This is a genomic window from Glycomyces paridis (genome assembly GCF_004912155.1).
Lineage (GTDB): Bacteria > Actinomycetota > Actinomycetes > Mycobacteriales > Micromonosporaceae > Glycomyces > Glycomyces paridis.
Window position 1 is genome coordinate 247,220 of record NZ_STGX01000003.1, and the last position, 57,671, is coordinate 304,890.

The window sequence follows — 57,671 nt, forward strand, 5'->3', positions numbered from 1 at the left end:
CCACGAACGGGTGAACCACGAGGTGGCGGTGGGGGTCGCCTTGTGGGTGCGGGGACGGGAAACGCCTGGGGGAGTGGGGGTTCGGCGAGGGTTCTCGGTGGAGGGCCGGGCGTGGGGGATCGGTACTGTGCAAATGCCATTCGGCGGTCATTTCGGCGGCGGTCGCAGCGTCGGCCGCGGTTCTCAGCGGGAGCACACTTGTACATCGGAACGCTCGTCGCCGGGCGGTACCGCCTCGACGGGCCCATTGCCACCGGCGGCATGGGCGAGGTCTGGCGCGGGTTCGACATGCTGCTGGAGCGGCGGGTGGCGGTGAAGGTCCTGCACCGCGGGCTCGACGACTCGCCGCGCGCGCAGGACCGCTTCGCGAGGGAGGCCAAGATCCTGGCCGCGCTGCGGGGGCCGGGGCTGGTGGAGGTCTACGACTGCGGCGAGGACGCGAGCGGGCGCCGGAAGCTGCGGTACATCGTCATGGAACTGGTCGAGGGTGTGCCGCTTTCGGCGCTGCTGGCCGAGCGGGGGCCGCTCCCGGCCGAGGAGACCCTGCGGTATGTCGCCGCGGCCGCCGAGGCGCTCGCCGTGGCGCACGGCGGCGGGGTCGTGCACCGGGACGTCAAGCCCGGCAACCTCCTCGTGGAGTCCGACGGCAGGCTCCGCGTGGTCGACTTCGGCATCTCGCTCACCGACGGCGAGGCCCGGCTGACCTCGGCCGACGGCATCATGGGCACTCCGTCGTACGTCTCGCCCGAGCAGCTCGCCGGCCGCGAGGTCGGCGGCGCCGCCGACCTCTACTCGCTCGGCGCGGTCGCCTACGAGTGCCTGACCGGGCGCCCGCCCTTCGACGCCGAGGACCCGCGCGGCATCGTCCACTCCCACCTCTACGAGGAACCGCCGCCGCTGCCGGAGTCGGTCCCTCCCGCCGTCGCGGCAATCGTGGCGCGCTGCCTGCGCAAGGACCCCGCCGAGCGCTGGGCCTCGGCGGCCGAACTCGCCGCGGCCTGCCGCCGCGCCAAGCGGTCCGAGGAGGCGCCCGCCGAAGCGCGCGGGCGGCGGGTGCCGCGGGCGGTGTACCTCGTCGCCGCGCTTGTTTTGGTGCTCGCCGTGGTCGCGGTCTGGCAGCACTGGCCGCCCTCGGGGGCCGACGCGGAGTCCGGCGCGCCCGCGGTGGCGTTCCGGAGCACCGAGCGACCGTCCGGGCCCGGCGTCCGGGCGGCCGAGTCGGTGGACGAACCCTCGCAGGAACCTTCGGTCGCGGCAGGGGCGACGGCACTGCCCGTCGAGACCACCTCGGACCCCGGCGGCGGCGACGAGTCGTCCCCGGCGGTCGGCGGGACGCTCCCGGACGTGGTCGGCATGGACGCGGCCGAGGCGCGCGACCACCTGAACGAGCTTGGTTGGACGGACGTGCGGATCGCGTCGACGCTGCTGTTCAGCGGGCCGCAGCCGCAGGGCTGCGAGATCGTCTCGCAGCGCCCGGAGGCCGGGTCCGAGGCCGATTTCGACGAGGCGGTCGACCTCGCCTACTGGGGCCTGCACGAGTGCCCGTAACCCGGCGGGCGCCTCCGGGATCGCCGCGGTCACGAGCGTCGTCTCCTCCTCGGTCAGCTCCAGGTCGAAGTACTCGGCGAGGACGGCGGCGTACTCGTCGTCGACGACCTCCCTCGTGGACACCGTCGCGTCGGGCCCTGCGACCGTGAGCGTGCGTCCGATGAGCCGCGTCTCGGTGTCGGGGCCGCGCTTGACGACGATCGGGCGGCGCGTGAACGGCGAGGTCGGGCTGGTCGCGGTGCTCTCGTTCGCGAGGGCCACGTCCACGGGGTAGGTCGCGTCGGGGATGAGCGTGTACATCGTCTCCCAGCGCCCGCTTCGCAGCTCCTGCACGCGCCGGTCGCCGTCGGCGAACGGCTCGGTCACGCGGTACGTCCACGCGCCCTGGGGGAACCGCCCCTCGCCGTCGACCGGGAACGGCTCGGACGGGCCCGAGCCGAAGCCCACGTCGCCCAGCCAGGTCCGGCCGCCGAACTCGGCGAGCGCGACGAGATGCGAGCGCGGCCGCGGGTGCACGAGCGGGTCGCCGGTGCGGATGAGGCTGCGCCGCAAGGGAATGCCGATCCGCTCCAGCGCGGCGGCGAACAGGGCGTTCATCTCGAAGCAGTACCCGCCGCGGCGGCGGCCGAGGATCTTGGCCGCGATGTCGGGCAGTTCGGCGCTCGGTCCCCGCCCGAGCATGACGTCGAGGTTCTCGAACGGCACGGCCGCCAGGTGCGCGCGGTGCAGGCCCGCGAAGGTCTCCAGGTCCGGCCGCAGAGGACCGGTGTACCCGATCCGCTCGACGTAGGCCTCCAGGTCGAGTGCGCCGACGGCCCATCCGGTGTCTTCGCTGCCGCTCATGCCGCTTCCCCTCCTCGCTCCTCGCGCCGCCCGGGCGCCCGGACTCCGACGTTATCGACCCGCGGCCGCGGCCGCATCGGTCCAGCGGCGTAGGGGCACTAGGCGGATGGTCCTAGGACTGTCAGGTTTCGGCGCGCTGCGCGGTCATAGGGGTGCAGTCGACTGTCAAGGAGGGCAAGGGCAATGAGCGAGAACGCGGTTCGAGACGTGGTCGGTGCGATCGTGGAGGGGCTCCGGGCGAGGGACCTGGAGGCGCTGCGGCGCGTGTACGCCGAGGACATGGTGTCCTTCGACGTGGAGGCGCCGCTGCGGCACGTCGGCGTCGAGGCGAAGCTGCGGAACTGGGCGAACGTGTTCGCGGTGTTCGCCGAGGTCGACTACGAGGTGCGGGACCTGGAGCTCGCGGTGGACGGGGCGTTGGCGTTCGGGTACGGGTTCGGGCGGCTCAGCGGGACGCTCGGGGACGGGACCGCGACCGCCGGCATGTGGGTGCGGGTCACCTTCTGCTTCAAGCGGATCGGTGAATCCTGGCGCATCGTCCACGATCAGGTCTCGGTCCCGCTCGACCTCCGCACGGGCGCGGGCGTCAGGGATCTGGAGCCCTAGCGAGGCATCGAAGACGGCCGCGTCGGGGCCTCCCGGCGCGGCCGTTCACCGTGCCCGCGGCGCGATCTCACGAAGAAAATCGCAGCTCAGCACCGGTTCCAGTGATATGTGATATGTGATATGTTACTGAAAACCGACGGTGCGGCGACGCGGAAGCGGCGCTTCCATGGCTGCTCCGTGACCGTGCCGCACCCCGTCGCGGCCCCCGCTGTAGCGCCGAGTCCCCCTACGCCCCATCCCCGCCGATCACCGATAGGAAGTCCCTCATGATCAAGAAGGCGACCAGCGCCGCGGCGGCCGCAGCCGCCACGGCGCTGCTGCTCACCGCCTGTACCGGCGGCCCCTCCGACTCCACCGGCGGCGCCGGCGACGACCCCGTCGCCGGCGGCACCGTCCACATGCTCCAGAACGCCGACTTCTCCTACCTCGACCCCGCGCGCGGCTTCGACGGCGGCGTCAACGCCTTCTACCGCCTCATCTACCGGGGCCTCACCATGCAGGCCGCAGGCGACGCCGAGGACCCCAACGCGATCGTCCCCGACCTCGCCGAAAGCCTCGGCACCGCCTCCGAAGACGGCCTCACCTGGACCTACACCCTCAAAGACGGCCTCAAGTTCGACAACGGCGACCCCATCACCGCCGCCGAGGTCGAGTTCGGCATCTCCCGCGCCTGGGACCCCGAGATCGGCATCGGCTCCCCGTGGCTCAAGCAGACCGTCGACGCCCCCGAGGACTACGCCGGGCCCTACCAGTCCGGCGACCACCCCGGCATCGAGACCCCCGACGAGCACACCATCGTCTTCCACCTCATCGAGCCCTTCCCCGAGTTCGACAACGTACTGGCGCAGCCGAACGCGGTGCCCTTCCCCGTCGGCTCCGGCGCGGGCGACGAGTTCATCAACGACGTGATCGCCTCCGGCCCCTACACGCTCGACACCTACACGCCCGGCAGCCTCATCAAGCTGGTGCGCAACGAGCACTGGGACGCCGACACCGACGACGTCCGCAAGGCCTACCCCGACGCGTGGGAGTTCGAGATCGGCCTCGAAGCGGCCACCATCGACGAGCGACTCCTCGCCGGGCAGGGCACCGACGTCAACGCCATCGCCGGGAAGATCCAGGCCGCGACCCTGCCGCGCGTCCAGACCCCCGAACTCCAGGACCGCCTCATCGCGTCCCCGGCGTTCTGCACCACCTACATGGGCATGAACACCACCAAGGCGCCCTTCGACCAGGTCGAGGTCCGCCAGGCCGTCAACTACGCGCTCGACCGCGCCTCCATCCAGACCGCGTCCGGCGGCACCCAGCTCGCCGACCCCGCGACCACGATCATCCCCACCGCCGTCAGCGGCCACAAGGACTTCGACCTCTACCCCAGCGAGGACTACGCCGGGGACCCCGCGAAGGCCCTCGAACTCCTCGCAGAGGTCGGCCTCGAAGACGGCTTCTCCTTCGTCCTCGACATCCGCGCGCAGCCGTCCATGCAGGCCCAGGCCGAAGCGGTCCAGGAGGCGCTCAAGGCGATCAACGTCGAAGTCGAGCTCAACGTCATCGACACCTCGACCTACTACGAGACCATCGGCACGCCCTCCCAGCAGAGCGACGCCGCCATCACCGGCTGGTGCCCCGACTGGGCCTCCAGCGCCAGCACCATGGTGCCGCCGCTCGTCGACGGCCGCCTCATCACCGAGAAGGGCAACACCAACCTCGCCCAGCTCGACGACGCCGCCGTGAACGCCCGCATCGACGAGATCAAGGCCATCGCCGACCTCGCCGAGGCGAACGTCCAGTGGGGCGAGTTCGACGAGGAGGTCATGGCGCTGGCGCCGATGGCCCCGCTCGTCCTGGAGAAGGGCCTCTTCCTCCCCGGCGCGAACATCGCCGGCTACCACCCGAGCACGAGCATGACCGACCTCGCGATCATCGGGCTCAAGGACCCGTCGCAGGGCTGATCGCATGACCTTCACTCCGACCGAGCTCGAAGTGGAAGGCGCCCAAGGCGGCGAGGCGGCGCGCGACAACGCGCCGCCCTCGCCGCCGGCCTCGGGGCGACGCCTCGCCCGCGCCTTCCTCAAGGACCGCGCAGCCCTCGCTTGCAGCGTCTACATCCTCCTCGTCCTCCTCATGGCCCTCGCCGCCCCGCTGATCGTCAAGCTCAGCGGCTGGGGACCCTACGAGTTCGACCAGAGCGCCGTCGACCCCGACATGGCCGGGCTCCCGCTCGGCGCGGCGGGCGGCATGGGCGCCGAGCACTGGTTCGGCGTCGAACCCGGCAGCGGGCGCGACATCTTCGCGCGCATCGTCTACGGCGCCAGGGTGTCGATGACGATCGCGCTCTCGGCGACGGTCCTGACGAGCGTCCTCGGCGTGGTCTTCGGCCTCACCGCCGGGTACTTCGGAGGGAAGGTCGACATGGTCGTCTCGCGGGTCATGGAGTTCCTCATGGCCTTCCCGGCGCTCATCTTCATGATCGCCGTGCTCTCGGCGCTGCCCGCCGAGAACCGACAATTCCTGCTGGTCGGCGTGATCTCGTTCTTCGGCTGGCCCTACCTCGCCCGGATCGTGCGGGGGCAGACCATGTCGCTCAAGGAGCGCGAGTTCGTCGAGGCCGCCAAGGCCTCGGGCGCCTCCAGCGGGCAGATCATCTTCAAGGAGATCCTGCCGAACCTCGCCTCCACCATCATCGTCATGACCACCCTCGCCGTGCCCGGCTACGTCGGCACCGAGGCGGGCCTGTCGTTCCTCGGGGTGGGCGTCGTCCCGCCGACGCCCTCGTGGGGCCAGATGATCGCCAGCTCAGTGCCCTGGTACGCCGTCGACCCCGCCTACTTCCTCATCCCGGGCGCCTGCCTGTTCCTGCTGGTGCTCTCGTTCACCGTCCTGGGCGACCGCATCAGGAGACTCGCCGAGACCGGAGGCGCGCGCGCATGATCCGCTTCCTGCTCAACCGCGTCGCCGGCATGGTCGTCGTCCTCTTCCTGGTGTGCCTGTTCACCTTCGTGATCTTCTTCGTGCTCTCGCCCGACCCCGCGGTGCAGGTGTGCGGGAAGAACTGCACGACCGAGGCCATCGACCAGATCCGCGCGAACCTCGGCCTCGACCGGCCCTTCTGGACCCAGTTCTGGACGTTCCTGTCCGGGCTCTTCGCCGGTCGCACCTACGGGACGGGCGCCAACGCCGTCGAGTGCGCCGCCCCCTGCCTCGGCTACTCGTTCCAGTCGAGCCAGCCCGTCACCGACATGATCGTGCAGCGGCTGCCGGTCTCGGCCACCGTCGCGATCGGCGCGGCCGTGCTCTGGCTCCTCGCCGGGGTCACCGCGGGCCTGGTCAGCGCCGTGCGCGAGGGCCGCTTCGCCGACCGCTTCATCGCCGGGCTCACCCTCACCGGCATGTCGATCCCCAACTACGTGCTCGCGCTCGCGCTCCAGTTCCTGCTCGTGGTCACCCTCCGATGGCTCCCGTTCCCGCACGCGGTGCCGTTCGGCGAGGACCCCGTGCAGTGGTTCATGAACTTCCTCATGCCCTGGATCGTGCTCGCGATCGGCGCCGCCGCCGTCTACACCAGACTCACCAGGGCGAACGTCATCGAGACGCTCCAGGAGAACTACGTGCGTACCGCGCGCGCCAAGGGCCTGGGCCCCGGGCTCGTGTGGCGGCGGCACGCGCTGCGCCCGGCCCTGACCCCGATCGTCACGATCTTCGGGATGGACTTCGCGAGCCTCCTCGGCGGCGCCCTCATCACCGAGACCGTGTTCGGGCTCAACGGCATCGGCAAGCTCGCCGCCGACTCGATCACCAAGAACGACCAGCCGGTCATCATGGGCGTCACGCTGCTCGCGGCCTTCCTGGTCGTGGTCGGCAACATGGTCGTCGACCTGCTGTACACCGCCATCGACCCGCGGGTGCGAGTGGGGAGCGCGACATGAGCGAGGCACTGCTGCGCGTGCGCGGCCTGACCGTGGCCTTCCCGACCGCCTCGGGGCCCGGCGAGGTCGTCAAGGCACTCGACCTGGACCTCGACCGCGGCGGCTCCCTCGGCATCGTCGGCGAGTCCGGCTCGGGCAAGTCCATGACGAGCCTGGCGATCATGGGGCTGCTCCCCAAGGGCGCCACCAGGTCCGGCTCCATCGAGTTCGCCGGGACCGAGCTGACGGCCCTGCGCGAGCGGGCCATGCGGGCGGTGCGCGGCGACCGCATCGCCATGGTCTTCCAGGACCCGCTGTCCTCGCTGAACCCGTACTACACCGTCGGCACCCAGATCGCCGAGGCCTACCAGGCGCACCGGCGCGGCGTGACCCGCCGCCAGGCCCGCAGGGTCGCGATCGCCGCCATGGAGCGCGTCCACATCGAGGACGCCGCCCGCCGCGTCGACCACTACCCGCACCAGTTCTCCGGCGGGATGCGCCAGCGCGTCATGATCGCCATGACGCTGAGCATGGAGCCCGAGCTCATCATCGCCGACGAGCCGACCACCGCCCTCGACGTCACCGTCCAGGCGCAGATCCTCGACCTCCTGGCCGAGATCCGCGCCGACACGGGCGCGGGCCTCATCCTCATCACCCACGACCTCGCCGTCGTCAGCGAGGTGGCCGACCGCATCGTCGTCATGCGCGACGGCGACCTGGTCGAGAGCGGCACCGCCGAGCGGATCTTCACCGACCCGCGCGAGCCCTACACGCGGATGCTCCTCGAAGCCGTCCCGCGCATCGACGACGAGATCGGGCTGCTGCGCACCACCGCCGGAGAGGCCGAGTCATGACCGACGCACCCGGGACGCTCCTGCGGGCCCGCAACCTCGTCAAGGAGTTCGACGTCCGCGGCGGCGGGCTCTTCGGCCGCTCCGCGCGCCTGCGCGCCGTCGACGACGTCTCGCTGGACGTGCGCCGCGGCGAGACCCTCGCCCTCGTCGGCGAGTCCGGCTGCGGCAAGTCCACCACCGCCCGCCTCATCGCCCGCCTCGTGGACACCACCGCCGGCACGATCGAGTTCGACGGCCGCGAGGTCCAGGCGCTCACCGGGAAGGACCTGCACGCCTTCCGCAGCGAGGTCCAGGTGGTCTTCCAGGACCCCTACTCCTCGCTCAACCCCAAGCACACCGTCGAGCGCATCGTCACGGCGCCCCTGGTCTACCAGCGCCGCCCGATCCCCGGCGGCGCCCGCGCCTACACCGGCGCCCTCATGGAGCGCGTCGGCCTCGACCCCGACCACTCGACGCGATTCCCCGCCCAGTTCTCCGGCGGCCAGGCGCAGCGCATCGGCATCGCCCGAGCGCTCGCCGTCGCGCCGAAGATGATCATCGCCGACGAGGCCGTCTCCGCGCTCGACGTCTCCGTGCAGGCGCAGGTGATCAACCTCCTTCGGCGCCTTCAGGACGAGGAGGGCTTCAGCTGCCTGTTCATCGCCCACGACCTCGCCGTGGTGCGCCAGATCGCGACCCGCGTCGCGGTCATGAACGGCGGCCGCATCGTCGAGACCGGCGACCGCGACCAGGTCTTCGACACCCCGAAGGACCCCTACACTCGGAAGCTCCTCGCCGCCGTGCCCCGCATCAGACCCGAGTGGGACGCGGCACGGCGGCGCAACGAGGCGGCCCGCAGGGCCCGCGAACAGGAGGACGCGCAGCGATGAACGAGGCGACCGAGCAGTACGCCATGCCGGGCATGTGGATTCGCGAGCGGACCGTGCGCGTCCCGCTCGACTGGTGGGACCCGCGCGGCGAGATCGAGGTGTTCGTCCGCGAACTCACCGACCCCGACAAGCGAGGCGACGACCTGCCGCTCCTCACCTACCTCCAAGGCGGCCCCGGCGGCGCGAACCCGCGGCCCCTGGAGCCGGGCGGCTGGATCGCCGAGGCCCTCAAGCATTACCGGGTCGTCCTGGTCGACCAGCGCGGCACCGGCCGCAGCACCCCGCTCGACGCCCGGTCCGTGGAGGGCATGGGCGCCGAGGACGGCGCCGAGCACCTCGCGCGCTTCCGCGCCGACTCCATCGTCCGCGACCTCGAACACGTGCGCGCCGAGGTCTACGGCGGCCGCAAGTGGGCCACCCTCGCCCAGAGCTACGGCGGCTGGCTCACCCTCGCCTACCTCTCGCACGCGCCCGAGGCGCTCAGCGCCGCCTATGTGTGCGGCGGCATCCCCGGCAACCCGATGAGCGCCGACGAGGTCTACCGCCGCACCTTCGACCGCGTCGCCGCCAAGACCGCCGAGTACTACCGCCGCTACCCGCAGGACGTCGAGCGCGTCGCCGCGATCGCCGACCGGCTCGCCGCCGCGCCCGTGCTCCTGCCCGACGGCGACCCGCTCACCGTGCACCGCTTCCAGACCCTCGGCATCGACTTCGGCATGAAGCCCGGCTTCGAGCGGATGCACTGGCTCGTCGAGGACGCCTTCATCGACGGCGACCGCCTCTCCGAAGGCTTCCTCGCCGGGGTCCTCGCCCGCACCTCCTCGGCCGCCAACCCCCTCTTCTGGACCCTCCAGGAGTCCATCTACGGCGACGGGCCCAACGGCCCCACCGCGTGGGCCGCCCAGCGCGAACGGGACCGCAGGCCCGAGTTCGACGGCGCCCGCCGCCCGCTCCCGTTCACCGGCGAGATGGCCTTCCCGTGGATGTTCGAGGAGGTCAGGCTCCTGCGCGGCTTCGGGCCCGCCGTGCGCGCCCTCGCCGAGCGCACCGAATGGAGCCCCGTCCTCGACCCCGCGCGCCTGGCCGCCAACGACGTCCCCGTCGCCGCGGCCGTCTACTTCGACGACATGTTCGTCGACTCAGGACTGCAACTGGCAACGCTTCAGGGCCTCGGCAACGCCCAGGCCTGGGTCACCAACGAGTACGAGCACGACGGGATCGGCGCCGAACGGGTCTTCGCCCGCCTGCGCGAACTCGTCCGCGACCGAGGAGGAGAACAGCGATGACCGAACGGCCCCCCTACGCGGGCACCCGCTACCCGCGCCTGGCCGACATCCCGGCCTTCACCGAGCGCATCGCCGAAGGCTGGGGCGAGGAGGCGGTCCCGGCCGCCGTCGTCCCCGGCGCCGCCGAGGCCGCCGCCGCCCACCGGCGCCGTCTCGGCGAACGCGTGCCCGGCAAGGCGATCGTCGTCGCCTCCGGCACCGCACCCGTCCGCAACGACGACTGCGAGTACCTCTTCCGCGCCGACAGCGACTTCGCGTGGCTCACCGGCTGCGCGGCCGAAGGCGCCGTCCTCGTCATGACCCCCCGCCCCGGCGGCCACGACGCCCGCCTCCACCTGCCCGCGCCCTTCCGCCCCGGCGAGACCGGCTTCTTCGCGAACGCCGCCCACGGCGAACTGTGGGTCGGCGCCTCCCCGGGCCTCAAGTCCTGGTCCGAAGCCCTCCAGATCCAGGTCGAACCGGTCACGGCTCTCGACGGCGCCACCGGCCTCACCGGCGCCCTCGCCTCCCGCTCGGTGCCCGAGGCCCTCCTCGCGAGCCTCGGCCTCGAACGCTCCGAAGCCCTCGGCCGCCACCTCTCGACACTGCGGATGGTCAAGGACGCCTGGGAGATCGAGCAGATGCGCCTCGCCGTCGACACCACCGTCGACGGCTTCGCCGCCGTCGCCCGCGAAGTGCCCCGCGCCGTCGCCGAGGGCCTGGGCGAACGCTGGCTCCAGGGCACCTTCGACCGCCACGCCCGCACCTTCGGCAACGGCCCCGGCTACGCCACCATCGTCGGCTCCGGCCACCACGCGCCCGTCCTCCACTGGGTCCGCTGCGACGGCCCCGTCCTCCCCGAGGCCGCCCTCCTGCTCGACATGGGCGTGGAGACCCGGAGCCTCTACACCGCCGACGTCACCCGCACCCTCCCCGCCGACGGCACCTTCGGCCCCCGCCAGCGCGACGTCCACGACCTCGTCGAACGCGCCCACCGCGCAGGGCTCGCACAGATCCGCCCCGGCACCGCCTACCTCGACTTCCACTTCGCCGCCATGGAGGTCGTCGCGCAGGGCCTCCACGACTGGGGCCTCCTGCCCGTCTCCGTGGACGAGGCCCTCTCCCCGAAAGGCCAGCAGCACCGCCGCTACCTCGCCTGCGGCATCGGCCACCACCTCGGCCTCGACGTCCACGACTGCTCCCAGTCCGAATACGAGGACTACATGGGCGCCGACCTCGAAGCGGGCGTCGTCATGACCGTCGAGCCGGGACTCTATTTCCACGCCAACGACCTCACCGTCCCGCCCGAACTGCGCGGCATCGGCGTCCGCCTCGAAGACGACGTGCTCGTCACCGCCGACGGCGCCGAAGTGCTCTCCGCGGCCCTGCCCATCGACGCCGACGGCGTCGAGGCCTGGACCCGCGCCCGCCTCGCCGAGGCCGGACGATGACGACTCCCCTGCGGCCCTTCCCCCTCGGGGACGTGCGCGTCGAAGGCGCCTTCGCCCGCGCCCGCGACGAGACCCTCCACCTCGCCCGCGCCTACCCCGTCGACCGCCTCCTCGCCGTCTTCCGCCGCAACGCCGGACTCGACACCCGCGGGGCCCTCCCGCCCGGCAACTGGGAGGACTTCGGCCACCCCGACGAGGACGCCTGGAGCGAGACCGACTACCCCGGCCGCGAACACGCCCCCACCGCGAACCTCCTGCGCGGCCACTACGCCGGGCACTTCCTCTCCATGCTCGCGATGGCCGCCGCAGGTGAACGCGACCCCGGCCTCAAGTCCAAAGCGGACGAACTCGTGGCCGGCCTCGGCGAGGTCCGGGCCGCCCTCGCCGCCACCGGCCGCTACTCCCACCCCGGGTTCCTCGCCGCCTACGGCGAATGGCAGTTCTCCCGCCTGGAGGACTACGCCCCCTACGGCGAGATCTGGGCCCCCTACTACACCTGCCACAAGCTCATGGCCGGACTCCTCGACGCCTTCGAACTCACCGGGAACGATCAGGCGCTGGCGATCGCCGCCGACATGGGCCACTGGGTCCACGGCCGCCTCTCGAAACTCGACCACGAACGGCGCCAACGCATGTGGTCGCTCTACATCGCCGGGGAGTTCGGCGGCATGAACGAGACCCTCGCGCGCCTGGCCGCCGCCGCGGGCCAACCGCGCCTCCTCGAAACCGCCGCGTACTTCGACCAGGACCACCTCCTCGCCGCCGGGACCGGCGGCGCCGACGTCCTCACCGACATGCACGCCAACCAGCACCTGCCCCAACTCGTCGGCTACGTCGAGGAGTACGAGCAGGCCGGCGAGCGCCGCTACCTCGACGCCGCCGCCGGGATCTGGGACCTCGTCGTCCCCGGGCGCGTCTACGCCCACGGCGGCACCGGCGAGAGCGAGCTGTGGGGCCCGCCCGGCGCCGTCGCGGGCGACGTGGGCCACCGCAACGCCGAGACCTGCGCCAGCTACAACCTGCTCAAACTCGCCCGCAGGCTCTACGCCCACACCCGCGAGCCGCGCTACATGGACTACTACGAGCGCACCGTCCTCAACCACGTCCTCGGCTCCCGCAAGGACGCCCGCTCCGACACCAGCCCCGAAGTCACCTACATGTTCCCCGTCCACCCCGGCGCCCTCCGCGAATACGACAACGTCGGCACCTGCTGCGGCGGCACGGGACTGGAGAACCACGTCAAATACCAGGACACCGTGTTCCTCCACGCCCCCGGCGAACTGCACGTCAACCTCCCCGCGGACGCCCGCCTCGCCTGGGACGAGGCCGGACTCGAAGTCGACCTCGCCGCCGACCACCCCCTGGGCGAACGCCTCGCGCTGCGACTGCGCCCCCTCCCCGGCCGCGAACCCGACGGAGCCGAACGCACCGTCCGCATCCGCGTCCCCCGCTGGGCGGCGGGCGAACCGGCGCTGCGCCTCAACGGCGCCCCCGCCGGCGTCGCGACCGCCCCCGGCCGGTACGCCTCCGTCACCCGCGCCTGGCGCGCCGGAGACGTGCTCCACCTCGACACCCCCGTCCAGCTCCGCGCCGAGCCGACCCCCGACGACCCGCGCCAATGCGCGCTCCTCCTCGGACCGACCCTCCTGCTCGCCCGCTCCGACGCCACCACGGGCCTCGCCCTCCCGCTCGCCGGACGCCGCGGCCTCGACGGCGCCCTCCTCACCGGCCGCACCGGCACCGAACTCCTCGCCGAACTCGCCCGCGACGGCACCGTCACGATCGACGGCGTCGCCTTCGAACCCGCCTGGTCCGGCGGCGACGCCCGCTACCACATGTACGTGCGCTCGGCTGACAGCGAGATCGCCTTCGGCGGCAAGGGCACCGGCGTCCCCAACCGGGTCCGCCCGGACGGCTCCACCTTCCTCGACGACCTCTGGTCGCCCGGATCGTTCCCCGACCGCGCATCGTTCCTCGACCGCGTCGCCGCCGTCGCCGCCCGCGTGCGCGCCGAAGGCCTCCTCGGCCGCGCCGAACTCGCGCGCGTCCTCACCGCCGCGGCCCTCTTCGACACCACCGGGGACGGCACCGTCCGCCGCTCCCTCGCGCTCGAACCCGGCACCGACCCGGCCCCCGCGCTCGCCGAACTCGGCCTCACCGCCGCGGGCGCCCGCGTCCCGGCGACCGGGCGCCGCGAGTTCGACGCCGCCTCGGCGGGGGAGCGGGTGACCGTGACGCTCTGGGCGCTGGCGCCAGACGCCGCGCGCGTGCCCCCGGCCGTCGCGATCGAGCTGCTCGACGCGCCCGCGCCCTCCGGCTGGTTCACCACCGCGCCCCGCGTCCGCCTGCGCGGCTTCGACGTCGACGGCGCCGATGAGGGCGGGCTCCGCCTGGAGCTGCGCCTCGACGGCGGCGACTGGACGCCCTACACCGCGCCGGTGCGCCTCGACGGCGAAGGCGTGCGGCGCATCGAGGCCCGCGCGACCGACGCCGCGGGCCTGAGCGGCACCACCGTCCGGGAGGTCGGCGTCGACACCGCCGCGCCCGTCTCGCGCGCCACCGTCAAGGACCTCGGCGCGAGCGTCGAGATCACGCTGCACGCCGAGGACGGCGTGTCCGGTGTCGAGCGCGTCCAGTGGGAGGGCCCGGGCACGTTCTGGGGCACCTTCCAGGAGGCGTTCGTGCGCGCGATCGGGGAGGAGCCGCAGGTGATCGAGTACGCCGCGACCGACCGGGCGGGCAACGAGGAGCCCCGGCGGCGCCTGGTCCTGCCCGGGAAGGCCCGGCCGCGATGACCACGCGAATCACAGCGCACAATGGTCGCGGGGCGTACGCTGTTCGGCGGCCTCGGACTCGAACGCGCCGCATCGAAAGGCGAACCGGAACATGACACTGTCCTCCGACCAACGGCTGGAACCCGGCGAGAGCCTGCGCGCGCGGGTGGAGCGGACGCTGTCGCTGGCGATCATCTCCGGCGAACTGGCGCCCGGCACCCTCCTGACGGTGCCCCGCCTGGCCGAGCGGTTCGCGGTGTCGGCGACCCCGGTGCGCGAGGCCATCCTCGACCTGGAGAAGCGCGGCTTCGTGGAGCCGGTGCGCAACAAGGGCTTCCGCGTCACGGCCGTGAGCGACGACCTGCTGCACGACATCGTCGAGATCCGGCTGCTCCTGGAGCCGCCCGCGATGGCGCGCCTGGCCGCGGCGTTCCCCGCCGACCGCCTGGAGGCGCTGCGCGAGCAGGCCGACGAGATCGTGACCGGCGCGGCCTCGGGCGACCTCACCGCGTACCTGCTGGCCGACCAGCGCTTCCACCTGGACCTGACGGCGATGCTCGGCAACACCGTGCTGGTCGAGACGATCGCGGAACTGCGCGCGCGCACCCGGCTCGTCGGCCTCGCCTCCCTGGTGGAGACCAGTATGCTGCACGTCTCGGCGCAGGAGCACCACCGCATCCTCGACCACCTGGCCGCGGGCGACGCGGATGCGGTGTCGGACCTCATGCGCCAGCACATCCGCCACGCCGTCGGCTGGTGGGCGGGCAAGGCCGAGGAGCCCGCGGGCTGAACGGCCGCGCGACCGTGCACGGGAGTCGATGGAACTCCCTGTAGAATGTGACATATTACTGAGAGAGGGAGGGCATGAACGCCGACGTGGTCGTCATCGGCGCCGGGATCGTCGGCGCCGCCTGCGCGCGGGCGCTCGCGCGAGCGGGCCTCAGCGTCGTCGTCCTCGAACGCGGCGCCGCCGCAGGGGCCACCAGCGCCCGCGGCGAAGGCAACCTCCTCGTCTCCGACAAGGCGCCCGGCCCCGAACTCGACCTCGCCCTCCACGCCTCGGCCGACTGGCCCCGCCTGGCCGCCGAGCTCGCCGACGAACTCGGCGCCGCCTTCCCCTCCGTCGAGTACCAGCGCAAGGGCGGCGTCGTCGTCGCCCTCACCGAGGCCGGGGCCGAACCGCTGCGCGCCTTCGCAAACGGCCAGGCCGCCGCCGGAGTCGCCGTCGAGCACCTCGACGCCGCCGCCGCGCTCGCCTTCGAACCCGACCTCAACCCCGCCCTCACCGCCGCCGTCCACTACCCGCAGGACGCCCAGCTCCAGCCCGTGGTCGCCGCCGAGGCGCTGCTCGCCTCGGCCCGGCTCGCGGGAGCGACCGTCCTGACCGGCACCGAGGCCCTCGGCGCGGTCCGCGACCGCGCCGGCCGCCTCGTCGGCGTGCGCACCCGCGCGGGCGACATCGGCGCGGGCGCCGTCCTCGTCGCGGCCGGGCCCTGGTCGGGCGACGCGGCCGCCGCCCTCGGCGCCGACGTCCCGGTGCGCCCCCGCCGCGGCATGGTCCTGGTGACCGCCCGCATGGCGCAGCGGGTGCGCCACAAGGTCTACGACGGCGACTACTTCGGCGCGACCCAGTCGGCCGCCGCCGACCTCCAGACCTCCAGCGTCGTGGAGTCCACGCCCGGCAGGACCGTCCTCATCGGCTCCAGCCGCGAGCAGATCGGCTTCGACGACCGGCTCCGGGTCGAGGTCCTCGCCCAGATCGCGCGGCGCGCGGTGCGGCTCTTCCCGTTCCTCGCCGACACCCCCGTCATCCGCGCCTACGGCGGCTTCCGGCCTTACATGCCCGACCACCTCCCGGTCGTCGGCCCCGACCACCGCCACCCCGGCCTGTGGCACGCCACCGGCCACGAGGGCGCCGGGATCGGCCTCGCGGGCGTCACCGCCTCCCTGCTGTGCGCCCAGCTCACCGGGACCGAACCGCCCCTCGATCCGGCCCCGTTCCAGCTCGCGCGCCCGAGCCTGGCCGCCCACCTCGGAGGCACGCCGTGAGCGAACTCGTCCCACGGGCCGCCGACCCGATCCGGCCCGCCGCCGCCAGTCCGCTGCGCATCACCGTGGACGGGGCGACCCTCGAAGGGCTGCAAGGCCAGTCGATCGCCGGGGTCCTGCTCGCCCACGGCCGGACCGCCTGGCGCACCACCGTCGCCGGGCACCCGCGGGGCGCCTTCTGCGGGATCGGCGTGTGCTTCGACTGCGTCGCCACCGTCAACGGCGAGAGCGACGTGCGCACCTGCATGCGCCGCGCCCGCGACGGCGACGCCGTCGAGACCCAAGACGACGGCACCTCCAACGACGGCACCGAACCGGGGGAGCGGCCATGAGCGTCAGCGTCCTCGTCATCGGCGCGGGCCCCGCCGGACTCAGCGCCGCCGTGGCCGCCGCCGACGCCGGCGCGATGGTCACGCTCCTCGACGCCGGGGACGGCCTCGGCGGCCAGTATTGGCGGCACCTGCCGCCCGAACGCTCGAGCGTCCGCGAGGCCCGACTCCACCACGGCTGGCCCCTGTTCGAGCGCCTGCGCGAGCGCGTCGCGGCGGACGAGGCGATCACGGTCCTCACCGAGGCCCAGGTCTGGGCGGTCGAGACCACCGGCGCGGTGACCGTGCGCGTCCTGGTCGGCCCCGCCGACGCCGCCGGGCGCGAGCCGCTCGCGCTCGCCGCCGACGCGATCGTGTTCGCCACCGGCGCCCACGACCGCACGCTGCCCTTCCCCGGCTGGAACCTCCCCGGCACCTTCTCCGCCGGTGCGGCGCAGGCGCTCGCGAAGGGCGAGCGGATCGCGGTCGGTCGCCGCGCCGTCGTCGCCGGGGCCGGGCCCTTCCTGCTGCCGGTCGCCCGCTCGCTCACCGACGCGGGCGCCGAAGTCCTCGGCGTCTACGAGGCCGCCCGCCCGCTCCACGCCGCCAAAGGCTGGCTCGCCCGCCCCCACCGCCTGCTCGGCGCCGCCCGCAAGGGCCCCGAACTCGCCGGGTACCTCGGCCACCACCTGCGCCGCCGCATCCCCTACCGCCTCGGCGCCGCCGTGGTCGAGGCGCGGGGCGAAGGGCGCGTGGAGGAGGCCGTCATCGCCCGCCTCGACGCGGACTGGGCGCCGGTGCCCGGCACCGAGCGGACCGTCGCGGTCGACGCGGTGTGCGTGAGCCACGGCTTCACGCCCCGGCTCGAACTGCCGATCGCCGCGGGCTGCCGCACCGGCCCCGACCGGTTCGTCCTCGTGGACGCCGACCAGCGCACCAGCGTCCCCGGCGTCTACGCCGCGGGCGAGATCACCGGCATCGGCGGCGTGGACGCGGCCCTGGTCGAAGGCCGGATCGCCGGGCACCGCGCCGCCGGGGGCGACCGGTCCGCGCTCCGCGCCGACCTGCGCCGCCGCCGGGCCGCCGACGACGTCGCCCGCCGCATCGAGGCCGCCCACGGCGTCCGCCCCGGCTGGCGGGCCTGGCTGCGCGACGACACGGTCGTGTGCCGCTGCGAGGAGGTCCCGTACGGGCGCCTGCGCGACACCGCCGCCGCCACCGCGCAGGACTCGCTGCGCTCCCTCAAACTCACCACCCGTGCGGGCCTGGGCATCTGCCAGGCGCGCATGTGCGGGCGCACCGTGGAGGAGCTCACCGGAGCGGCCCCCGCGAGCGCCGCCGACACCTCCGACCAGCGCCCGCTGGCCGCACCGATCCGGCTCGGCGATCTCGCCGGGCTCGCCACCACGCCCCACGGCGGGAAGGACACCCAATGACGAACTTCGACCTCGGCGGCGTCATCGTCGCGACGACCCTCGCGTTCAAAGAGGACCCGAAGGCGCCCGGCGGGCTCGCGGTCGACTACGACCGGTTCGCCGAGCACTGCGACTTCCTCATCGCGAACGGGTGCCGCGGCGTCGGCCCCAACGGCTCGCTCGGCGAGTACTCCTCGCTCACCGACGAGGAGCGGCGCAAGGTCGTCCAGGTCGCCGTCGAGACCGTCGCGGGCCGCGGCCTGGTCGTCGCGGGCGTCCACGGCGTCGGCTGGCACCAGGCCGTCCAGTGGGCCGAGCACGCGAAGGAGGACGGCGCCGACGGCGTCCTGCTGCTGCCGCCCACGATCTACCGCGCCAACCGCGCCGAGGTCGTCGAGCACTACACCCGCGTCGACGAGGTCGGCCTGCCGATCATGATGTACAACAACCCGATCGACACCAAGGTCGACCTCGTGCCCGACCTCGTCGCCGAGCTCGCCGAACTCGAGAACGTCGTGGCGATCAAGGAGTTCTCCACCGACATCCGCCGCGTCCTGGAGATCAAGGAGCGCTGCGGCATCGACGTGATCGCCGGGGCCGACGACCTCCTGTTCGAATCGCTCGTCGTCGGGGCCACCGGCTGGTTCGCCGGGTACCCCAACGCCTTCCCGCGCGAGGCCGTCGAGATCTACGACCTCGTCAAGGCCGGCGAGATCGAGCGGGCCCGAGAGCTGTACACCGGCCTGGTCCCGGTGTTCCGCTGGGACTCCAAGACCGAGTTCGTGCAGGCCATCAAGCTCTCCATGGACATCGCCGGGAACAGCTACGGCGGCCCCACCCGCCCGCCGCGCGGCCCGCTCTCCGAGGCCCAGCGCCAGCAGGTCGCCCGCGAGACGCGACACGCCCTGGACTTCGCCGCGGCACGTTAGGGGGTCTCCGGTGAACCAGGCCGGCCGCTATCCGGCCCATTCGCCCGCTCGCTTCGTTGTCGGGTCTTCGAATACAACCCCGGTATTCGAAGACCCTTCCGCCTCGCGAGCGAACGAATGGACTCGGATACCGACTCGCCCTGACTCACCGGACACCCCCTCGCCTCAACCCCCGCGGCGCGACCGGCGCCCGCGGGGTCCCTTCGCGAGAGGACGAACATGAGAACGACACGGCTGATCAGCGCCGTCGACTCGCACACCGAGGGGATGCCGACCCGCGTCGTCACCGGCGGCGTCGGCGTCGTCCCCGGCTCGACCATGAACGAACGGCGCCTCCACTTCATCGAGCACCTCGACGACCTGCGGAGGTTCCTCGTCAACGAGCCGCGCGGCCACGCCGCGATGAGCGGCGCGATCCTCCAGCCCTCCACCCGCGAGGACTGCGACTGGGGCGTGCTCTACATCGAGGTCTCCGGCTGCCTGCCCATGTGCGGCCACGGCACCATCGGCGTCGCCACCGTCCTGGTGGAGACCGGCATGGTCGCCGTGACCGAACCGGTCACCGAGATCCGCCTCGACACGCCCGCCGGGCCGGTCACCGCCCGCGTCGCCGTGCGCGAGGGCCGCGCCGAGTCCGTCACCATCGAGAACGTGCCCAGCTACGTCGAAGCGCTCGACACGAGCGTCGACGTGCCGGGCCTCGGCGCCGTCCCGTACTCGATGGCCTTCGGCGGGAACTTCTACGCCGTGGTCGACCTCGACGCCGTCGGACTCCCCTTCGACCGCGCCCGCCAGAACGACATCGCCGCCGCCGGACTCGCGATCATGGACGCGATCAACGAGGCCGCGCCGCCGAAGCACCCCTTCATCGAAGGGGTCGACCACTGCCACCACGTCGAGTTCATCGCGCCCGGCTCCACGGCCGCCCACTCGCGCCACGCCATGGCCATCCACCCCGGCTGGTTCGACCGGTCCCCTTGCGGCACCGGCACCTCCGCGCGCATGGCCGAACTGTGGGCCCGCGGCGAACTCGCCCTCGACACCGACTTCGTCAACGAGTCCTTCATCGGGTCGCGCTTCATCGGCCGCCTCGTCGCCGAGACCGACGTGGACGGCAGGCCCGCCGTGGTCCCCACCGTCACCGGCCGCGCCTGGATCACCGGCACCGCCCAGTACACGCTCGACCCCACCGACCCGTTCCCCACCGGATTCCAGTTCTAGGAGCCGCAATGACGCAGGACACCACGCAGCAGCACACCGCACCGGAGACCACGCCCGACCGGGTCGAAGCCGCCGCCCGCGCCGCGCACGCCGCCGCGCCCGCGCTCGCCGCGCTGCCCCCGACCGTCCGCGCCGCCGCCCTCGTCGCCCTCGCCGACCGCCTCGCCGCGAACGCCGACGACCTCGTGGCGACCGCGATGGAGGAGACCGGCCTCGCCGAGGCCCGCCTGCGCGGCGAGCTCAACCGCACCGCCGTCCAGCTGCGCCTCTTCGCCGACACCGTCCTGGACGGCGCCCACCTCGACGCCCGCATCGACTTCGCCGACCCCGACTTCGCGCTCGGCCCCCGCCCTGACGTGCGCAGCGCCAACGAACCCGTCGGCCCCGTTCTCAACTTCGCCGCCGGGAACTTCCCCTTCGCCTTCTCCGTCGCCGGCGGCGACACCGCCGCCGCGCTCGCCGCCGCGAACCCCGTCGTCGTCAAGGCCCACCCCGGCCACCCCCGCCTCGCCCGGCAGACCGCCGCGCTCGCCGCCGCCGCCCTCGAAGAGGCCGGACTCCCAACGGGCACAATGCAACTCATCGAAGGCCAGGACGCGGGCGTCGCGATGCTGCGCCACCCCCTCGTCAAGGCCGCCTCCTTCACCGGCTCCCTGCGCGCCGGGCGCCTCCTCGCCGACATCGCCGCCGCCAGGCCCGCCCCGATCCCCTTCTACGGCGAACTCGGCAGCGTCAACCCCGTCTTCGCCACGCCCGGCGCCATCGCCGAACGCGGCCCCGAGTTCGCCGCGGGCCTCGTCGCCAGCGTCAGCGGCTCCGCGGGCCAACTCTGCACCAAACCCGGCCTCGTCTTCCTCCCCGCCGGGCACGGCCTCGACGCCGCCATCGCCGACGCCGCCGCCGCGGTGGGGGAGCACCGGATGCTCGACCCGCGCATCGCCGAGCACTACACCGCCGGCCGCGAGGCGATCCTCTCCGCCGCGGGCGTGCGCTTCATCGCCCCCGGCTCGATCCGCACCGACGAGCACGGCCAGGGCTGGGCGACGCCCACGATCCTCGCCGTCCCCCTCGACGTCTTCCGCCCCCACCCCGACGCACTGCTCACCGAATGCTTCGGCCCCATAGCGATCCTCGTCGAATCCCCTGCGGACACCGACTACGCCGACCTCCTGGAGACCCTCTTCGAAGGCGAGCTCACCGTCACCGTCCACCGCACCGACCGCGAGGACATCACCGCCCTCGCCCGCGCCGCCGCCCGCCGCGCCGGACGCGTCCTCTTCGACGGCTGGCCCACCGGCGTCGCCGTCACCCCCGCCATGCGCCACGGCGGCCCCTGGCCCGCCACCACCAATGGCGGCACCAGCGTCGGCACCGCCGCCATCGCCCGCTTCCTGCGCGGCGTCGCCTACCAGAACGCCCCCGCCGACGTCCTCCCCGCGCCCCTGCGCGACGACAACCCCTGGGGCGTACCGCAGCGCATCGCACCCGCGGGCGAGTCCGCGGGCTGGGGGGACCGCGCCCGCGCCTGACACCGGTATGGTGACCGAGTGGCGAACGAGACGATGCGAGCGAACTGGACCGAAGGAGCCGCCGGCTGGGTGGCGAACGAGGCGGTCTACGACGCCGTCTTCGGCCCGGTCACGAGGGCGATCCTCGACGCCGCCGCACCGGCACCCGGACTGCGCGTCCTCGACGTCGGCTGCGGCACCGGCACCCTCCTCGCCGCGACCGACGCCGCGGGCGCCGCAGCCGTCGGCGTCGACATCTCGGCGACCATGGCCGAGGCCGCCTCGCGCCGCGTCCCGGGCGCCACCGTCATCGTCGAGGACGCCCAGACCGCCGACCTCCTCGCCGCCGCCCCCGGCACCCCCTTCGACCGCGTCGTCTCCCGCTTCGGCGTCATGTTCTTCGACGACCCCGTCGCCGCCTTCGCCAACCTCCGCGCCGCCTGCGCCCCCGGCGCCCGCCTCGTGTTCGCCTGCTGGCGAGGCGAAGCCGAGAACCCCGTCTTCACCGCGGGCACGCGCGTCCTCGCCGCCCGCCTCGACCCCCCGCCCGCCCCGGAAGCCCCCGGCGAACCCGGCCCCATGGCCTTCGCCGAGTCCGACCGGACCGCCGCGATCCTCAAGGCCGCCGGATGGGACGGCATCGCCGTCGACGCCTTCGACTTCCTCCTCGACTACGGCTTCGACGGCGGCGACGGCGTCGAGCAGCGCATCGCGGGCGTCCTCGCCGGGCGCACCGGACGCCTCGCCCAGGAGCAGCTCCGCCCGGCACTCGGCGACGACGCCTGGGAGTCGCTCGTCGACGAGGTCCGCGCCGACCTCGACGCCTTCGTCATCGACGGCGCGGTCCGCTTCCCCGGCGCCGTCTGGCTGGTCAGCGCCACCAACCCCGGCCCCGCCTGACCGAATCCCCGCACACGCCTCCCGCGTTGTGATCCGGGCGCCGTCACCGTGCAAGTCCCTGCCGGCAGCCGCTATCCTCGTCCGCATGGACGATTCACCCAGTCATAAACCCTGGCTCACCTCGGGGCGGCCAATGCCGGTTCCGGCCATGCAGCAGCGAGGTGAGCGTTGAGCACGGAAGTCTGGGGCCTCCTCGCCGGTGTGGTGCTGACCATCGGCACCGGACTGTTCGTAGCCTCCGAATTCGCACTGGTCAATCTCGACCGGCCCGAGCTCGAACGCCGCCAAGAGCGCGGCGAGAAGGGCCTCGGCCCGAGCATCAAGGCCCTCAAGGTGACCTCCACCCACCTCTCGGGCGCCCAGTTGGGCATCACCCTCACCACCCTCCTCGCCGGGTACACGTTCGAGCCCGCGATCAGCTCGCTCCTGCGCGAACCCCTCATCGGCCTCGGCGTCACCGAATCCGCGGTCGGCGCGATCGGCGCCGTCGTCGGGGTCACCCTCGCCACCCTCTTCTCCATGATCCTGGGCGAACTCGTGCCCAAGAACTTCGCGCTGGCGGTCCCGCTGGCGACCGCGAAGCTCGTGGTCCCGTTCCAGCTCGGCTTCACCTTCGTGTTCAAGCCGGTCATCGTGCTGTTCAACGGCACCGCGAACCGGGTCATCCGGTCGATGGGCATCGAGCCGAAGGAGGAGCTCTCGGGGGCGCGCAGCGCCGAAGAGCTCGGCTTCCTCATCCGGCGCTCGGCCACCGAGGGCTCGCTCGACCGCGACGAGGCGGTCATGCTCCACCGCACCCTGACCTTCTCCTCTCACACCGCCGCCGAGGTCATGACCCCGCGCGTGCGGGCGGTGACGCTCGACCGGACCGCGACCGCCGCCGACGTGATCGCCGAGGCGGCCCGGACCGGGCACTCCCGGTTCCCCGTCCTCGGCGAGGACGTGGACGACGTCATCGGCGTGGCCCACGTCAAGACCGCCTACGCCGTCGAGTTCGGCGAGCGGGCCTCGGCGCCGGTCACCGACCTCATGTCCGTGCCGCTCAAGGTCCCCGAGACCGCCGGGGTCGGCTCCCTGCTCGGCACGCTGCGCGGGCGGGGCTTCCAGATCGCCGTCGTCATCGACGAGCACGGCGGCACCGCCGGGATCGTCACTCTCGAAGACCTCGTGGAGGAACTGCTCGGCGAGGTCCACGACGAGCACGACCGGCGCCAGAACCTCATCGCCAAGACCGGCGACGCGGCGGTCTTCGCCGGGTCGCTGCGCCCCGACGAGCTCTGGGAGCGCGCCGGCATCCGCATCCCCGAAGGGGAGGACTACGAGACCGCGGCCGGGTTCGTGCTCGACGCCCTCGAACACATCCCGGCGCTCGGCGAGGAGGTCCGCCTCGACCGCGGCGTGCTCCGCGTCGACCGCGTGACCGGCTCGCGCATCGACCGGCTGCGCTACGTCCCCGACGACCCCGCCACCGACCCCGCCTTCGGCGGGACCCGCGAGCGGATACTGGAAACCTTCGAGCAGGAGGCCGACCGATGAGCGAGTACCTTCCCGGCCTCGTGTGGCTGGTCGTCCTGCTGGCGGCCAACGCGTTCTTCGTTGGCGCCGAGTTCGCCGTCATCTCCGCGCGCCGCTCGCAGATCGAGCCGCGCGCCGCCGCGGGCAGCCGCGCCGCGCGGACCACGCTGTGGGCCATGGAGCACGCGACGCTCATGCTGGCGACGAGCCAGCTGGGCATCACCGTGTGCTCGCTGGTGATCCTCAACGTCTCCGAACCGGCCATCCACCACCTGCTCGAATACCCGCTGGGCTGGACCGGGCTCACGCCCGGCGCCGTCACCGGCATCGCGTTCGCCGTGGCGCTGCTGCTGGTGACGTTCCTGCACGTCGTGTTCGGCGAGATGATCCCCAAGAACCTCGCGTTCTCGGTGCCCGACCGGGCCGCGCTGCTCCTGGCGCCGCCGCTGGTGTTCGTCTCCAAACTGGTCCGGCCCGTCATCTGGGCGCTGAACGCCGTCGCCAACGGCGCGCTGCGGCTCTTCCGGGTCGAGCCGAAGGACGAGGCCCAGAGCGCGTACACCATCGACGAGGTCGCGACCATCGTCGAGGAGTCGCAGCGCGAGGGCACCCTCGTGGACGACTCCGGGACGCTCACCGCCGCGTTCGAGTTCACCGAGAAGACGGTGGCCGACGTCGAAGTGCCCCTCGCCGACCTGGTCGTGCTGCCGCAGGGCGCGACGCCGCGCCAGGTCCGCCAGGCCGTCGCCGACAGCGGCTACTCCCGCTACGTCGTCGAGGGCGCGGACGGGGCGCCGCGCTCCTACCTGCACCTCAAGGACGTGCTCGACCTGACCGGCCCCGACGCGCTCGACCGGCCGATCCCGGCCGACCGGCTCCGCGACCTCCCGGCGGTCGCCGCGGACGCCGAGCTGGAGGACGCCCTGGCGCGCATCCGGGCCGAGGGCGCCCACGTCGCCAGCGTGACCGGCGCCGGCGGCACCGTCACCGGGATGCTGTTCCTCGAAGACATCATCGAGGAGCTCATCGGCGAGGTCCAGGACGCGGCCAGCGCCTGATTCGCGTGTGCCCGCGGCCGCGAGGCCGCGGGCACACGCGCGACGGTTGGCACGCTCTGGGGATTCTGGGGCTCGGCGGCGCTCGTAGAGTCGGGTGCACCAGGACGAAGCGCAACCGGAGGAGAGACCCATGAGCGAGTACGACGACACCGCGTACGAGGCCGACACCGCCCCCGAGGAGGAGATCCCCGTCGAGGACGAGACCGCCGGCACCGGGCTCTCCACCGTGGAGGAGGTCTTCGACCTCGACGGCGACGGCTACGCGGACAGCACGATCACCGCCGACGGCGTCACCTACATCGACACCGACGGCGACGGCCAGGCCGACGCGATCGCCACCGACGTCGACGGCGACGGCATCTCGGACGAGGTCCTGGTGGACCTCGACGGCGACGGCTCCTTCGAGACGATCATCTCCGAGTCCGACGGCGACGGCCGGGCCGACACCTTCGAGTCCGACACCGACGGCGACGGGTACACCGACCAGGTCTCCTACGACACCGACGGCGACGGCGTGATCAACCAGGTCCTCACGGACACGAACGGCGACGGCATCGCCGACGTCGCGGCCACCGACTACGACGGCGACGGGTTCGTCGACGAGATCGAGATCGACTCGGACGCCGACGGCGTGGTCGACACGGTCCTCACCGACACCGACGGGGACGGCTTCCTCGACACGGTCGCCACCGAGTCCACCCCGCTGGGCGACTCGTTCCAGTCCCAGACCGGCCAGGTCATCTGACCCGCAACGGCTTCCAGGCCCGGGTCCCCGCGAGGGGACCCGGGCCGCATTCGTTCAATCCTTCGCGCGCCCGAGCGTGGACCACCGGGCGACGACGCGCCCGGGGTGGGCGACGACGCCCGCGGCCGGGCCGCCGGAGGTGAGCATCCGGGCCGCGCGGGCGCCGATCTCGGCCAGCTCCATGTCGACGCTGGTGATCGGGTGGCGACCGTACTCGGCGAGCACGTCCCAGTTGTCGAAGCCGACGACCCCGGCCTCCTCGGGGACCGCGACCCCTTCCGCCAGCAGCCGGTCGACGGCCCCGCGAGCGATCTGGTCGTCCCCGCACACGAACCCGTCGGCCTCGGCGCCGGAGGCGAGGACGCCGCCGACGGCGTCCCAGCCCCACTGCTCGGTCCAGTCGCCGTAGAGCGTCTGGAGCGGCGTGAGCGGCGCGCCCGCGGCGGCGAGCGCGGCCCTGACTCCTTCGGCGCGGTCGCGGGCGGCCGCCGCCTCGGGCGGTCCGCTCAGGACGAAGACGCTGCGCCGGCCCTGTTCCAGCAGGTGCTCGGCGGCGAGGGCGCCCGCCGCGACGTTGTCGGCCACCACCGAGGCGTCCTCGGGGGAGGAGGAGGGCGCGTACACGTAGACCGCGGGCGTGCCCTCCATGCCCTGCACGGGTGCCCGCGGGTCGGGGCTGGAGCCGACGACGAGGATGCCGTCCACGCGCCGCTCGATGAACCCGCGCACGTAGTGGCGTTCGAGCGCGGGCTCGCCGCGCGTGATGCTCAGCAGCACGCTGGACTCCTCGGCGCCCAGGGCGTTCTCGACGCCGACGACGATCATCGGCGCGAACCGTCCGGAGAGGTCGCTGGTGAGCACGCCGACCGACCGGGTGCGCCCGGCCAGGAGCCCGCGCGCGAGCGCGTTCGGCCGGAAGTTCAGTTCGGCGGCCACGCGCACGACCCGGGCGCGGGTCTCGGGGTTGACGTCGAAGCGGTCGTTGAGGGCCTTCGAGGCGGTCCCCACGCTCACCCCCGCGGCCCGCGCGATGTCGGACAGGGTCGCGCGGCGCGATGCGTCCGTTGCCATCGGGCTCCTCCAGGCGGGGTGTTGACAGGCGGCCGACGCACAGTCTAGCATCTCCGAAAACCTTTTCGAAAGTTCTGCACCGCTCAGCGGACACCTCATCCGCCCTACTTCGAAAACCATATCGACCCGTCCCGAAAGGACCGATCCAGTGTCCGAAGCCCCCGCCCGCCGCGGCCCCCTGCCGATCGCCGACGTGGTCGTCGACGACGCCTTCTGGAGCCCGCGCCGCGAGACCGTGCGCACCCGCGCCCTTCCCCACCAGGAGCACCAGCTGCGCACCGGCGGCCAGTTCGAGGCGCTGAAGCTCGCGTGGCGGCCCGGCGACGAGCGCGAGCCGCACATCTTCTGGGAGTCCGACGTCGCCAAGTGGATCGAGGCCGCGAGCTATACCCTCGCCCGGGGGCACGACCCCGACCTGGACGCCTCAGTGGACGAGGCCATCGCCCTCCTCGAAGGCGCACAAGGTCCCGACGGCTACCTCAACGTCCACTTCACCGTCGTGCGGCCCGGCGAGCGCTTCACCGACCTGCGCGACGCGCACGAGCTGTACTGCGCCGGCCACCTCATCGAAGCGGGCGTCGCCCACCACGCCGCCACCGGCAAGACCCGCCTCCTCGACCTCGTGCGCCGCCTCGCCGACCTCGTCGACCGCGAGTTCGGCCCCGGCGGCTCCTGCGAGGGCGGCTACGACGGCCACCCCGAGATCGAGCTCGCCCTCGTCAAGCTCTACCGGGCGACCGGCGAGCGCCGCTACCTCGACCTGAGCCTTCGCCTGGTCGACAGCCGCGGGAGGGACCCGCACTACTTCGCGGCCGAACGCGACCGCCGCGGCACCGAGGGCTTCTTCGGCCCGCACTTCCTCGACCGCCCGACCCGGCCCGAGTGGTACCGCGAGTACGTCCAGGACCACGCGCCCGTGCGCGAGCAGTCCGAGGCCGTCGGCCACGCCGTGCGCGCGGTCTACCTGTACGCCGGCATGGCCGACCTCGCCCTGGAGACCGGCGACGCGGCGCTGCGCGCGGCCTGCGAGCGGCTCTGGGACGACGTGGTGTCCACGAAGCTCTACCTCACCGGCGGCATCGGCGCCGACCCCTCCCGCGAGGCCTTCGGCCCCGCCTACCACCTGCCGGTCACCGACGGCTACGCCGAGACCTGCGCGGCGATCGGACTGGTCATGTGGGCCAGGCGCATGGGCGCCCTCACCGGCGAGGCGAAGTACGCCGACGTGCTCGAACGCGCGCTCTACAACGGCGTCGTCTCCGGCGCCTCCGCCGACGGCACCCGCTACTTCTACCCGAACCCGCTCGCCAGCGACGGCACAGTGGAGCGCTCGGAGTGGTTCGACTGCGCCTGCTGCCCGCCGAACTACGCCCGGCTCGTCGCCTCGCTGGAGGAGTACGCCTACACCGCCGACCCCGACGGCCTCGCCGTCGAGCTCTACGTCTCCGGCTCGGCCCGCTTCGACCGCGACGGCGCCTCGGTGCGCGTCTCGCAGTCCACCGAGTACCCCTGGGACGGCCGCGTCGCCCTCACCGTCGACACCGAAACGCCCGTCGCCTTCGCGCTGCGCCTGCGCCTGCCCGACTGGGCCCCGTCCCACACGCTCACCGTGGGCGGCGAGCCGTTCGAGGCGCCCCTCGAATCCGGGTACCTCGTGCTCGACCGCACCTGGGCGCCCGGCACCGAAGTCGTGCTCGACCTGCCGATGGCCCCGACCCGCGTCCATGCCGCACCGGCCGTCGCCGCCGTCCACGGCCGGACCGCGATCCAGCGCGGCCCGATCGTCTACTGCGCCGAGGAGATCGACAACGCCGGCCCCGTCCCCGACCTCGCCGTGGACCCGCACGCGGCGCTCCGCGCCGTGCCGGACCCCGACCTCGGCGTCGTGCGCGTCGACGTCGACGGCGTGCGGGAGCGGCCCATCGACTCGCTCTACAGCACCGAGCGCCCCGCCGCCGAACCCACGGTGATCCGCACCGTCCCCTATTACTCCTGGGCCAACCGCGGCAAGGGCACGATGGCCGTCTGGCTCCGGGAGTCGGCCCGGTAGCCCTTCGCCCGCAAAGCGATCGGGACGGGCGGATCGACTCCGCCCGTCCCGATGAACGTTCCTACAGCCCGTGCTGGTCCTTGAGGTCCTCCACGGCGCCCTGCGCGGCGTCCCCGGCGTCCTGCGCCGCCTCGCCCGCGCCCTGCGCGGCGTCCTCCGCCTGCTGCACCGCCTCGCCCGCCTGCTCGGCCAGCGGCGTCTCGGTCGCGTCGCCCAGCATCTCACCGGCCTGGCCCTTGGCCTCGTCGACCGCCCCGGTGATCATGTCCTTCAACTCGTTGAACTTGTCCAGCAACCCCATTCGCGCCCCTTTGCGTGTCGTTCCATCCCACTTTACGGGAGCCGCCTCCCGTTGCATACACTCCGCACGCGGGAAATCCCCAGGTCCGGGCCCATGCGCCGGGCCGCGGAAAATAAAATCCGGAATTCCGGCCCCGGGATGTCGAGAACCGCGGCGCGGCTCCGTCCCAGGTGTGTCGGCGGCAGCGAGTGCCGCTCGGACGAACAGGAGAGAACGATGGCCAAGTACCTGCTGCTCAAGCACTACCGCGGCGGACCCAAGCAGCATGCGAACGCCCAGGCGCCCATGGAGGAGTGGACTCCCGAGGAGATCACCGCGCACATCGACTTCATGCGCAAGGTCGCCGACGACCTGAGCGAGCGCGGCGAGTTCGTCGACGGCCAGGCGCTCGCCCCCGACGGCGAGTTCGTGCGCTACGACGGCGAAGGCCGTCCGCCGGTCACCGACGGCCCCTTCGCCGAGACGAAGGACCTCATCGCCGGCTGGATGATCATCGACGTCGAGTCCAAGGAGCGCGCCTACGAGGCCGCGGCCTACCTCTCCTCGGCGCCCGGCAAGGACGGCCTGCCGCTCCACGAGTGGCTCGAAGTGCGGCCGTTCCTGGTCGAGCCGCCGGTCGTGGAGTAGACCGGTCCGATGATCGACGCACACCTGCTGCGGGACCTCACACCGCAGGTCCTGGGCGTCCTCGTCCGCCGCGGAGCCGACTTCGCGGCGGCCGAGGACGCCGTGCAGGACGCGCTGGTCGAAGCCGTGCGGCGCTGGGACGGCGAGGCGCCCGAGGACCCGAAGGCCTGGCTCGTCACCGTCGCCTGGCGCAGATTCCTGGACGCTCGCCGCGCCGCCTCGGCCCGCGCCCTCCGCGAGGTCGCGGTGCGGCGCGAGCCGCCCGGCGGCCCGACCGAGCAGGCCGACGACACGCTGCTGCTCCTGAGCCGCTGCTGCCACCCCGCGCTCAGCCCGGCCTCGGCCGTCGCCCTGACGCTCCGCGCCGTCGGCGGCCTCACCACCGCGCAGATCGCCCGCGCCTTCCTCGTCCCCGAATCCACTATGGCGCAACGCATCTCGCGCGCCAAGCGCACCGTCGCCGGGGAGCGCTTCGAACGCCCCGGCGGCGTCGGCGCGGTGCTGCGGGTGCTCTACCTCATGTTCGATCAAGGTTTCATCGCCACACCCGAGCCCGGCGACGCCGACCTCGCCGCCGAGGCGATCCGCCTGACCCGCCAACTGCTCGCGTCCGTCCCCGGCGACCCCGAGGCCGCCGGGCTCCTCGCGCTCATGCTGCTGCACCACGCTCGCCGCGCCGCCCGCCTGGACGCCGCCGGCGACCTGGTGCCGCTGACGCACCAGGACCGTTCCCGTTGGGACACCGCGATGATCGCCGAGGGCGTGGACCTCCTCCAAGCCGCCCTCGCCCTAGACCGCTTGGGGGAGTACCAGGTCCAGGCCGCGATCGCGGCCCTGCACGACGACGCGGAGTCGGCCGCGGCGACCGACTGGCCGCAGATCCTGGAGTGGTACGACGAACTCGCAGGGCTGGCGCCCGACAACCCGGTCGTCGCCCTCAACCGCGCGGTAGCGGTGGGCCATGTGGACGGCCCGCTCGCCGGGCTGCGCCTGGTCGAATCGCTCGACCCCGCCCTGCCGCGGCGCGAGGCCGTCGCCGCCTTCCTCCACGAGCGGGCCGGGAATCGCGAAGAGGCGGCCCGCCGCTACGCGGCCGCCGCGTCGGCGGCGTCGAGCGCCGCCGAACGCGCGCACCTGCTCAAGCAGGCCGCCCGCCTCAACGGCGCCTGACCGGCTCCGCACCGGTCCGCAGGCGTGAGGAAGTCGCCGACGGCACTTGACCTGTCCCTAGCAGGTGTTGGCCTGGTCGTAGGCGAGTCGGAGCGTCAGGCCCCCGTCGCCGCCGAGGTCCACGGCGATGTTGCCCGCGTCGACCGAGCATTCGCCGTCCACTGCGGTCGGCTCGTCGCCCAGCAGCGTCGTCCCGCTGCCGGTCAGCGTCAGCCAGCCCCGCTCCACGACCTCAAGGCGCAGGTCGCGGCCGAAGCGCACCCTCGGGTAGGCCGCCACCTCCCAGTCCAGCTCTTCGACCGTCTGGAACTCGGTGGCCCCGGCGTAGGCGACGCCCCATTCGTAGGCGGCGCTGAAGGGGCACCCGGCGGGCGCGATCTCGCCGCTCTCGGCGCACTCGTCCAGCCAGGCCGCCAACTTCTCGTTGAGCACGTCCTCGGCCGCGTCGCCCTCGACGAGCGGCCCGGTCATGACCGCGTCGAGGTCGATCCGGTCGTTCCCGAGGTAGCCCGCCTCGCCGCCGGGCACGGCCAGCAGCGGGACGCCGCCCTCGCCGGTGACCGCGGCGGCGCTCGCGAACAGCGCGTACGAGCCCGGGTAGAGCGCCACCGGCAGCGTCACCCCGTCCGCGTTCGATTCCACCTCGCGGCGGTCGCCGTTGACCTCCAAGGTCTCGAACCGGCCCGCCGTGCTCGTCAAGTACAGGTACGGGTTGAGGATCAGGGTCTCGCCCTCCCACTCCTCGACCCGGAAGGCGCCCTCGGCGCTCCGCCCGCCCGCGCCGATGACGACGTGGACCGTCGTCGCCGACGCCGTGCGCATCGACACCGACTCGATCTCCCAGTCCGAGGACATGGCCTCGGCGGTGAGCCAGGAGCGGTCGGCCTCCTGGGCGTACTCCTGCGAGACATGGCCTTCGGCGCGCTCGACGTCGCCCTCCCGCAGCGCCTCCAGGTAGCCCCTGACGACCGCGACCGGCGCGGGCTCGCCGCCGCCGAACACCGCGAACGGTAGCGCGACCAGGACGAGCAGGACCGCGAGCGCGGCCTCCACGAGGATGGACCAGCGGCGCGGCCGGGCCCACGCCAGCGGCGCCCTCAGCACCCGGGCCGTCATTCGGTGCCCCGGCAGGTGTCCTCGGGGCCGTAGCCCAGCGGCGCGACCTGGAACGAGCCGTCGGCGTCCTCCAGCACGTGGAGCCCCGTGCCGCCGAAGTGGCACGCGGCGGTGAACGGCGCCGGGTCGCCGCGGTCCTCGGTGCCGGTGCCCTCCAACACGAGCCGTCCGGGCTCGGTGAACTCGACCACGAGCACGGGCTCCTCGTACGAGCCCGCGGCGGTCGCGACGGCCGCCACCGGATACTCCTCGACCGTCCACACCAGGTCGCCCACGGCGTCGACGCGGCGCCGGTCCTCGGTGTCGACCAGCCCGTCCGTCGCGAACGGGCAGCCGGGCGGCGCGCCCAACCGGTACTCCACGCACCCGTCGACGTACGCGTTCACGGCCTCCTGGAGCGACGCGGCCGCCTCCTCGTCCGGCTCCGGCAGCGGCGCGCCGAACGGCTCCGAGCCGCCGTCGTCGTCGCCGATCAGCGCGACCGGCTCGCCCCCGAAGAACCGGTACACCCCCGGCAGCAGCGTGATCGTGCGCTGCGCCTGACCCATGTACCACGCGCCCCAGGTCGTCTCGGGCGGCATCGGCACCGTCAGGTCGTTCACCTCCACCGACAGGTACGAGGAGGCGGCGATCGTCACGGTCTGGAACGGATCGCGGAGGGTGTACTCGCCGTCGTCCTCGTCCACCGTGAAGGCTCCCTCGGCCGTGCCGTCCTCGGTCCCGATCGTCACCGTCACCGGCTCCTGGAGCCCGATCGTGTTGCGCGGCTGCTCGACCGCGAGCAGCTCCCACTCGCCGATCGCCTCGGGCCGCAGGAACGCCGCCTCGGCCCCCGCCGGGAGCGCGGTCCCCACGAACTCGTAGGCCCGTTCGAGGTCCTTGTCCCGCAAGGCCTCCATGAACGCCGTGACCGCCTCGACCGCCGAGTCGGGCTCGCGCACCTGGTGCCACACCGTCAACGGGACGAGCGTCAGCGCCGAGAACAGCATGATCCAGCCGACCCGCAGGCCTTCGCGGCGGGTGCGCGACACTGGAGGATCGGGGAGCGACATGGGCACTTCCAAGGGGTCGGGGCCGGACCGAGCCGAGGATAACGGCCGGATGCCAGCCCGCCCCGGGCTTGCCCCCACCCCCTATGGTGCGAGGAGCAGCCCGCCCGCCCTGGAGGACCCATGGAGACCGACGCCGACCGGACCACCCTGTGGCGGGAGCTGCGCGGCTGGCCGCGGTCCGTGCAGGTCGGCGTCGCCGTCGCCGCCGGGGCGGTCTTCGCCTCGGCCTTCGTGATCGAGCCGTTCTACTCCCACGACCTCCCCGACGAGAGCGCCTGGGCCGAAGGCGACCTGCCCGACCACCTCCCGGTTGGCACCGTCGAGGCGCCCTCCGAGGAGCCCGGCGCCCCCGAAGGCGTCGGCCCCTACGACGGCGAACCCCTGTGGACCACCGCCGTCGAGGAGGAGACCGACCAGGTCGCCCACGTCGACCAGGGCCTCCTGCGCCTCTCGGACGGGCGGTTCACGCTCGAACGCGACGGCGCCGAGGTCTGGTCCCACGAATGGGAGGGCTACGGGCCCGCGATCGGCGTCGCGGGCGACGTCGTCGTCTTCTCCGAGCGCGTCGACGACTTCGCCGACGAGGACTACGAGTGGCCCGGCCGCCAGGACACCGTCGCGCTCGACCTCGACACCGGCGACGAGGTCTGGCGCGACCGCGAGGCCTCCTTCGTCACCGTCTTCGCCGACGCCGTCCTCATGACCGAGTGCACCGGCGAGCAGCAGGGGCGCATCGGCGACTGCACCCTCCACTCCCGCGACCCCGCCGACCTTTCCCTCCAGTGGTCCACCCCGACCTACGCCAGCGCCCGCTCCCTCGACGGCGGCGACTGGACCGGCGAGCCCGTCCCCGACCGCCTCCTGTTCGAGTCCTTCCCCAACGGCCACGAGGACCGCACCGTCACCGTCTACGAGGACGGCGACGCGCTCGTCACCGTCGAGACCGACGCCGGCGCCGACCTCGCCGGCGACACCCTCGTCCTCTACGACGACTACGACGAGAACCCCGCCGACGACTGCACCGCCACCCTCACCGGGTACCGCTTCGGCGACGCCGAACCGGACTGGGAGGTCGAGGCGGCGACCCGCAAGAACTCGACCCTCTCCTCCTGCGGCGGCCTGCCCGCCACCGGCTCCGGCGACGGCCTGCTGCCGCTGACGCTCGACGGCGTCCCGTCCGTGCTCGACGCCGCGACCGGCGAGGCGGTCTGGGAGGCCCCCGGCGAGGGCCAGGCGATCGCGGTCGGCCCTGACGCGCTCGTGGTCGCCGCCTGGGAGGACGGGGCCGGGAACCTCGTCGCCTACGACACCGTCTCGGGCGAGGAGCGCTGGCGGGCGAGCACGAACTTCGGCAGCGGCGGCCGCGCCACGATCCTCGGCGACACCCTGTGGCTGTACGGGGACGCGAGCATGTGGGGCTGGAGCACGTACGAGGTGTACGCGTACGACCTCGCCTCGGGCGAGGGCGCGGCGCTGCCCGGGTCGTCGGCGTACTTCGCGCCGGGCGCGATCGTGATGCGCTCGGGCGGCTACGACGACCCGGTGCTCACCGCCTGGCCCACCAGGATCTGGTGAAGGGCCTCCCCTTTCAGCCGGTCCAGGTGAGCGAGGCCAGCGCCGCCAGCGCCTCCGAGGCGGCGACCGGTTCGGCCTCGAAGCCGGTGCGCGGCTCCGACCGTCCCCACCCGTAGCGTTCCCGGCCGGACACGACGACGCTGTGCAGCGTCTGCTCCGGGTGCATGTCGACCGCTCCGACCGAGATGCCCGGGGAGAGTTCGACGAGAATGCGGAGGGCACCCAGGCCGCACGAGACGCCGGGTTCGACCCCGCCGCCCTCCGGCGCGGCGCGCATCCAGCCGCGGCTCACGAGCCCGAGGATCTTCCCGACCGGGACCGTGACGTTCTCGAAACGGGTGAGTCGGCCGGTGCTCCGCTCCTCCTCGGTGAAGGCCATGACGGGCCGCGCGAGCTGCGGGAAGGGCTGCACGAGTTCGTAGTCGGCGAAGACCTCGGCCCAGGCCGCGAGCTCGTCGCCGAGGTGCACGGGGTGGACGAGGCCGATCGCTGCCTCCGGCGCCAGCGCGATCGCGTCGTCCTCGACGCCGGTGACGGTACGGTCCTCGGCGAGGCGGAACGTGACCGCGCCGTCGGCGGTCGCGGCCCGCCACACGAGGCGCCGCGCGAGCTGCCACACGAGCGGGTGGCGCACGAAGTGCTCGTCGAACTCCGCGGTGGTCCACGTCCTGCCTTCCACCATCGCGCGTTCGAGCCGTTTCACCTGGTCGGCGGCGACGGTGCGGAGTTCCTTGCGCAGCAGCGCGAACCGCTTGTAGGCGGCGTCGGCGAGCGCCTTGTCGTCCTTCGCCCCTGGCTTGGGCAGCGTCTTGCGGGGCTTGCCGTCCTCGTCGGTCGCGAACGGGCGCAGCGACTCGTCGAAGCCGACCCGGAACCGCCTGGGCCCGTAGTCGAGGACGAGCGCGTCGGCCTCGCGGAGCCCGAAGTCGGGCACGAGCCGGTCGGCGAGCTGGTCGGTCGACAGGCCCAGTTGTGCGGCGACGGTGCGGATCTGCTCGTGCGCCTCCCATACGATCGCGTCGAAGCGGGCCTTCTCGGCGATGCCGTTCACGGCGCGCAGGGCCGCGTCGGAGCCGATCGCGCCGAGCACCCGGAGGCCCTTGACGGCCCGCTGGTGCTGGTTCTCGCCCGGCCAGCGGGCGATGAGCGGCGCGAGCGTGCGCACGGTGTCGTCGCCGCCGAAGTGGGCCAGCTGCGTCAGGGCCCAGGAGTCTTCCGGCGGACCGCCCGCGGCGACCCACCGTTCGAACAGCGCGAGCGAGAACCGTTCGAGCGAGGCCCGATCGCAGGTCTCGGCGAGCACCTTCACGCCCGGGTAGTCGTATTCGGGGGTGCCGAGGGCGAGGACCACGATGAGGTTCCGCACGGCCGCGTCCGGCAGCGCCCCGGCGTCTCCGGCGAGCATGACCTGCGGCAGCGCGGCCGGCACGGCCCAGCCGCCGGGGATCGGGACGGGCACGCCCACGGGCGCGAGCGGGTCGAGGTCGACCAGCGCGGCGATCGCGGCGGCGGCCTCCTCGCCGTAGGACGCCGCGGCCTTGCGCACGAGGTCGGCGCCTTTGGCGACGGCGACGGCGCACAGCGCGGTCTCGGCGGCGGTCCGGCGCCGCTTCGCGGTGCCGAGCGCGTCGGGGACGAGGAGCGCGGCCGCGTCCTCGGCGTGGCGGTCGAGCCATTCGAGGGCGAACTCGCGCCGGGTCTTCAGGCGCACCAAGGCGTCGGCGGCGTAGCGGGCGGCGGCGAGGCCGCTGATCGGGAGCAGCGTGTCGCTCAGGTCCACGTGCGTGGCTGCCGCCGCCGCGACCTGTGCGGCGGCGGCGTCGCCGAATCTCGCGAGGACCCGCTGGAGCCGCGACTCCTGGAGGTAGGTGCTGCCGGTGTTCCAGCGCGGCAGGAGTTCGAGCGCGATGGCCTCGGGCGCCAGGCACAGCATGATCGCCTGATTGTCGGAGCCTCGCTCGTCGAAGCGCTCCGCCTCCTCGGCCCAGTCCGGTTCGCCGTGATAGGGCCCGGGCCACATGGGGAGCTCGGCCCACGCCTCGCGCTCGCCCTCGGCCCACTCGACCCGTTCGATCGCGGGCGGCGTCAGTCCCTTCACGACCGTCGCCTTCGTGTCCGCCTTCTCCCACGGCGGTGCGAGGAGCAGCCCCGGCACCGCCTCGTCCGGCACCGCCGGGAGCCGCTCCTCGGCCCCGACCAGGCTTTGGACGGCCTCTTTGACCCGCGCGTCCTGAAGCGGCAGTGCGACGTGGAGGAGGACCGGGTCGGCGTGCAACAAGGCCGCGTACCGCTCGGCGTCAGCGGGGGAGGCGCCCGGGAGCCGGTCGGCGATCGTCCTGAGCGTCCGCTGCGGGAACCGCGCCGCGGCCTCCAACGCGAAGGCCATCGCGACCGGGTCGGCGAGCCGGTCGGCCAGAAGGGCGAACGCGGCGTCGGTGGGGATCACCGCGAGCGCCCGGTACACCGTCTTCTTCTCATCGGAGTCCAAGTGGCCCTCCAGACACCGCTCGATCACCGGCAGCGCGGCGGGGCCGAGCCGATCGAGGAGGTCGGCCAGCTGCGCGGTCCGCACCCAGAAGAAGCGCATCGAAGACGGTTCGAGGCATTCGAGCTGCTCAGGCGTGGTGACGAATTTCAGGAGCAGGTCCTTGCCCGACCGGTTCCCCTGGTGCGCTCGGTGCTCCTCGCACACCTCGTCCATCCACGCCCGCTCGCTCGGCACCAGCAGGCTCACCGCGAAGCGGCCCGCCGGGTCGGTTCGGACCTCCTTCAGCGCGGACACGATCGACGCGTACTCCTCGTCGGAGGCCGACGCGAAGTGCATGCGGATCTCCTCCACCTCGTCCCTGTGATCGAGCAGGGACCAGTTGGTGGAGGATATCGACCTGCGGACCAGGGCAACGCGTTCGCCCGAACCGGTGGGCGCGATCTCGACGGCGAGCGACTCGGCCAGAGCCGCGGCGGCGAACGGCAGGCCGTGCTCGGCGGCGGCCATGTCGAACACTTCGCGCGCCACTGCCCGTTCGGGGGAGACGAAAGACCGGGCGATCGTCAGGACCGCCGCAGCGCCGAGCACGTCCGGGCCGCCGTCGAGGAACGCCCGCCCTGCGGCGGCGTACCGCTCGTTGGCCTCGTGGGCGAGGTACTCACGGACTCTCGGCCCCTGCCAGACACGGAACACCGTGCCCGCACCGGAGTCGATCGCGAGGCGGCGGGGCGCGCCGCTTCCGCGTCGTGGCTGCACGAACCGCCGCCACGCTTTGGGGAGGACGAACGCGTCCTCGTCCGGCAGCGCGGCGTCGTTCGCCGTGGAGGTCTCGTCGATCATGGTCGACAGTCTAGGAATCGGGTGCGACAGGCCGCCTCGAACATGCGACTCCAAGGGCCGCTTCGCCTCAGCGCACCCGCACCGCCGCCGGCCGGACCGTGATCGTGAACGCCGACGTCTCGCCGAGGTCCTCGCCGTCGATCTCCAGGACCCTCGGCCGCGACAGCTCGACCACGACCTTCCGCGCCCTCGCGTGGGCGGCCGTCTCGGCGCTCCTGGCCTTGTCCCCGCCGCCGAAGAGGCGCCGGATGCCGTTGTCCCACACGAACGACCGGAGCGTGTCGAGCCACTGGCCGACCCCCTCGGCGCTGAGGAGGAGCAGGTCCAGTTCGCCGTCCGCCGGGTCCGCGTCGGGCAGGAGCGTCACGCCCCCTTGCAGCGTCCCGCAGTTGCCGACCATGAGCGTGTGCCCCGACTCGGCCTCCGGCTCCCCGCCGTCGACGGCGATCGTGAAGTCCACGACCTCGGTCGCCGAGAGCGCCCGGCCCAGCGACTCCACATAGGCCAGCCACCCGACCTTGCTCTTGAGGTCCTCGTCCGTCTCCACGATCATGTGCGCGTCGATGCCGAAACCGGCGATGACCGCGAAGGCCCGGCTCACCGGCCCGTCCTCGACCTCCGCTTCGACCCAGCCGAGGTCGATCGCCCGCGACTCGCCCCCGAAGGCCCGGCCGAGCGCGCCCGCGAGGTCGCCCACCGGCACCCCGAGGTTGCGTGCCAGCAGGTTCCCGGTGCCCAGCGGCACGATCACCAGCTCGGCCTCCGACTCCTCCTCCGCGAGCCGCTCGGCCACGGCCCGCACCGTCCCGTCGCCGCCCGCCGCGACCACCACGCCCGCACCGGCTGCCAGCGCCTCGCCCGCCGCGCCCCGGCCCGGGTCCTCCGGCGTCGTCTCGTACCAGGAGACCGGCCCGGCCCCCTCCGGCAACGCCGTCTCGAGGTCCTCCCGGGAGGTCTTCGAAGGATTCCACACGATCGCGATCCGGTCGGCCATTCCCGTCCCCTTCACCTGATATGCCTGCCCTTCCACCCTATGCGACCAATGGTCCGCAGCTCCCCTTGCCGCTGAACGCGAAACCCCGCCCTCGATGCACCGGCCCGACCGCGCGCAGTGACCGGCGTTACTCGGCAGTAGAGTGGCGCCCGAGGGGCCGCCCGAACCCCTCGGCCCCGCCGTCCCGAGTCCCGAGGAGCCGCACATGCCCGGCCGCATCCTGAACCTGCCCGACCGGCCGCTGGCCTCCCTCGCCGCGCTGCTCGCGCTGGCGGCGCTCGGCGTCGTCAACTGGGCCGTCAACGCCTCGTCCCCGGAGCCCGCCCCGGCCGACGCGCCCGCCGCCGACTTCTCGGCCGACCGCGCCTGGGACACGGTCGAGGCGATCGCGGTCGAGCCGCACCCGATGGGCACGCCCGAGAAGGACCGCGTGCGCGACCACCTCGTCCAAGCGCTCACCGACCTCGGCTTCGACGTGGCCGTCGAGACCGAACTCGCCCGCGACCAGGAGGACGGCACCGCCCGCTTCGGCCTGGTCGACAACATCGTCGCCACCCTCCCCGGCACCGACTCGACCGGGACGGTCCTGCTCACCTCCCACTACGACTCGGTGCCCTCCGGGCCCGGCGCGGCCGACGCCGCCTCCGGCGTGGCCGCACTGGTCGAGACCGCGCGGGCGCTGAGCCTCGAAGGACCCCACCGCAACGACCTCGTCGTGCTCCTCACCGACGGCGAGGAGATGGGCCTGTTCGGCGCCGAGGCCTACGCCCGCTCCCACCCCGCCGGCGAGGCGCCCACCGTCGTCCACAACCTGGAGGCCCGCGGCGTCTCCGGCCCCTCCCTCATGTTCGAGACCTCCACCGAGAACGCCGCCCTCATCGATCTCTTCGCAAGCGCCGCACCGCACCCGCACGGCGACTCCTCCGCGATCGAGGCCTACCGGCAGCTGCCCAACGACACCGACTTCACCCGGTTCCACGAGGCCGGGTACATCGGCTTGAACAACGCCTTCATCGGCGGCGCCTCCTGGTACCACTCGCCGTACGACGACACCGACCACCTCGACCCGGCCAGCCTCCAGCACCACGGCGAGAACGCCCTCGGCACCGCCCGCGCGCTCGTCGGCATGGACCTCGCCGACCTGGAATCCGACCACGACCAGACGTTCTTCGGCTTCTTCGGCCTCCTCGTCCACTACGGCGAGGGCTGGAACCTCCCGGTCGCGCTCCTGGGCCTCGCCGCCGTCGCCTTCGCCGCCGCCCTCGCCCGCTCCCGCGGCCTCCTCACACTCCCGCGCCTGGGCCTCGCCGCGCTCTCCTTCGCCGCGCCGATCCTGGCCGCGGCCGCCGCCGCGATCGGCCTGTGGCCCGCGCTCCAGGCCCTGCGGCCCGGCTACGGCGACACGTACGGGCTGCTGTTCGATCGCACCTGGTACTTCCTGGCGCTGCTGGCCTTCGGCCTTGCCGCCGTCACCGCCTGGTATGTCGCCGTGCGCCGCAGGCTCGGACCGGCCGCCGCCGCGCTCGCGCCCCTCGCGTGGCTCGCGGTCCTCGGCACCGCCACGGCCTTCGCCGTGCCCGGCCTGTCCTTCGTGTTCGCGGTGCCAGCCCTCGCGGCCGTGGGCCTCGTGGCCGCGATGGTCCTCGAACCGCGCTCGCGGCGCCTGCGCCTGCTCGGCTACGGGCTCTTCGCGGTCGCGCTCGTCCCCGCGGTGGTGCAGCTGAGCTGGACCTCGAACCTCGTCGAGGCCTTCGGCATGGAGCTGGCGGCCGTCCCGGCGGTCCTCATCGTCCTCTTCGCCGCCACGGCGCTGCCGCTGCTGACCCTGGCGCGCCGCCTCGACGGCCGCCCCGGGCGCCTCGTACCCGCGCTCGCCGCCGTGGCGGCCCTCGCCCTCGTCGGCACCGGCCTCGCCGTCGACCGCTTCGGCCCCGACCACCCGCGCCAGGCCTACCTCTCCTATGTGCTCGACACCGAGAACGGCACGGCCGCATGGGTCTCGACCGACCTGAACCGCTCCGAGTGGACCTCCCGCCTCGTCACCGAGGACGGCCTGGAGGACTCCGGCCTGCCCGCCGCCTACACTGAGTCGGCCGCGCCGGGCACCGGCCACGGGCCCGCCGACGCGCTCGACCTCCCCGCGCCCCTCGCCGTGTTCACCGCTCGCACCGCCGACTCGGCCACGCTCCAGGTCTCCTCGCCGCGCGGCGCGAACACGATGTGGCTCGCCGTCCACGGCGAACCCGTGAGCGCCGAGGTCACCCTGGCCGACGGCACCACCGCCGAGGTCGCGATCGAGGCACCCGCCGAGCCGGGCGACCCGAACCGGATCTGGTTCTACGACGTGCCCGCCGAGGGCTTCACCCTCACGCTCCACGGGGACGCCGACGCGTTCGACGTCACGGTCTTCGACCAGACGCACGGCATCGAGGGGATCGACGGGTACACCGAGCGCCCCGAAGGCCTCATGCGCTCCCGCGACCGCCTCTCCGACACCGTGACCGTGGCGGCGCCCGCCACCGGGTGAGTCAGCGCGGCATCGAGCCGACGAGCGACTCCTGGAGCATCGTCAGCCACTCGTAGACCATCATCAGACCGTCGCGCGGGTCGTCCTCGGGCAGGTCGCCGAGCGCCTCCAGGGACGCCTCGTCGACGATCCCGAGGCGGCTGGCGACGGTGAGCCGCAGGTCGTTGAGCGCGCCGAGCCACCGGCGGCAGTCCTCGGGCCCCAGGACCAGCGGGCCCTCGCCGAGCGACTCCAGCGAGGCGACCAGCGCCGCCGCGTCCTCGTGCTTGCGGGCGCGCAGGTCGCCCTCGGTGTAGCGGCGGAACTCCGCCGAGGCCGCCGCCGCGTCGCCGCCGGGGCCCGACTCGGTGTACGCGTCGGGGAACAGCCTTGCCAGCGCCGGGTCGGCGGGCCGTTCGCTCGGCCCCTCGCGGAACGCGGAGGCGATGAGGTCCTCCGCGCCGCCGCCCGCGGGCCGCTCGCGCGCGTCGATGAGTTCGAGCATCTGCCGGGCGTACCCGGCGAGGAGCGCGGCCTCGTAGTCCTCGAACTCGACCTCGGCGCCACCCTCGGCGAGCGTGAAGTACCGCGCCATCAGCGGTCCTGCCGCAGCGTCGCCCACAGGCCGTAGCCGTGCATCGCCTGCACGTCGCGCTCCATCTCCTCGCGGGTGCCGCTGGAGACGACCGCCCTGCCCTTGTGGTGGACGTCGAGCATGAGCCGGTTCGCCTCCGGCTCGGGGAACCCGAAGTACGACTCGAAGACGTACGTCACGTAGCTCATGAGGTTGACCGGGTCGTCGTGGACGATCGTGATCCACGGGAGGTCGGGGTCGGCGGTCGCCTCAGGCGTCGCCGTCCGTTCGGTCTCGACCGGCGAGCCGAGCGCGGCGACCGGGGGCACGGCGCGGGGGAGGACTGCGGAGGACGGGCGGGCGCTCACGCCCACAATGCTGCCATCCGCCCGCCGCCCCCGGTCGGACCGCCCCCGGCGAAAGCGAACCGGATCGCCCCGCCCTCGCTAGGCTTGCCGAAACGGCAAGAAAACTTGCGGATTCGGCCGCCGCGGCGAATCCTGGAGGCACCTACGGCGTTCGGAGACCGACCATGCACCAGCACGACACCGACGACCCGGCCGCGTTCTGGGAGCGGCACTACAGCTCCTCCGACCGGATCTGGAGCGGCCGGGCCAACCCCGTCCTAGCCGCGACCGTCGCGGACCTCCCGCCCGGCCGCGCCCTCGACCTCGGCTGCGGCGAAGGCGGCGACGCGGTCCACCTCGCCGCCGCGGGCTGGCAGGTCACCGCCGTCGACGTCTCGGCCACCGCCCTCGCCCGCACCCGCGAGCACGCCGCCGCCGCGGGCGTCGCCGACGCCGTCGCCACCGAGCGCCACGACCTCGCCGACTACTCGCCCGCGGGCGAGTTCGACCTCGTCTCCGCCCAGTTCCTCCAGTCGCCGCTCGAATTCGAGCGCGCCTCGGTGCTGCGCCGCGCCGCCGACGCGCTCGTCGTCGGCGGCCTGCTCCTCGTGGTCGACCACGGCTCGGCCCCCTCCTGGGGCTGGCGCCACGACCACCACGTCGAGTTCCCCAGCCCCGCCGAGCTCTACGAGGGGCTCGGCCTCGACGAGGCCCGCTTCCGCCCCGAGCGGCTCGAATCGCCCGAGCGCGACGCCGTCGGCCCCGACGGCGAGGCCGGCCGCATCACCGACACCGTCGTGGCCGTCCGCAGGATCGCCTGAGCCACTGCGCCCCAACGGGACCGGAGCGTCCGAACGCCGTTCGGCAAAGGCTTACACGGCGGCGTTAGGATGAAACCCCACCGCTTGGAGGACCCATGGAGTACACCCAGTTGGGACGCGCCGGCGTCAAGGTGTCGAGGATCGTCCTCGGCACCATGAACTTCGGCCCCGCCACCGACGAGGACGAGGCGCACCGGATCATGGACCGGGCGCTCGAACTCGGCGTCAACTTCTTCGACACCGCCAACGTCTACGGCCGCGCCCGCAAGGGCTGGACCGAGCAGATCGTGGGCCGCTGGCTCGCCTCGCGGCCCGAGGCCCGCGACAAGATCGTCCTCGCCACCAAGGTCTACCAGGTCATGGCCGAGGGCCCCAACGAGCGCGGCCTCTCCGCCTACCACATCAGGGCCCAGATCGAGGCCTCCCTCAAGCGCCTCCAGACCGACCGGATCGACCTCTACCAGTTCCACCACCTCGACCGCACGGTCCAGTGGGAGGAGATCTGGCAGGCGATCGACGTCCTGGTGGCCCAGGGCAAGGTCGTCTACACCGGCTCCTCGAACTTCGCCGGCTGGACGATCGCCCGCGCCAACGAGCAGGCCGCCAGGCGCGGCGGACTCGGCCTCGTCTCCGAGCAGTCGATCTACAGCCTCATCAACCGCAACATCGAACTCGAGGTCGTCCCCGCGGCCCAGCACTACGGCCTCGGCGTCATCCCCTGGTCGCCCCTCGGCGGCGGACTCCTCGGCGGCGTCCTCGCCAAGGCCGAGGGCTCCTGGCGCCGCGCCGAACCGCACATGCTGGAGGCGATCGAACGGCACCGGCCGCAGCTGGAGCGCTACGAGGCGCTGGCGGCCGACAAGGGCGTCAGCCCCGCGATCCTCGGCCTCGCCTGGGTCCTGAGCCGGCCCGGCGTGACCGGCCCGATCATCGGCCCGCGCACCGTCTCGCAGTTGGAGGACGCCGTGGCGGCCCTCGACGTCGAGCTCGACGAGACCGACCTCCAGACCCTCGACGAGCTCTTCCCCGGCCCCGGCGGCGCCGCCCCCGAGGCCTACGCCTGGTAGCGCGCTCGCGGCCGGGCCCCGGAGGGCCCGGCCGCGCTTTTCCCGATGCGCTCGGAGCCACCGGTCGGATACGATCGGGGCCATGTCTTTGCAAGCGTTTGCTCGCCGACAGGAGATGCTCGACGGCGCCCATCCCGCCCGCTCGGTGCTCCGCCTCCTCGCCCGCCGCCCGTGGCGCATGCTGCTGGCCTTCCTCGCCTTCGCGGTCAAGGAGGTCCCGCTGTGGTTCCTCCCGGTCGTCACCGCCGCGATCATCGACCTCGTCTCCTCCGGCGGCTCCGTCGGCGCCGTGCTCGGCTGGCTCGCCCTGGCCGTCCTCCTGCTCGTGCAGAACTACCCGAGCCACATCGTCTACACCCGCAACTTCATGACCGTCGTGCGCGACACCGGCGCCGACCTGCGCAACGCGCTCGCCGCGCGGCTCCAGAGCCTCTCGATCGGCTACTACACCCGCACGAGCGCGTCGATCGTCCAGAACAAGGTCGTGCGCGACGTCGAGAACGTCGAGATGATGCTCCAGCAGATGACCCACCCGCTGATGTCCTCGGCGATGGTCCTCATCGGAGCGGTCACCATGACCGCGATCACCGTCCCGCAGTTCCTGCCCATCTACGCCTTCACCGTCCCCATCGCCATCGGCCTGCGCGCGGCCCTGCGCCGCCGCTCGCGCGCCCGCAACGAGGTGTTCCGCCGCGAGATGGAGGGCTTTGCCGCCCGCGTCGGCGAGATGGCCTCGCTCATCCCCGTCACCCGCGCCCACGGCCTGGAGCAGACCGCGGTCTCGCGCGTCGCCACCGGCGCCGACGGCGTGCGCCGCGCCGGGCTCCACCTCGACATGCTCAACGGGCACGTCGCCTCCATCTCCTGGGTCACCATGCAGATCCTCGGCGCCGGCTGCCTCGGCGTCGCCGCGATCTTCTCGATCACCGGCTTCCTGCCGATCTCGCCCGGCGAGGTCGTCCTGCTCTCCACCTACTTCGCGCTCCTGACCCAGGGTCTGACGAACCTGCTCATGCTCATCCCCGTCGGCGCCCGCGGCATGGAGTCGGTGCGGTCCATCGCCGAGGTCCTCCAGGAGCCCGACGTCGAGCAGAACGAGTGCAAGCGCGCCGTCGACGCGGTCGAGGGCCGCCTCACCCTCGAAGACGTCTCCCACCGCTACAGCGGCGCCGAAGGCGAAGCGGTGCAAGGCGTCTCGCTCGACATCGAGGCCGGCACCACCGTCGCGTTCGTCGGCTCCTCCGGCTCGGGCAAGTCCACCCTCCTCAACCTCGTGCTCGGCTTCGTGCGGCCCACCTCCGGCCGCATCCTCCTCGACGGCGTCGACATGCAGGAGCTCGACCTGCGCACCGCCCGCCGCTTCACCTCGGTCGTGCCGCAGGAGTCGGTGCTCTTCGAGGGCACCATCCGCGAGAACATCGCCTACGGGATGCCCGACGCGGGGGAGGAGCGCATCATCGCGGCCCTGCGCGACGCCAACGCCTGGGAGTTCGTGCGCGACCTGCCCGACACGATGGACACCGTCGTCGGCGAACGCGGCGCCCGCCTCTCCGGCGGCCAGCGCCAGCGCCTCGCCATCGCCCGCGCCCTCCTGCGCGACCCGCGGGTCCTGCTGCTGGACGAGGCCACCTCCGCGCTCGACCCCGAAGCCGAGGAACTCGTCAAGGAGGCCCTCGGCCGCCTCATGCGCGGCCGCACCACCCTCGTGGTGGCCCACCGCCTCTCGACCATCCGCAGCGCCGACCGCATCGTGGTCCTCGACCGCGGCCGCATCGCCGAGCAGGGCACCCACGAGGAACTCCTGGAGACCGGCGGCCGCTACGCCTCGATGCACCTGACGCAGACGGGCGCCCGCTGACCTACGTAGAACGAGAACAGGGGTCGTCGCGCATAAATGCGCGGCGACCCCTGCGACGTCGGGACCTCACTCCGCTTCGAGCAGTCCCCGCACGTACGCCGCCTGCCCCGTGTGCTGCTGGTTGTCGTTGACGACGCTCACCAGCCGCACCCCGAGCGTCACATGCGGGTCCCAGTTCGTGTCCACCACCCGGTCGAGGTCGTCGGCCTCCAGTCCCTCCACATAGTCGAGCGTGACCGCGTGCACGGCGTCGTAGTACCCCCGCAGCTCCCCGGCCGCGATCCCGCGCACCAGCCCGGCCTGCTCGGAGGTGTGCCCGTACCCGTGGTCGGCGGGCGCCAGCGGCAGCGCGAACCGCTCCCGCCACCCGCCGGAGAACCACACCTGCTCGCTCCCCGCAACCCCCGCGACGTGGTCGTCCTGTACCCGCGCGATATGCCACACCAGCCACCCGACCGAATTCGCCACCGGCCCCGGCCGCGCGTCCAGCACCTCCTGCGACACCCCGTCGAGCACCGCATGGACCTCCTCCCGAACCCGCCCGAACGCATCCGCGAACACCCCGCTGATCTCCATGCGCACTCCCTCGCTAACGACGACCGCCCCGAACCCGGAGCGGCCCGCCAATCCTGCCACCGCCAACCGACGCGCCGAGGGGTTCGCGGCTCGGACCGTCGGCCGCCGCTCCAGCGGTGCAGGACCTCGACGCCCCGCGGCGCCTCCGGCCACACCTGCAATCGCAAGCGCTCCATGGTCTCCGGGCGCTCGTCCGAGTCGAGGTCCGCCGCGATCGCGGCTGCCAGGTTCGACCGCGACGCTCGCACTCGGAGCCAGCCGGGCACGACCGCGAAGCGCGCGGCCTCCGGGAAGGAGTCGGTGCAGCCCATGACCACGAGGCGACCCGACCCTGCTTTGACGCTCGCTTCGACCGCGTGGTCGCACGCCTCCGTGTCGTCCTGCGGTGCGGCCCCGGCGATCTCGACCGTCACGGCCACGTTCACATTGACGGCCGTGCCGACCGCGACGCCGCACTCGCCCGCTGCGAGCCCGCGTGCCGTCGCCTCCGGGATCCACAGTTCCCCGAAGTCGGTCTCGGCCGACTCGTCCACGACGTGGATCTGGTGGTAGTCCGCGAACAGTTCGAGGCGTGTCGCCTCCGGCATCGTCATGGGCCGACCGTACCGGCCGTTCCTCCCGCGGATCGGGGACGGGCGAAGTTGGAGATTTGTTTCATCGTGGGACTTCTCAGCGAAAGAAATCTTCGATATGGTCGGCTGAGATCGGGGCGCCGGTCACTCCTCGGCGCTTCGTCCCTCGAAGGGAGACAAGGACATGGACAACCAAGGCATGATCGGTCCCCGCTCGCGGCGGTGGGTGCTCTCGCGCGGGCTCATGGCCGCCGGCGCCGGGGCGGCCGCCACCGCGTTCTTCGGTGAGGGCGCCTCGGCGGCCACGACCGTCGACATGGAACTCACCGTGGTCGCGGCGATGGTCGACCCGCCGCGGTCGGGCACCGCGATCACGCCCGGGGCCGGGCCGAGCGTCACGGCCGTCGAGTCGGCGCTGTCCGGCAAGGGGCTCCTGAGCAGCACCTATGTGGACGGTCACTACGGTTCCTCCACCGTCAGCGCGTACGCCGCCTGGCAGCGGTCCCTCGGCTACACCGGCCTGGACGCCAACGGGCTCCCCGGCCCCACCTCGCTCGCCAAGCTCGGCCAGGCCGGCGGCTTCACCGTCACCCGCGCGGTCAACATCGGCTCGAACGCGGCCTCCTACGGCGGCAAGCGGGTCAACACCCGCACCAAGAACATGCTGGCCGCCGCCGACGCCAAGCTCTCGTGGAGCATCACCCTCACCCAGGGCTCCTACACGCCCGGCAACCCCGACTCCGCCGGGACGCACGACGGCGGGGGCGTCGTCGACATCTCCGTCTCCGGCCTCACCGCGACCCAGCGCTGGCAGGCCGTCAAGGCCCTGCGCGACGTCGGCTTCGCGGCCTGGCTGCGCACCCCCGAGCAGGGCTTCGCCTACCACATCCACGCGAACGCGGTGGCCGACACCGACATGGCCGGGGTCGCGCAGGCGCAGGTCCACGACTACTACTTCGGCAAGAACGGGCTCGCCAGCCACGCCGCGGACAACACCCCGGCCGCCTACAAGGGCGCCTTCACCTGGTGGGAGAAGTACAACCGCGGCTGAGACCCCTTGGCCGCGTTCCGGTACCGCACCCGGTCAGAACGCGGCCAAGGCCTTGCCGACCAGGGTCGCGCCGAGGACGAGCAGCACCACGAACATCACCGTCGCGTTGTTGCGCGTCAGCCAGTCCTTGAGCCGGCCCAAAGGCGCCTGCATCCGCGCCGAGAACAGCGCGTAGACGACCACGGGCACGAGCACGCTCGACGCGGCGAGCAGCACGAACACCGTCAGCGCCACCGCGGCGTCGCCGCCGTCCAGGCGCGCCATCGACAGTCCCGCCGCCAGCGCGAGCGAGAGGTTCTTGGGGTTGAGCGCCGAGAGCGCGGCCCCGACGCCGAGGGCCGCGCCGGGGGACATGGCGTCGACCCCGGCCATCCACTTCGGCAGCGCCGCGGCCTCGCCGGGCGCGGGCCGCCTGCGCCACTGCGCGAGGGCCATGACCAGGAACAGCAGGCCCAAGACGAGTTTGACGAGGGCGACGGCGGTGCCGCCCCCGCCCTGTCCGGCGGCGGCCGAGGCGGGGACGAACAGCACGACCGCCAGGGCCACCACGAGGATGCCCGCGACCCAGCCGACCGCGAACGCGGGCGCGGTGCGCCCGGCCCGCGGCGACAGGAGCATCAGGATCGCCGCGATGATCGGTATCGGGCTGAGCGCGATGCCGATCGCCTGCGGGAGTACGTCCCCGATGACCTCGCCGAGCATCCGAGCCCCCTACAGGTCCTTGGGGTCGGCGGTCGCGAGCGACCAGATCACGAAGATCGCCAGCGCGATCACGATGAGCGACCACAGCGGGTAGTACGGCAGGAAGAAGAAGTTGTTGATCGCGACCAGGCACGCCAGGAAGATGCCCATGAAGCGCGCGAAGCCCGAGCCGCTGAACAGCATGAACCCGACGATGAGCACGAGTGCGCCGAGGACGATGTGGATCCAGCCCCAGGCGGTCGTGTCGAGGTTGTACGTGTAGTTCTCGGTCTCGATCAGGAACCCGTCGTTGGCGACGGCGGCGATGCCCTCGATGATCTGCCAGATCCCCATCACGATCGCCGCCGAGGCCGCGAAGACCCATCCGCCGATCGCCCACGCACGGGATTCAGGACTGTGTGTCATGATCTCGCTCCTCTCAGGATGGGATCAATGTAAGAGCCCTGGATACGGGCCGTGCCCCGAATGCGAGAAAACGACGGTTCCGCGCCGCTCGCGGCCCTACGCTCTGGCTGAGCGACAGGGGCGGTCCGCACGGTCCACAAGGACGCCCCCTCCGGACGAAGGAGCGAGACGATGGCGGACGCGGCCCTGAACCGAGCCGAGCGCGAGGAACTCGAACGCCTCCGCGCGCAGGCCGCCCGCTCCGGCGGCGTCGGGCGCGGCGCCCGCTGGACCGGCGCCGTCGTCCTCCTCGTCCTCTCGGCGGTCCTCGCCCTCCTCGCGACCGTGACCGTGTTCGCGCGCAACGAGATCCTCGACACGGATCGGTTCGTCGACAACATGGAGCCGCTCCTGGACGACGACGATGTGCGGGCCGCCGTCGCCGCCCGCGTCTCCACGGCCGTCACCGAAGCGCTCGACGTCGAGGCCCTCATCGCCGAGGCCATCGACGCCGTCCAGACCCGCGGCGCCCCCGACGTCCTCAGCCGCCTCGCCGGGCCGCTCGCCTCCGGCGTGGACTCCTTCATCGACAAGCAGGTCCACACCGTCGTCTACTCAGACCAGTTCACCGAGCTCTGGCGCCAGGCCAACCGCACCGCCCACGCCGCCCTCGTCGCGATCCTCACCGGCGAGCAGGGCCGCGCCCTCGCCGTGCAGGGCCAGAACCTCGTCCTCGACCTCGGCCCGGTGGTGGAGCGCGTCAAGGACCGCATGGTCGACGCCGGATTCGACCTCGCCGAGCGGATTCCCGCGGTCTCGGTGACCTTCACCCTCGCCACGTCGGACGCGTTCCCGAAGCTCCAGGTCGCCACCGCCCTGCTCAACGCCGCCGCGTGGGCGCTCCCGATCGCCGCGCTCGCCCTGCTCGCCGCGGGCGTCGCGCTCGCCCCCGTGCGCCGCCGGGGCCTCCTGCTCGGCGTGGTCTTCACCGCGGGCGCCATGTTCGCGCTCTGGGGCGCGCTCGTCATCGGCCGCAGCGTCTACCTCGCGGCGCTCAGCGGCTCGGTGCAGTCGCCCGACGCCGCGGGCGCCGTCTACGACGCCCTGACCCGCTACCTCCTGGCGGGCGCCCAGACCCTTGCGGTCCTGGCGCTCATCGTCGCGCTCGCCTGCTGGCTCCTGGGTCCCGGCCGCGCCGCCACCGGCACGCGCAGCCTCGCACGCGGCGCCCGCGACGCCCTCGCGCGGGTCCTGACGCGCGCCGGTCTCACCTTCGGCCCCGTCGGCGGCGCCGTGCAGCGCTTCCGCAGGCCCGTCGAGTTCCTCGCCGTCATCGTGGGCCTCCTGTGGATCGTCCTGTGGCGGCACCCCGGCGTCTCCGGCGTCGTCACCGTCGCGATCGTCGTCGCCGTGTTCGTCGCCTTCGTGGAAGTGGTCGCACGCGTCGGGCGCGGCGCCCCCGAGGCGGCGCCCGAATGACCCCGGGCCGCCCACTGCGGCGTTGGACGCGGAGCCTGGGCCGCCCCAAGCGCGCCGACGCCGTCTCGGGCCTGGTCACCGGCCTGTTCTCCATCCCCGAAGGCATGGCCTACGCCGCCATCGGCGGCTTCCCGCCCGCGACCGGCCTCTACTCGGGCATGGTCCCCACGATCATGGGCGCGCTCTTCACCCGCACGACCCTCATGATCACCACCCTCACCAGCGCCATCGCCCTGTCCTCCCAGAGCGTGCTCGCCGACGCCGGACTCGACGGCGACGACGCGGGCGCCCTGGCGACCCTGACGATCCTCGTCGGCGTCGTCATGCTCGCCTTCGGACTCCTCAAGCTCGGCTCGGTCATGAGCTACGTGTCCACCGCCGTCATGACCGGCTTCACCACCGGCATCGCCCTTCAGATCGTCGTCGGCGTCCTCGGCGACGCCACCGGCTACGACCCGCAGGCCCACAACAAGATCGCCGCGGTCGGAGAGTGGCTCGCGCACCTCGCGGACTGGGACCCGGCCACCGTCGCCGTCGCCGCCGCGACCATCGCGGTCTGGGCCGCCGCCTACCTCGTGCGGCGCCTGCGCCCGCTCGCCCTCCTCATCGCGCTCCTGGTCGGCACCGTCGGCGTGGCCCTCCTCGGCCTCGACGTCGACGGAGTCGGCGACATCGCCGCCGTGCCCTCCGGCTTCCCGACCCCCGTCCTGCCCGACCTCGACGCGCTCCCGCACCTGCTCACCGGCGCGGTCGCCGTCGCCCTCGTCGCGCTGGCGCAGGCGGCCGGGATCAGCACCGCCGTCCCGAACCCGGACGGCTCCAGGACCAGCGCCTCCGGCGACTTCACCGCCCAAGGCCTCGCGAACGTCGCGGGCGGATTCTTCCAGGCCCTGCCCGCGGGCGGCTCCCTCTCGCGCACCGGCGTCGCGACCGGCGCGGGCGCGGCGACCCGCTGGGCCGGGATCTTCGCCGGGCTCTGGCTCATCGCCATCGTCCTGGCGGCCGGACGCTACGCCGAGTACATCCCGATGGCCGTCATCGGCGGCCTGCTCATCCTCATCGGCGGCGAGCTCATCCGCGGCCAGGTCGCCCACATCGCGCTCGTGTGGCGCGCCTCGAAGCTCTCGGCGGCGGCCATGATCCTCACCTTCCTGGCGACCACGCAGATCCCGCTCCAGCAGGCGATCTTCCTCGGCGCGGGCCTGTCGATCCTGTTCTACTGCGTCCAGGCCGCCCGCAGCGCCCGCCTCGTCGCGGTGGTCGAGGACGGGCGCGGCGACTGGCGCCTGACCGACCCGCCCGAGACCCTCCCGCCCGGCAAGGTCACCGTCCTCAACTACGACGGCGGCGGCTTCTTCGCCGAACTCGGCGCGATCAACCAGACCTGGCCCGACACGCGCGAGGCCAGGGACGCCGTGCTGGTGCTGCGGCTGCGCCGCGTGCCCGACATCCCCTCGGCGAGCGTCCTCAAGGCTCTCGGCGACCGCGCCGAGGAACTGCGCCGCGCCGGGGGCCGCCTCATCATCGCGGGCGTCGACGAGCGCCTCATGAAGGTCTTCGACCTCACCGGCGCCGCCGACCGCATAGGACGCGAGAACCTCCTCGCCGCACGGCCCGAACTGTTCGCCTCGGTCAAGGACGCCGTCGCCGCCGGACACGAGTGGATCGAGCGGCGCCGCGAAGGGGAGTCCCCATGAGCCGCACCGACGTCAAGGGCCTGCTGCGCCTCGCCCCGCTCGCGCTCGGCATGGGCGTGGTGTGCGCGGTCCTGCTCATCGCCCTGAGCGAACTCGCCGAGGCGCTCCAGGACCTGATCTGGACCGCCCTGCCCGAGGCCGCCGGGTTCGACTCGGACGCGGCCTGGTGGCTCGTCCTCGTCCTCACCGTCGCCGGAGCGGCGGTCGGCCTCATCGTCTGGAAGTGGCCCGGCGGCGCCGGGGCCGACCCCGCCGCGGCCGAACTCGTGGCCGCCCCGCTGCCGATGCGGGCCCTGCCCGGGATCGCGGCGACCGCCACGATCGGCCTCGCCGCCGGGGTGAGCCTCGGCCCCGAGAACCCGATCGTCGCGATCTGCGTCGCCGTCGTCTGCTTCCTCGGCTCCCGCCTCGCCCCCAAGGTCCCCGGCCCCGGCTGGGTCGGGATCGCCGCCGCGGGCACCATCGGCGCCATGTTCGGCACGCCCGTCGCCGCCGCCCTCACCCTCACCGAATCGCCCGGCGGCGACCCCGACCAGCCCCTGTGGTCCAAGCTTTTCGCCCCGCTCCTGGCCGCCGGTTCGGGCGCGCTGACCATGCAGGTCCTCGGCACCCCCGTGTTCGCCGTCGACCTGCCCGCCTACACCGGCCTCGCCTGGCGCGACCTGCTCACCGCGCCCGCCGTCGCCGCCGTCGCGGCCCTCCTCGGCCTCGCCGCCGCCGTCGCCTTCCACTGGTCCCACCGGGCCTTCGGCCTCGTCGCCAACCCCATGCTGCGCACCACGATCGGCGGCCTCGTCCTCGGCCTGCTCGCCGTCCTCGGCGGCACCATCACCATGTTCAAGGGCCTGGACGAGATGAAGGAGCTCGCCGCGGGGGACCACGGCACCGGCGGCCTGCTGCTCATCGTCGCCGTCAAGATCCTCGCCCTCGTCGTGGCCGCCACCTGCGGCTTCCGCGGCGGCCGCATCTTCCCGATCGTGTTCGTCGGCGTCGCCCTCGGCCTCCTGTGGAGCCACGTGTGGGACGGCGCCGCACCCGCGCTCGCCGTCGGCTGCGCCGTCCTCGGCCTCACCCTCGCCGTCACCCGCAACGGCTGGCTCAGCGTCTTCATGGCCGCCACCGTCGTCGGCGACATCGCGCTCCTGCCGCTGCTGTGCCTCGCCGTGCTCCCCGCCTGGCTCCTGGTCGCCAACGCGCCCCAGATGGTCATCGACCCCGCGCACGCCCACACCGAGCGGACCCCCGCCCGCGCCGCACCGGCCCCATAGGAACCGAACGCGAATGAACCGCGTTTTCGGGACAGGGGACCGGCCGCGTCGATACCCTCGCCTTGCCCTGTGCGATCGGGCGCCCACGGCGCCCGCGACCGGCACGGCGGCGACCTGAGGGGGAGACATGGCCAGGGAATTCAAGGGCACCATCAATCTCGACGTGCGCGACTCCGTGCCCGACTGGAGCGCGTTCCTCGACGCGACCGCTCCCGAAGGCGCGCCCAACGTCCTCGTCGTCCTCTACGACGACACCGGCTGCGCCGCCTGGTCGCCCTACGGCGGCCGCATCCAGATGCCCACCATGGACCGCCTCGCCAAAGACGGCCTCACCTACTCCCAGTGGCACACCACCGCGCTGTGCTCGCCCACCCGCTCGTGCTTCCTGACCGGGCGCAACCACCACCAGAACGGCTTCGCGACCATCTCGGAGTCCTCCACCGGCTTCCCCGGCTACTCCTCGCACCTGCCCGCCGAGAACGCCACCATGGCGACCGTCCTGCGCGACGCCGGCTGGTCCACCTTCTGGGTCGGCAAGAACCACAACGTGCCCGTCGACGAATGGCACATGGGCGCCTCCAAGAAGAACTGGCCGCTCGGCATGGGCTACGACCGCTTCTACGGCTTCATCGGCGGCGAGACCAACCAGTGGTACCCCGACCTCGCCGAGGACAACCACTACATCGACCAGCCCTACGGGCCCGAGGACGGCTACCACCTCTCCAAGGACCTCGCCGACAAGGCCCTCTCCTTCATCCGCGACTCCAAGCAGTCCGCGCCCGAGAAGCCCTGGTACCTGTGGTTCTGCCCCGGCGCCAACCACGCGCCCCACCACGCCCCCCAGGAGTACATCGACAAGTACAAGGGGAAGTTCGACGACGGCTACGAGGCCTACCGCGAATGGGTCCTGCCGCGCATGATCGAGCGCGGCATCCTCCCCGAGGGCACCGACCTCACCGAACTCAACCCGATGCCCGACGGCACCTTCGGGCCGAACGACGCCGTGCGCCCCTGGGACTCCCTCACCGCCGAGGAGCGGGCCCTCTTCTCCCGCATGGCCGAGGTCTACGCCGCCCTCTCGGAGTACACCGACGCCCAGGTCGGACGCATCATCGACTACCTGGAGGAGTCCGGGCAGCTCGACAACACCCTCGTCATCTACGCCGCCGACAACGGCGCCTCCGGCGAGGGCAGCCCCAACGGCTCGGTCAACGAGGGCAAGTACTTCAACGGCTGGCCCGACCGCATCGAGGACAACCTGCCGCTCAAGGACAAGCTCGGCTCGCCCGACGCCTACAACCATTACCCGACCGGCTGGGCCGCCGCCTTCTCCACGCCCTACCGCATGTTCAAGCGCTACGTCTACCAAGGCGGCGTGTGCGACCCGCTCGTGATCCACTGGCCCGCAGGCATCAGGGCCCGCGGCGAGGTCCGCGACCAGTACCACCACGCCACCGACATCGTCCCGACGATCCTGGACGCCTGCGGCGTCGAGTTCCCCGAGGTCGTCGGCGGCATCCGCCAGACGCCCCTCGCGGGCGTGTCGATGCGCTACTCCTTCGACGCCGCCGACGCGCCCACCGCGAAGGAGACCCAGTACTACGAGATGTTCGGCCACCGCGCCATCTGGCACCGGGGCTGGAAGGCCGTCACCGAGCACGGCCCCACCCTCGGCCGCGGCCGCTTCGACAAGGACGTCTGGCAGCTCTTCCACACCGACGAGGACCGCTCCGAGGCCCGCGACCTCGCCGACGAGCACCCCGACCGGCTCCGCGAGATGCAGGCCCTCTGGCTCGAAGAGGCCAAGCGCAACAACGTCCTGCCGCTCAACGACATGAACGTCATCGGCGAGGACCTCCAGAAGTTCCTGGAGATGGAGTTCCACGCGCCCGTCCCGCCCTCGGGCACCTACGTGTACTACCCGGGCACCAGCTCGGTGCCCGAGCGCTCCGCCGCGAACGTCCACGCCGTGTCCTACAAGGTCATCGCCGAGCTCGACCTCACCGACCAGGCCCGCGGCGTCGTCTTCGCGCAGGGCTCGCGCTTCGGCGGCCACGCCCTGTTCATCGAGGACGGCCAACTCCACTACGTGTTCAACTTCCTCGGCGTCCCGCCCGAGCAGCGCGTCAGCGCGCCCGTGCCCGGACCCGGCAAGCACCTCGTCGGCGTCGAGTTCACCAAGGCCCGCACCGGCGAGCACGGCGAGTCCCACGGCCCGCTCAAGCTCCACATCGACGGCGAGGTCGCCGCCGAGGCCGAGATCCGCACCAACTCCGGCCACTTCACGCTCTGCGGCGAGGGCCTGTGCATCGGCTACGACGGCGGCGACGCCGTCAGCTCCCTGTACAAGCCCCGCTTCGAGTTCACCGGCGGTACCATCGCCAAGGTCGTCTTCGACGTCGCCGACGACGCCTACGTCGACCTCGAACAGCACCACGCCGCCGCGATGGCCCGCGACTGAACCGCGCCGGGGCCGGTCCGCGATTCCGCCGGAACGCTGCGGACCGGCCCCGGCGGTGGTAAGCCTCAGAGGTCACGACCGCAATGCGAATCGGGGGATCGCCATGGGCTACGACGCGGGCACCGCAGACGACGGCAACAGGAGCCGCGCCAAGGTCTGGGTCATCGCGGGGGTCGTCGTCATCGCGCTCGCGCTGGCGGTCCTGCTCGTCTACCAGGTCTCCAGATCGGCCTTCACCGCCGACACCGAGACCGGTTCGAGCACGTTCTCGGCCACCTCGATCGACCTCACCAACGACAAGAGCGGCTCGTCGGTCTTCACCGCCACCGACCTCGCGCCCGGCGACTCCGACTCCGGCGCCGTCGCGGTCACCTACACCGGCGCGACCGACGCCACGGTCAAGATGTACACCAAGGACAACGACGACACCGGGCTCGCGCCGTACCTCAACCTCGCGATCACCGACGACGCCGGGGGCTCGTGGAACGGCACGCTCGCCGACCTCCAGGGCGCCACCGACTTCGCTTCCGGCCTGCTCACGCACACCATGTCGGACAACGACACCACCACGTTCACCATCGCCTACACGCTCGACTCGGGCGCGCCGAACTCCGTCCAGGGCGCGGGCGCGGCCACCACGTTCGTGTGGGAAGCCCGCACGGGCTGACCGTGGAGTCGCCCGAGCCGGCCCCTCGCAGGCGGCGCTTCGAGGAGCTCCCGTGGTCCACCGTCGCCCGCGTGGCCGTCTGCGTCGGGCTCCTGTCCGTGGGCGTGTTCCTCGCCGCCGCGGCGCTGCTGCCGCGCCTCCTCGGCTGGAACGGCACCACCGTCGTCTCCGGTTCGATGGAGCCGAAGATCAGCGTCGGCGACATCGCCCTGACCAGCGAGATCGACCCAGCCGAGCTGCGTGCGGGCCAGGTCATCAGCTTCGAGGACCCGGCCGGGCTCTCGCCCGACCCGATCCTCCACCGGATCGCGGAGGTCAACGAGGACGGCACGTTCACCACCGCGGGCGACGCGAACGCGAACGCCGACTCCACGCCCGTGCCGCCCGAGGACGTCATCGGCATCGGCCGCATCCTCGTGCCCGGCATCGGCAAGCCCGTGGTGTGGCTCCACGACGGCGACTGGTTCGCGTTCGGCCTGTTCCTCGCGGTCTCCGCGATCCTCATCCGCGGGGCCGTCCCGCTGCCGATCGGCCTGGGGCGCCCCGGCACCCGGATGCGCCGCGCCGCCGAGATCGCCACCGCCACCGTCGCGG

At 73.0% G+C, this 57,671-nt stretch carries 48 protein-coding genes and 1 pseudogene (1 of these 49 cut by a window edge); 37 read left to right on the forward strand and 12 right to left on the reverse strand.

From position 1 onward, the window contains the following. The first annotated feature begins 198 nt into the window (after window positions 1-198). Entirely contained in the window at window positions 199-1,548 is a 1,350-nt protein-coding gene (locus E9998_RS05355; RefSeq protein ID WP_158299698.1) for a serine/threonine protein kinase, read from the forward strand. Window positions 1,549-1,605: 57 nt separating this feature from the next. Here the strand turns inward: E9998_RS05355 and E9998_RS27000 are convergent. Next, window positions 1,606-2,391 (reverse strand): annotated as a pseudogene (locus E9998_RS27000) (arylamine N-acetyltransferase family protein); the annotation flags it as partial. 183 nt (window positions 2,392-2,574) lie between these two features. Between E9998_RS27000 and E9998_RS05365 the strand changes: the two are divergent. From E9998_RS05365 to E9998_RS25655, 20 genes are all read left to right on the forward strand, one after another. Continuing rightward, a complete protein-coding gene (locus tag E9998_RS05365; RefSeq protein WP_136528672.1) occupies window positions 2,575-2,997 on the forward strand; it encodes a YybH family protein in 423 nt (140 codons plus the stop codon). A gap of 266 nt (window positions 2,998-3,263) precedes the next feature. Then, window positions 3,264-4,949 carry an ABC transporter substrate-binding protein gene (locus E9998_RS05370; protein ID WP_136528673.1) on the forward strand — a complete coding sequence of 562 codons (1,686 nt, stop codon included), beginning with the start codon at window positions 3,264-3,266 and terminating at the stop codon, window positions 4,947-4,949. 4 nt (window positions 4,950-4,953) lie between these two features. Beyond that, a complete protein-coding gene (locus tag E9998_RS05375; protein WP_136528674.1) occupies window positions 4,954-5,928 on the forward strand; it encodes an ABC transporter permease in 975 nt (324 codons plus the stop codon). After that, window positions 5,925-6,923 carry an ABC transporter permease gene (locus tag E9998_RS05380; protein ID WP_136528675.1) on the forward strand — a complete coding sequence of 333 codons (999 nt, stop codon included), beginning with the start codon at window positions 5,925-5,927 and terminating at the stop codon, window positions 6,921-6,923. The genes E9998_RS05375 and E9998_RS05380 overlap by 4 nt, the downstream gene beginning before the upstream one ends. Beyond that, window positions 6,920-7,756, forward strand: a complete 837-nt coding sequence (locus E9998_RS05385; protein ID WP_136528676.1) for an ABC transporter ATP-binding protein — start codon at window positions 6,920-6,922, stop codon at window positions 7,754-7,756. The genes E9998_RS05380 and E9998_RS05385 overlap by 4 nt, the downstream gene beginning before the upstream one ends. After that, entirely contained in the window at window positions 7,753-8,625 is an 873-nt protein-coding gene (locus tag E9998_RS05390; protein WP_136528678.1) for an ATP-binding cassette domain-containing protein, read from the forward strand. Before E9998_RS05385 ends, E9998_RS05390 begins: the two co-directional genes overlap by 4 nt. Further along, window positions 8,622-9,911, forward strand: a complete 1,290-nt coding sequence (locus tag E9998_RS05395; RefSeq protein ID WP_204745262.1) for an alpha/beta fold hydrolase — start codon at window positions 8,622-8,624, stop codon at window positions 9,909-9,911. The genes E9998_RS05390 and E9998_RS05395 overlap by 4 nt, the downstream gene beginning before the upstream one ends. Next, window positions 9,908-11,341, forward strand: a complete 1,434-nt coding sequence (locus E9998_RS05400) for an aminopeptidase P family protein (RefSeq protein WP_136528679.1) — start codon at window positions 9,908-9,910, stop codon at window positions 11,339-11,341. Before E9998_RS05395 ends, E9998_RS05400 begins: the two co-directional genes overlap by 4 nt. Beyond that, window positions 11,338-14,136: a beta-L-arabinofuranosidase domain-containing protein gene (locus E9998_RS05405; protein WP_136528680.1), complete on the forward strand. Its 2,799-nt coding sequence runs from the start codon at window positions 11,338-11,340 to the stop codon at window positions 14,134-14,136. The genes E9998_RS05400 and E9998_RS05405 overlap by 4 nt, the downstream gene beginning before the upstream one ends. Before the next feature lie 91 nt (window positions 14,137-14,227). Continuing rightward, window positions 14,228-14,905: a GntR family transcriptional regulator gene (locus E9998_RS05410; RefSeq protein ID WP_136528681.1), complete on the forward strand. Its 678-nt coding sequence runs from the start codon at window positions 14,228-14,230 to the stop codon at window positions 14,903-14,905. Between the two features lie 74 nt (window positions 14,906-14,979). Then, window positions 14,980-16,164 (forward strand): NAD(P)/FAD-dependent oxidoreductase, encoded by a 1,185-nt coding sequence (locus tag E9998_RS05415; RefSeq protein WP_136528682.1) that lies wholly within the window; start codon window positions 14,980-14,982, stop codon window positions 16,162-16,164. Continuing rightward, complete coding sequence (locus E9998_RS05420; RefSeq protein WP_136528683.1) at window positions 16,161-16,496, forward strand: (2Fe-2S)-binding protein; 336 nt, start codon at window positions 16,161-16,163, stop codon at window positions 16,494-16,496. Before E9998_RS05415 ends, E9998_RS05420 begins: the two co-directional genes overlap by 4 nt. After that, window positions 16,493-17,908, forward strand: coding sequence for an FAD-dependent oxidoreductase (locus tag E9998_RS05425; RefSeq protein ID WP_136528684.1), 1,416 nt, complete (start codon window positions 16,493-16,495; stop codon window positions 17,906-17,908). Before E9998_RS05420 ends, E9998_RS05425 begins: the two co-directional genes overlap by 4 nt. Next, complete coding sequence (locus tag E9998_RS05430; protein ID WP_136528685.1) at window positions 17,905-18,816, forward strand: dihydrodipicolinate synthase family protein; 912 nt, start codon at window positions 17,905-17,907, stop codon at window positions 18,814-18,816. Before E9998_RS05425 ends, E9998_RS05430 begins: the two co-directional genes overlap by 4 nt. A gap of 219 nt (window positions 18,817-19,035) precedes the next feature. Continuing rightward, window positions 19,036-20,037 carry a proline racemase family protein gene (locus E9998_RS05435; protein WP_136528686.1) on the forward strand — a complete coding sequence of 334 codons (1,002 nt, stop codon included), beginning with the start codon at window positions 19,036-19,038 and terminating at the stop codon, window positions 20,035-20,037. An 8-nt stretch (window positions 20,038-20,045) separates the two neighbouring features. Next, window positions 20,046-21,566 carry an aldehyde dehydrogenase family protein gene (locus E9998_RS05440; RefSeq protein WP_136528687.1) on the forward strand — a complete coding sequence of 507 codons (1,521 nt, stop codon included), beginning with the start codon at window positions 20,046-20,048 and terminating at the stop codon, window positions 21,564-21,566. Between the two features lie 18 nt (window positions 21,567-21,584). Further along, a complete protein-coding gene (locus E9998_RS05445) occupies window positions 21,585-22,445 on the forward strand; it encodes a class I SAM-dependent methyltransferase (protein WP_240037511.1) in 861 nt (286 codons plus the stop codon). 168 nt (window positions 22,446-22,613) lie between these two features. After that, a complete protein-coding gene (locus tag E9998_RS05450; protein WP_136528688.1) occupies window positions 22,614-23,981 on the forward strand; it encodes a hemolysin family protein in 1,368 nt (455 codons plus the stop codon). Further along, window positions 23,978-25,018 (forward strand): hemolysin family protein, encoded by a 1,041-nt coding sequence (locus tag E9998_RS05455; RefSeq protein ID WP_136528689.1) that lies wholly within the window; start codon window positions 23,978-23,980, stop codon window positions 25,016-25,018. Before E9998_RS05450 ends, E9998_RS05455 begins: the two co-directional genes overlap by 4 nt. 130 nt (window positions 25,019-25,148) lie before the next feature. Continuing rightward, window positions 25,149-25,763 (forward strand): hypothetical protein, encoded by a 615-nt coding sequence (locus E9998_RS25655; protein WP_192907042.1) that lies wholly within the window; start codon window positions 25,149-25,151, stop codon window positions 25,761-25,763. A 54-nt stretch (window positions 25,764-25,817) separates the two neighbouring features. Here E9998_RS25655 and E9998_RS05465 read toward each other — a convergent pair whose 3' ends face one another. Next, window positions 25,818-26,834: a LacI family DNA-binding transcriptional regulator gene (locus tag E9998_RS05465; RefSeq protein ID WP_136528690.1), complete on the reverse strand. Its 1,017-nt coding sequence runs from the start codon at window positions 26,832-26,834 to the stop codon at window positions 25,818-25,820. A 148-nt stretch (window positions 26,835-26,982) separates the two neighbouring features. On the opposite strand from E9998_RS05465, the gene E9998_RS05470 reads away from it, so the two are divergent. Next, window positions 26,983-28,884, forward strand: coding sequence for a glycoside hydrolase family 127 protein (locus tag E9998_RS05470; RefSeq protein WP_136528691.1), 1,902 nt, complete (start codon window positions 26,983-26,985; stop codon window positions 28,882-28,884). Window positions 28,885-28,945: 61 nt separating this feature from the next. On the opposite strand, the gene E9998_RS05475 is transcribed toward E9998_RS05470, so the two are convergent. Next, window positions 28,946-29,185: a YtxH domain-containing protein gene (locus E9998_RS05475; protein WP_136528692.1), complete on the reverse strand. Its 240-nt coding sequence runs from the start codon at window positions 29,183-29,185 to the stop codon at window positions 28,946-28,948. Window positions 29,186-29,401: 216 nt separating this feature from the next. Between E9998_RS05475 and E9998_RS05480 the strand changes: the two genes are divergently transcribed. Together E9998_RS05480 and E9998_RS05485 are read left to right on the forward strand one after the other, a co-directional pair. After that, window positions 29,402-29,812, forward strand: coding sequence for a YciI family protein (locus E9998_RS05480; RefSeq protein WP_136528693.1), 411 nt, complete (start codon window positions 29,402-29,404; stop codon window positions 29,810-29,812). A 9-nt stretch (window positions 29,813-29,821) separates the two neighbouring features. Next, window positions 29,822-30,982 carry an RNA polymerase sigma factor gene (locus E9998_RS05485; RefSeq protein WP_136528694.1) on the forward strand — a complete coding sequence of 387 codons (1,161 nt, stop codon included), beginning with the start codon at window positions 29,822-29,824 and terminating at the stop codon, window positions 30,980-30,982. Window positions 30,983-31,039: 57 nt separating this feature from the next. On the opposite strand, the gene E9998_RS05490 is transcribed toward E9998_RS05485, so the two are convergent. Continuing rightward, window positions 31,040-32,086, reverse strand: a complete 1,047-nt coding sequence (locus E9998_RS05490; protein WP_136528695.1) for a hypothetical protein — start codon at window positions 32,084-32,086, stop codon at window positions 31,040-31,042. A gap of 8 nt (window positions 32,087-32,094) precedes the next feature. After that, window positions 32,095-33,150 carry a hypothetical protein gene (locus E9998_RS05495; protein WP_136528696.1) on the reverse strand — a complete coding sequence of 352 codons (1,056 nt, stop codon included), beginning with the start codon at window positions 33,148-33,150 and terminating at the stop codon, window positions 32,095-32,097. Between the two features lie 120 nt (window positions 33,151-33,270). On the opposite strand from E9998_RS05495, the gene E9998_RS05500 reads away from it, so the two are divergent. Then, a complete protein-coding gene (locus tag E9998_RS05500) occupies window positions 33,271-34,725 on the forward strand; it encodes an outer membrane protein assembly factor BamB family protein (RefSeq protein ID WP_136528697.1) in 1,455 nt (484 codons plus the stop codon). Window positions 34,726-34,738: 13 nt separating this feature from the next. Here the strand turns inward: E9998_RS05500 and E9998_RS05505 are convergent, their stop codons facing one another. Both E9998_RS05505 and E9998_RS05510 read right to left on the reverse strand, forming a co-directional pair. Continuing rightward, complete coding sequence (locus E9998_RS05505) at window positions 34,739-38,053, reverse strand: DUF4132 domain-containing protein (RefSeq protein WP_136528698.1); 3,315 nt, start codon at window positions 38,051-38,053, stop codon at window positions 34,739-34,741. Between the two features lie 67 nt (window positions 38,054-38,120). After that, window positions 38,121-39,047, reverse strand: coding sequence for a diacylglycerol/lipid kinase family protein (locus E9998_RS05510; protein ID WP_136528699.1), 927 nt, complete (start codon window positions 39,045-39,047; stop codon window positions 38,121-38,123). Between the two features lie 205 nt (window positions 39,048-39,252). On the opposite strand from E9998_RS05510, the gene E9998_RS05515 reads away from it, so the two are divergent. Next, a complete protein-coding gene (locus E9998_RS05515) occupies window positions 39,253-41,574 on the forward strand; it encodes a M28 family peptidase (protein ID WP_136528700.1) in 2,322 nt (773 codons plus the stop codon). Between the two features lies 1 nt (window position 41,575). Here E9998_RS05515 and E9998_RS05520 read toward each other — a convergent pair whose 3' ends face one another. Both E9998_RS05520 and clpS read right to left on the reverse strand, forming a co-directional pair. After that, entirely contained in the window at window positions 41,576-42,148 is a 573-nt protein-coding gene (locus E9998_RS05520; protein ID WP_136528701.1) for a DUF2017 domain-containing protein, read from the reverse strand. Beyond that, window positions 42,148-42,456, reverse strand: a complete 309-nt coding sequence (gene clpS, locus E9998_RS05525) for an ATP-dependent Clp protease adapter ClpS (RefSeq protein WP_136528823.1) — start codon at window positions 42,454-42,456, stop codon at window positions 42,148-42,150. The genes E9998_RS05520 and clpS overlap by 1 nt, the downstream gene beginning before the upstream one ends. 203 nt (window positions 42,457-42,659) lie before the next feature. On the opposite strand from clpS, the gene E9998_RS05530 reads away from it, so the two are divergent. The 3 genes from E9998_RS05530 (at window position 42,660) to E9998_RS05540 (ending at window position 46,220) form a co-directional block, all read left to right on the forward strand. Next, entirely contained in the window at window positions 42,660-43,295 is a 636-nt protein-coding gene (locus E9998_RS05530) for a class I SAM-dependent methyltransferase (protein WP_136528702.1), read from the forward strand. 95 nt (window positions 43,296-43,390) lie between these two features. Then, window positions 43,391-44,362 (forward strand): aldo/keto reductase, encoded by a 972-nt coding sequence (locus tag E9998_RS05535; RefSeq protein ID WP_136528703.1) that lies wholly within the window; start codon window positions 43,391-43,393, stop codon window positions 44,360-44,362. Window positions 44,363-44,444: 82 nt separating this feature from the next. Beyond that, window positions 44,445-46,220, forward strand: a complete 1,776-nt coding sequence (locus tag E9998_RS05540; protein WP_136528704.1) for an ABC transporter ATP-binding protein — start codon at window positions 44,445-44,447, stop codon at window positions 46,218-46,220. Window positions 46,221-46,286: 66 nt separating this feature from the next. On the opposite strand, the gene E9998_RS05545 is transcribed toward E9998_RS05540, so the two are convergent. Next, a complete protein-coding gene (locus E9998_RS05545; protein ID WP_136528705.1) occupies window positions 46,287-46,796 on the reverse strand; it encodes a mycothiol transferase in 510 nt (169 codons plus the stop codon). 309 nt (window positions 46,797-47,105) lie between these two features. On the opposite strand from E9998_RS05545, the gene E9998_RS25165 reads away from it, so the two are divergent. Next, window positions 47,106-47,348 (forward strand): hypothetical protein, encoded by a 243-nt coding sequence (locus E9998_RS25165; protein ID WP_158299699.1) that lies wholly within the window; start codon window positions 47,106-47,108, stop codon window positions 47,346-47,348. 204 nt (window positions 47,349-47,552) lie between these two features. Continuing rightward, entirely contained in the window at window positions 47,553-48,419 is an 867-nt protein-coding gene (locus E9998_RS05555) for a peptidoglycan-binding protein (RefSeq protein WP_136528706.1), read from the forward strand. Window positions 48,420-48,452: 33 nt separating this feature from the next. Here E9998_RS05555 and E9998_RS05560 read toward each other — a convergent pair whose 3' ends face one another. Continuing rightward, window positions 48,453-49,121 (reverse strand): GAP family protein, encoded by a 669-nt coding sequence (locus E9998_RS05560; protein ID WP_136528707.1) that lies wholly within the window; start codon window positions 49,119-49,121, stop codon window positions 48,453-48,455. Window positions 49,122-49,130: 9 nt separating this feature from the next. Continuing rightward, window positions 49,131-49,526, reverse strand: a complete 396-nt coding sequence (locus E9998_RS05565; protein ID WP_136528708.1) for a DUF7144 family membrane protein — start codon at window positions 49,524-49,526, stop codon at window positions 49,131-49,133. Between the two features lie 171 nt (window positions 49,527-49,697). Between E9998_RS05565 and E9998_RS05570 the strand changes: the two genes are divergently transcribed. From E9998_RS05570 to E9998_RS05595, 6 genes are all read left to right on the forward strand, one after another. Next, window positions 49,698-50,984, forward strand: a complete 1,287-nt coding sequence (locus E9998_RS05570) for a hypothetical protein (protein WP_136528709.1) — start codon at window positions 49,698-49,700, stop codon at window positions 50,982-50,984. Further along, window positions 50,981-52,681: a SulP family inorganic anion transporter gene (locus tag E9998_RS05575; protein WP_136528710.1), complete on the forward strand. Its 1,701-nt coding sequence runs from the start codon at window positions 50,981-50,983 to the stop codon at window positions 52,679-52,681. The genes E9998_RS05570 and E9998_RS05575 overlap by 4 nt, the downstream gene beginning before the upstream one ends. After that, window positions 52,678-53,949, forward strand: a complete 1,272-nt coding sequence (locus E9998_RS05580) for an ion channel protein (protein ID WP_136528711.1) — start codon at window positions 52,678-52,680, stop codon at window positions 53,947-53,949. Before E9998_RS05575 ends, E9998_RS05580 begins: the two co-directional genes overlap by 4 nt. Before the next feature lie 127 nt (window positions 53,950-54,076). Then, the gene (locus E9998_RS05585) at window positions 54,077-56,410 is read left to right on the forward strand and encodes an arylsulfatase (RefSeq protein ID WP_136528712.1); all 2,334 of its coding nucleotides are present in this window, start codon (window positions 54,077-54,079) and stop codon (window positions 56,408-56,410) included. A gap of 103 nt (window positions 56,411-56,513) precedes the next feature. Further along, on the forward strand, window positions 56,514-57,077 hold the full coding sequence (locus E9998_RS05590; protein WP_136528713.1) for a M73 family metallopeptidase: 564 nt from the start codon (window positions 56,514-56,516) through the stop codon (window positions 57,075-57,077). Continuing rightward, window positions 57,056-57,671 carry the 5' portion of a signal peptidase I gene (locus E9998_RS05595; RefSeq protein ID WP_136528714.1) on the forward strand. It continues 488 nt past the right edge of the window, so only the first 616 of its 1,104 coding nucleotides appear in the window; the start codon lies at window positions 57,056-57,058; its stop codon lies off the right edge, out of view. Before E9998_RS05590 ends, E9998_RS05595 begins: the two co-directional genes overlap by 22 nt.

Excerpts from the sequence above, each read along its gene's own strand:
- E9998_RS05365 (WP_136528672.1), top strand. The coding sequence starts at position 2,575 with ATGAGCGAGAACGCGGTTCGAGACGTGGTCGGTGCGATCGTGGAGGGG.
- E9998_RS05370 (WP_136528673.1), top strand. The coding sequence starts at position 3,264 with ATGATCAAGAAGGCGACCAGCGCCGCGGCGGCCGCAGCCGCCACGGCG.
- E9998_RS05375 (WP_136528674.1), top strand. The coding sequence starts at position 4,954 with ATGACCTTCACTCCGACCGAGCTCGAAGTGGAAGGCGCCCAAGGCGGC.
- E9998_RS05380 (WP_136528675.1), top strand. The coding sequence starts at position 5,925 with ATGATCCGCTTCCTGCTCAACCGCGTCGCCGGCATGGTCGTCGTCCTC.
- E9998_RS05385 (WP_136528676.1), top strand. The coding sequence starts at position 6,920 with ATGAGCGAGGCACTGCTGCGCGTGCGCGGCCTGACCGTGGCCTTCCCG.
- E9998_RS05390 (WP_136528678.1), top strand. The coding sequence starts at position 7,753 with ATGACCGACGCACCCGGGACGCTCCTGCGGGCCCGCAACCTCGTCAAG.
- E9998_RS05395 (WP_204745262.1), top strand. The coding sequence starts at position 8,622 with ATGAACGAGGCGACCGAGCAGTACGCCATGCCGGGCATGTGGATTCGC.
- E9998_RS05400 (WP_136528679.1), top strand. The coding sequence starts at position 9,908 with ATGACCGAACGGCCCCCCTACGCGGGCACCCGCTACCCGCGCCTGGCC.
- E9998_RS05405 (WP_136528680.1), top strand. The coding sequence starts at position 11,338 with ATGACGACTCCCCTGCGGCCCTTCCCCCTCGGGGACGTGCGCGTCGAA.
- E9998_RS05410 (WP_136528681.1), top strand. The coding sequence starts at position 14,228 with ATGACACTGTCCTCCGACCAACGGCTGGAACCCGGCGAGAGCCTGCGC.
- E9998_RS05415 (WP_136528682.1), top strand. The coding sequence starts at position 14,980 with ATGAACGCCGACGTGGTCGTCATCGGCGCCGGGATCGTCGGCGCCGCC.
- E9998_RS05425 (WP_136528684.1), top strand. The coding sequence starts at position 16,493 with ATGAGCGTCAGCGTCCTCGTCATCGGCGCGGGCCCCGCCGGACTCAGC.
- E9998_RS05430 (WP_136528685.1), top strand. The coding sequence starts at position 17,905 with ATGACGAACTTCGACCTCGGCGGCGTCATCGTCGCGACGACCCTCGCG.
- E9998_RS05435 (WP_136528686.1), top strand. The coding sequence starts at position 19,036 with ATGAGAACGACACGGCTGATCAGCGCCGTCGACTCGCACACCGAGGGG.
- E9998_RS05440 (WP_136528687.1), top strand. The coding sequence starts at position 20,046 with ATGACGCAGGACACCACGCAGCAGCACACCGCACCGGAGACCACGCCC.
- E9998_RS05455 (WP_136528689.1), top strand. The coding sequence starts at position 23,978 with ATGAGCGAGTACCTTCCCGGCCTCGTGTGGCTGGTCGTCCTGCTGGCG.
- E9998_RS25655 (WP_192907042.1), top strand. The coding sequence starts at position 25,149 with ATGAGCGAGTACGACGACACCGCGTACGAGGCCGACACCGCCCCCGAG.
- E9998_RS05465 (WP_136528690.1), bottom strand. The coding sequence starts at position 26,834 with ATGGCAACGGACGCATCGCGCCGCGCGACCCTGTCCGACATCGCGCGG.
- E9998_RS05475 (WP_136528692.1), bottom strand. The coding sequence starts at position 29,185 with ATGGGGTTGCTGGACAAGTTCAACGAGTTGAAGGACATGATCACCGGG.
- E9998_RS05480 (WP_136528693.1), top strand. The coding sequence starts at position 29,402 with ATGGCCAAGTACCTGCTGCTCAAGCACTACCGCGGCGGACCCAAGCAG.
- E9998_RS05485 (WP_136528694.1), top strand. The coding sequence starts at position 29,822 with ATGATCGACGCACACCTGCTGCGGGACCTCACACCGCAGGTCCTGGGC.
- E9998_RS05495 (WP_136528696.1), bottom strand. The coding sequence starts at position 33,150 with ATGTCGCTCCCCGATCCTCCAGTGTCGCGCACCCGCCGCGAAGGCCTG.
- E9998_RS05500 (WP_136528697.1), top strand. The coding sequence starts at position 33,271 with ATGGAGACCGACGCCGACCGGACCACCCTGTGGCGGGAGCTGCGCGGC.
- E9998_RS05505 (WP_136528698.1), bottom strand. The coding sequence starts at position 38,053 with ATGATCGACGAGACCTCCACGGCGAACGACGCCGCGCTGCCGGACGAG.
- E9998_RS05510 (WP_136528699.1), bottom strand. The coding sequence starts at position 39,047 with ATGGCCGACCGGATCGCGATCGTGTGGAATCCTTCGAAGACCTCCCGG.
- E9998_RS05515 (WP_136528700.1), top strand. The coding sequence starts at position 39,253 with ATGCCCGGCCGCATCCTGAACCTGCCCGACCGGCCGCTGGCCTCCCTC.
- E9998_RS05520 (WP_136528701.1), bottom strand. The coding sequence starts at position 42,148 with ATGGCGCGGTACTTCACGCTCGCCGAGGGTGGCGCCGAGGTCGAGTTC.
- E9998_RS05530 (WP_136528702.1), top strand. The coding sequence starts at position 42,660 with ATGCACCAGCACGACACCGACGACCCGGCCGCGTTCTGGGAGCGGCAC.
- E9998_RS05535 (WP_136528703.1), top strand. The coding sequence starts at position 43,391 with ATGGAGTACACCCAGTTGGGACGCGCCGGCGTCAAGGTGTCGAGGATC.
- E9998_RS05540 (WP_136528704.1), top strand. The coding sequence starts at position 44,445 with ATGTCTTTGCAAGCGTTTGCTCGCCGACAGGAGATGCTCGACGGCGCC.
- E9998_RS05545 (WP_136528705.1), bottom strand. The coding sequence starts at position 46,796 with ATGGAGATCAGCGGGGTGTTCGCGGATGCGTTCGGGCGGGTTCGGGAG.
- E9998_RS25165 (WP_158299699.1), top strand. The coding sequence starts at position 47,106 with ATGACCACGAGGCGACCCGACCCTGCTTTGACGCTCGCTTCGACCGCG.
- E9998_RS05555 (WP_136528706.1), top strand. The coding sequence starts at position 47,553 with ATGGACAACCAAGGCATGATCGGTCCCCGCTCGCGGCGGTGGGTGCTC.
- E9998_RS05560 (WP_136528707.1), bottom strand. The coding sequence starts at position 49,121 with ATGCTCGGCGAGGTCATCGGGGACGTACTCCCGCAGGCGATCGGCATC.
- E9998_RS05565 (WP_136528708.1), bottom strand. The coding sequence starts at position 49,526 with ATGACACACAGTCCTGAATCCCGTGCGTGGGCGATCGGCGGATGGGTC.
- E9998_RS05570 (WP_136528709.1), top strand. The coding sequence starts at position 49,698 with ATGGCGGACGCGGCCCTGAACCGAGCCGAGCGCGAGGAACTCGAACGC.
- E9998_RS05575 (WP_136528710.1), top strand. The coding sequence starts at position 50,981 with ATGACCCCGGGCCGCCCACTGCGGCGTTGGACGCGGAGCCTGGGCCGC.
- E9998_RS05580 (WP_136528711.1), top strand. The coding sequence starts at position 52,678 with ATGAGCCGCACCGACGTCAAGGGCCTGCTGCGCCTCGCCCCGCTCGCG.
- E9998_RS05585 (WP_136528712.1), top strand. The coding sequence starts at position 54,077 with ATGGCCAGGGAATTCAAGGGCACCATCAATCTCGACGTGCGCGACTCC.
- E9998_RS05590 (WP_136528713.1), top strand. The coding sequence starts at position 56,514 with ATGGGCTACGACGCGGGCACCGCAGACGACGGCAACAGGAGCCGCGCC.